Origin of the sequence: Thiothrix caldifontis (assembly GCF_900107695.1) — a bacterium.
Classification (GTDB): Bacteria; Pseudomonadota; Gammaproteobacteria; order Thiotrichales; family Thiotrichaceae; genus Thiothrix; species Thiothrix caldifontis.
Window position 1 is genome coordinate 1 of the sequence record NZ_FNQP01000018.1, and the last position, 57,671, is coordinate 57,671.

The following is a 57,671-nucleotide window of genomic DNA, read 5'->3' on the forward strand; positions in this document are numbered from 1 at the left end:
GCCGATATTTCCTAGGCTGACGGCGAGGTCGCGTTGCCATTCGGCATTGCTGGGGTCGTTGTCTGCCAGCGTTTGTACCAATTGATTACGAATTTTGTAATGCCTTAACGCTGCGTCCAGATTTCCCTGTGCCTGTTCAACCATGCCAATTCCTTCATGGCTAATGCCCAAATCGTATTGCCAACGGGCATTGCTGGGGTCGTTGTCCACGAGCGTTTGGCTAATGTTCATGCTTTTCTCAAACACGGCTTTGGCGTCGTCGAGCTTGCCCTGCGCTGTGAGGATGTCGCCGATCTTGTGAAGGCTGATGGAGAGGGCGCGTTGCCAGTCGGTATTGCTGGGGTCGTTGTCGGCGCGTTGCTGATTGAACTGGTTGGCTTCGCGGTATAACTTTTCGGCTTGTTCTTGATTACCCTGACCTACTAGCGTATCGGCTTGTTGGGACAGTCCCACTGCTTTTTGCCAAAGTAGCTCATCGCCTTTGACGCTATCGCCGAGGTTGTTGTAATAAGCCGTCACCCGTGACTGGATGTCCTGCATGATGTCGAGCCGCCCTATGGGTTCGAGCTTGTCGCGCAGGTCGAAGTTGATGAAGTTGATCAGGGTGTTGGCTTCCCGCAACATCGCCTCCAAACGTTGTTGCCGCCGCTCTTCGGCTTGGTGGCTGTGCTGGATGTAGGCGCGTTCGTCCGCGCTCAAGCCGGAGCGGTTGGCAAACAGCCATTCCCGCGCCCGTTCCAGCGCAATGCCCTGCAATAGCCCCTTGTCTTTGTGCGCGTCGGGCAGGTGTTGCCACTCGCGCAGGCTGTGTTCGAGTTGTTGCTTGCCGAGCAGGAAGTCGTGTTCTTCGCGCAGCCAGCCGTTGAGCAATTGCCAGTGGCGTAACAGGGCTTCGTGCGCCACTTCCACCCGCTTGATACCGTTGGCACTGCGTTGCACCAGCAGGCGGGCGTTGGTGAGTTTGTCCAGCAGCGGGTGGGCGGCGGCAGGCAGAGCTTCCCAATCCGCCGCTTGGCGCACGTAGTCGCCCGCGTCATTGACCCGTACCAGATGCGGGATGAAAGCATCACGCAAGGCTTGCTGTGCTGCCTTTCCCAAGCGGTCGGGCTGGATGGCTTCGCTGGCTTTGTGCTGCACGGCATTTTCCAGCGGGTTGAGATGCTCAGAACCGAGGCGGTGGTATTCGTCCAGCGTCAGGTCGCCATCCGCGCCAAAACGTTCGTACAGTTCGCGTAAGGCAAACGCCAGCAGCGGCAATGCGTCTGCGGTAGCCGCATCGCGGGTGACGGCAGTCACCAAACCGTTTTCAACCGTCAGCCCCACCACCCCCGCCGGGCCACGGATCAGGTCGCTAACCCGCTCCAGCGGCAAGGGGTCGAGCGCGAACAGGCTGGTTTCCAGTGCGCCAGTTTCACTCACTTGGGCTTGCAAGGCTGCCAGATAGTCGCTGCGCATTGCCATCAGGGTCAGCAGCGGCAGTTTTGCCTGTTGCGCCGCCAGCAAAAGCTGAAACAGAGCTTGGGTTTGTGGCGGTTCTGCGGTGGTGAACAGTTCTTCGGCTTGGTCAATGCTCAGCAGCAGCGTGGCATCCCATTGCGCATTCGGGGTGCGCAATTGCTCAAGGTAATCGCGCAGGGCGGGCAATGCCTGTTCACCCTGCAATTGGGCGTAGAGGTCAGCGGCGTGTTGCGGTGTGCCGTTGGCAGTCGCCAGCACTTGTGCCAGTTTGCGCAGCGGTTCGCGTTCTGGGCGCAAGGCTTCCAGCACAATCCAGTGGCGGGTATCGCGGCGTAAACGTGGCAATAACCCGGCTTTCAGCAATGAGGATTTGCCCGCACCGGAAGCCGCCAGCATTAGCAGCACACTGGCATTGCCGAGGGTGCGGTGCTGGTTGAGGCGCTCACGCAATTGGTTGGTTTCGTGGTCGCGCCCGAAAAATACTGGCGCATCTTCTGCCTCAAATGCCAGCATACCGGGGTACGGCGGGCGGGTTTTGTCCCAGTCAAAGCGTTGCTGGAGAGTGAGGGTCAGTTCGGTAAGCTGGGCGTGCAGGCGTTGCAGCGCATCGTCCCGATCTTTTGTCAGGTCAAGGTGCTGGATGTCGGCTGCCACTGTGGTTTGCAAGCCGGGCTGGATACGCAGCGGGAAAATGGTTTTGCCCAATGCCCGCGCCTGCATGAATTCAAACCCGCACCATTGCGAAGCCAGCCAATGATCACTGAGTAGGCAAATCAGCGCGTGGCTACGCTGGATTTCGCGGTACAGCACTTTTTCCCACTCGCTCCCCGCCGCAATGCCATGCCGAGCGTCGGAGTCGAGGAATAGCGATTCAAAACCTTGGCTTTCCAGCCATTGCATGAGCTGGAGTGCTTCTGCCTTGTCGTGGGTGGAATGGCTGATGAAGATTTTTGCCACAGCTAAGCCCTGCGTGTGCATAATGAAACAGGATGAACAGTTTATAGACGTGCCACGCTAGGAAATCCAGAGAAGCGCTGCTAATTCGCTACACTTAACCTAACGCATCAACAGAACGAGGAGGAAACCTAATGCTAAAAGGCATCAAACCCCAACGTCTACTCGCCCTCTTCATGGCAGGCGTTGCCCTATTCAATTTTCCGCTACTAGCGTTATGGGATCACGACGTGCAAGTCTGGGGTATCCCCCTTTTCCCACTAGGATTATTCAGCGTATGGCTGATCCTAATCGCCGCCCTCGCATGGATTATGGAAACGGGTGAGGACTAACCCATGCTAACCCCCATCTTAGTCATCGGTGTCACATTCGCCTATTTACTGACCCTCTTCGCCGTAGCCTACATCGGCGATAAACGCGCCGAAGCGGGGCGTTCGATCATTGCCAGCCCGTGGGTGTATGCGTTGTCGATGGCGGTGTATTGCACGGCTTGGACGTATTTTGGCAGTGTGGGGCGAGCCGCGAGTGCGGGGGTGTGGTTTCTGCCGATTTATTTGGGGCCGATGTTGGCGATGATTTTGGCGTGGGTGGTGGTGCGTAAAATGATTCGCATCGCGAAAACCTACCGGATTACCTCGATTGCGGACTTTGTGGCGAGTCGTTACGGCAAAAGCCCGTTGCTGGCGGGCTTGGTGACGTTGATTACGGTGGTGGGCATCGTGCCGTACATTGCGCTGCAATTGAAGGCGATTGCCAGCGGCTACGCGGTGCTGACCTTGCCATTGGGGGAAACGTTGCACGCTCCGGCGCAGTGGTGGGAAGACAGTACCTTGTACCTTGCCTTGGCGTTGGCGGGTTTCATTATCGTGTTCGGGACGCGCCATCTGGATAGCAGTGAACGTCACGAGGGCATGGTGGCGGCGATTGCGTTTGAGTCGGTGGTGAAATTACTGGCATTTTTGCTGGTGGGGCTATTTGTCACTTACGGCATGTTTAATGGTATGGGCGATATTTTCAGCCAAACCTTGGCAAACGCTGACCTCAAGCCGTTGTTGGCGTTGGATCAGGGTAAGCCGTTTGCGTATTCGCAGTGGTTTGCGTTGACGTTATTGGCGATGTTGTCGGTGGTGTTTTTGCCGCGCCAATTTCAGGTGATGGTGGTGGAAAATGTGGATGAACGCCATTTGCGCCGTGCGGTGTGGGTGTTTCCGCTGTATTTATTGTTGATCAATCTGTTTGTGTTGCCGATTGCGTTGGGTGGTTTGCTGTATTTCGGGGTGGGGACGGTGAACCCGGAAACGTTTGTGCTTTCCTTGCCGTTGTCACAGGGGGTTGGTTGGCTGGCATTGGTGGCGTTTGTGGGGGGCGTGTCGGCGGCAACGGGTATGGTGATTGTGGAATCTATTGCGGTATCGACGATGGTGTGCAATGACTTGGTAATGCCGTTGTTGTTGCGCACGCGGCGCTTTGGGGAACGTTCCGGCGGGGATTTGACGGGGTTGATTTTGGGCATCCGCCGTGTGGCGATTATTCTGATTTTGTTGCTGGGGTATTTGTATTTCCATCTGGCGGGCGAAGCCTACGCGCTGGTGAGCATCGGGCTGATTAGCTTTGCGGCAGTGGCGCAGTTTGCCCCGGCAGTATTGGGCGGGATGTATTGGAAAGGCGGTACGCGCAATGGCGCATTAGCAGGTTTGCTATTGGGCTTTGTGTTGTGGGCGTATACCTTGATGTTGCCCTCCCTCGCCAAATCCGGTTGGGTCTCGACGGACTTTTTGCAGCAAGGGCCGTGGGGCATTGCGTGGCTGAAACCGGAAGCGTTTTTGGGGCTGAGTGGCTTGGATTACCTGACTCATTCGCTGTTTTGGAGTTTGTTTGCGAATGTGACGGCGTATGTGTGGGTGTCGTTGTGGCAACGCCCCGCAGCGCGTGAAGCCAGCCAAGCCTTGCTATTTGTGGATGTGTTTCAACGCACTAGCACCACCCATCCGGTATTTTGGCAGGGGCAGGCGAAAGTCACCGATTTATTGCATTTGATGGGGCGTTTTTTGGGCGAAACCCGTGCTGAACAATTGTTCGCCCAGTACGCGCAACAAGTGGGTGTGCATGACATAGGGCAAATACCCGCCGATGCGAAGCTGGTACACTTCGTGGAGACGCAATTAACCGGTGCGATTGGCAGCGCGTCGGCACGGGTGATGGTGGCTTCGGTGGTGGAGGAAGAGGCGCTAGAGTTGGATGATGTGATGCGGATTTTGGAAGAGGCTTCCGAGTTGCGGATTGCGCTGGAAAAGCTCAAAAGTCTGGATCATTTGAAGGATGATTTTATGTCATCCGTTACTCATGAGTTGCGTACCCCGCTGACCTCGATTCGTGCACTTTCTGAGATGATGCAGGATGACCCGGAAATGGAAGTGGAGCAACGCCAGCAATTCCTTGGGATTGTGGTGCCGGAAACCGAACGCCTCAGCCGCTTGGTGAATCAAGTGCTGGATATGGCGAAGATCGAAGCCGGTCACGCCGAATGGCACAACAGCGACGTGGACATGCGTGACGTGGTGCAACAAGCGGTGAATAGCGTGGCGGGAACGTGCCGCGAACGTCAGATTGCCTTGCATACTGAGTTGCCCTCAAGCGTTGCGCCATTGCGGGCAGACGCGGATCGTTTGATGCAGGTGGTACTGAATTTGCTATCGAATGCGCTGAAATTTGTGCCGGTGTCGCAGGGTGAAATTGTGGTGCGCTTGCAGGATACGCCAGCGGGTGTCACGGTGACGGTGGCGGATAATGGGGTTGGCATTGCCCCGGATAAACACGCACTGGTGTTTGAAAAATTTAGGCAAGTGGATAATGCAGCGGGTTCGGTGCAAGGCACGGGGCTGGGGTTGCCGATTAGCCGCCAAATCGTGGAGCACTTTGGGGGGCGCATGTGGCTGGAGTCGGAGAAGGACAAAGGCGCGTGTTTCGGCTTTTTCTTGCCGAGATAAAGATTGGAGAGAGAGGAACATAACATGACAAAAACCGTACTGATTGCGGACGATGAGCCGAATATTTTGATTTCGCTCGAATATCTGATGAAGCGCGAAGGCTATCGGGTGGTGGTGGCGCACGATGGGCAGGAGGCGTGTGAGTTGATTGAGCGCGAACACCCCGATCTGGTGTTGCTGGATGTGATGATGCCGAAAAAAACCGGCTTTGATGTTTGCCATGAAATCCGTGCCAATGAGACGTTTAAGGCGCTGCCGATTGTGTTGCTGACCGCAAAAGGGCGTGATACCGATGTCGCTAAAGGTCTGGCGATGGGGGCGAATGATTACATGACCAAACCGTTTTCCACCAAGGAATTGGCGCAAAAAGTGCGTGACTTGTTGGGGGCGCAAGCATGAGGCGTTTTGATAAACGGGTTGCGTTGGGTGTGGCGTTGATTGGTTTGATTGGGTTGGTGTGGTTGGGGGCAACGGGTGGCTTGATCTGGTCAACCTTGGATGACGCGGGGCGTGCCATTCTCAAAAATACGCTGGGCGAGCGCATTATGCTGCTGCTGTTGATGTGGGCAGTGTCGTTGATTGCGGTGGGTTCGGCATTACGTTTCTTGGTGTCGTATTTTATGACAGCTCCGGCACGCTTGGCGGAAGAGGCGCAGGTATTGCTGGGAACCGATGTGAAGCGCCAGCTTGTGCCGACAGGCAGTATTGAAAACCGGCGCTTGGCGGATTTGTTTAACCAATTGGTGCAACAGCGCGAAGCCTTGCGCGATGAAATGGATACGCGGGTGCAGGAAGCGGCACGCAATACCGAACAGGAAAAAAACCGTCTGGCAGCATTGATGTCGGAGCTGACTAAAAGCGTGGTGGTGTGCAATCTGGATGGGCGGATTTTACTGTACAACAATCGGGCGCGGATGCAGTTTCGGGCGTTGTCGCAAGCGCCCGGTGTGGCGGGTGGCGGCGAATTGATTGGCTTGGGACGTTCGGTTTACGGCGTGTTTGATCGCAAATTGGTGATGCACGCGCTGGAAAATATCCAGCACCGTTTGCAACGCGGTGCCTCTGCGCCTTCCGCGCAATTCATTACTACGACGCAAACGGGGCAATTATTACGGGCGCAAATGGCTCCGGTACGTTCGGTGCAAACAACGGCGGGTGAGCCGGTGCAAATGACGGGCTTTGTGCTGATGCTCGATAATATTACCCGTGAATTTGAGGCGCAATCCCGCCAAGATCATATTTTGCATACATTGACGGAACGTAGCCGTGCCGCACTGGGTAATATGCAGGCGGCGCTGGATATTCTGGAATACCCCGATGTAGAGCCAGACATGCGCGAGCGCTTGCTGACGGTATTGCGCGAGGAAACCGAAGGCTTGGGAACGCGCTTGCGGGAACTGAAATCGTCGGCGTTGGATAGCACGGTGTTGCGTTGGCCGCTGGAAGACATGCTGGGCGCGGATTTGGTGGCAGCCGCGATTCGGCGTATCGAAGCCTTGGGTGGGTTGGCGGTGGTGGCAACCGAGGTCGATGATTCCTTGTGGCTGAAAGTGGAAAGTTTTTCGTTGTTGCAAGCCTTGTCGTATTTGGCGGAACGTTTGCGCCAAGAATGCGTGATTAATACGGTGCAATTGCGCTTGAGCATGGGGACTGGTCGGGCGCAATTGGATTTGTGTTGGACACCGAGTGCCGCGAAGTTGACCGATAAAGTCGTGCCGGGTTGGGAACATGACCCGATGCGTTCGGGGGGGGAAGATACCTCGCTGACGATTCAGGATGTGGTGGAACGCCACGGAGGGGCGTTCTGGTTTGAACGGGAAGCGGAGACGGGGACGGTGTTTTTCCGCTTCTTATTGCCGTTGGCAGCGCCGCAGGAACAGTTGGAAACCAGCAGCGTGGTGCGCAATGAAAGCCGCCCGGAATATTACGATTTCGATTTGTTCCAAGCCTCGGCGCAATCGCGTTCCTTGGAAGACAGCAAATTGAGCGAATTGTCGTTCACGGTGTTTGATACCGAAACCACGGGGCTTGATCCGGCGAATGGCGATGAAATCATTCAGATTGCGGCAGTGCGCATTGTGAATGGCAAGCTGTTGCGCCACGAAAACTTTGACCAGTTGGTGGATCCGAAACGCAATATTCCGGCGATTACGATTCCGATTCATGGGATTACGCCGGAAATGGTGCGCGGGCAGCCAACGATTGACAAGGTGTTACCGGCGTTTCATCAGTTTGCGCAAGATACGGTATTAGTGGCGCACAATGCGGCGTTTGATATGCGTTGCTTGCAGGTGAAGGAAAAAGTGACGGGGATGGTTTTTGATCATCCGGTGATGGATACCTTGTTGCTGTCGGCGGTGGTGCATCCGAATCAGGAATCGCATCGGCTGGAGGCGATTACTGAGCGCTTTAATATCAATATTTTGGGGCGGCATACGGCGCTGGGGGATGCGATGGCGACGGCGGAAGTGTTTATGCGCTTGATTCCATTGTTGGCGGAAATGGGGATTCATACGCTGGGGCAGGCGCGGGAGGCAGCTCAGAAAACGTATTATGCGCGGTTGAAATATTAGGGTTGACCTTGGCTTGGATTCAGCTTAGCTTATCTGATTAATTAAATTTTAGAGCGAAACCAAGATGGCACGTATTACGGTTGAAGATTGCCTACAGCATGTTGATAACAATTTTGCACTGGTATTGAAGGCGGCAAAACGCGCCCGTGACATTTCTCACGGCGCACAGCCGTTAGTAGCTGAGGAAGGCGATAAGCCTACCGTCATTGCCCTGCGCGAAATTGCGGAAGGCTTGCTGATCAAAAAGCCAGTGGTGACTTCCACTACCGCAATCGACGATTAAGACTGATAAAGAATACCCACTCAATATAATAGTGGGTATTTTTTTAAGGTTGATAATATGACCTGACCTGATACGCTCGGTGAGGATGTTTTATGTCAGATGACAATGCATACCGTGAACCTGCGCCCAACAATGAGCGCGGGGATGAATCCAGCAACATGGGGGATGGCTTTCATGAGTTTAGTGAGCCAAGTTCTGCAGCACCTGAGCCGGTAGTGCCCCCTGAATCTTCTGCTGATCCGTCAGAACCACTGATGGAAAATGCTGAACCACCGCCTGAACTACCTGAACCTGCCCCTAAACCGACTATTTCGCATAATATCTTTCGCGCCAATAATCTGATGCAGTTGGTTGAGCGATATATGTCGCCAGCCGATTCGCGCAAAGTCTACGATGCTTTTCTGTTGGCTGCTGAAAAGCACGAAGGCCAGATGCGGGCAGATAAAGTCACCCCTTATATTACCCACCCCTTGGAAGTCGCTCGCACGCTGGCGTTGTGGTATTTGGATGTGGATACTGTTTGTGCCGCTCTGCTGCACGATGTCCCCGAAGATACTGATTGCACCAATGAAGAAATCGTGGCGAAATTTGGTGCTACGGTCGGGCATTTGGTTGGCGGTGTTACCAAGTTAAAGCGTAACGATGCATTGCCGACCAAACAGGCGGTGACGATTGCCAGTTACCGCAAAATGATGCAGGCGATGACCCAAGATTTCAGAGTCGTGTTGGTCAAATTGGCTGATCGTTTGCACAATATGAAAACCTTGGGAAATGTTGAACCAGACAAGCGGCGGCGGGTAGCGCGGGAAACCTCCACGACCTATGTGACGTTAGCGCGACGCATGGGGATGAATATTATCCGGCGCGAATTGCAGTGGCTATCGTTTCAGGGTTTGTACCCCTGGCGTAGCAGCATTATGGAACGGGCGCTGGAGACCTATCTGCAAGCGAATGAAGAAAAGCACGAGCAAATCTTCAAAAGCATTACGGATGCACTGGAGATTAGCATTCCAAGCAGCAGTGTGTTGGTGTGGGAAAAAAACTTGTTCCGCGTGTACGAGCAATGTCGCCGCAAAAAGGTCGGTTTCCGTCAGCAATGTGATTTGCTGGAAATCAGCGTTCAAGTCGCTGAAGTGGAAGAATGCTACCGTGCTTTAGGCATTATTCACAGTTTATTCAAGCCACGCATGGGGATGGTTCGGGATTTCATTGCTGCACCCAGAGCGTATGGCTTTCAGTCATTGCAGACCACGGTGACGGCATCCAATGGGCAGGTGGTGCGTTTCCAAATCCAGACACGCGAAATGTATCAAGTGGCACAATTGGGGGTTGCGGCTCGCTGGAATCATGCATCAGGGACACGTACTTACACCCAAGGGGTATTCGATAGCTGGATTGAGCAGGTCAAGGAGTTCGATAGTCAGGCACAAAACCCGGATGAGTTTTATGCAGCGATGCAAGGCGATATGTTCCAGACCGAAATTTACGCCTATACCCCGGAAGGTGATGTGAAAGAACTGCCACGCGGGGCAACTTTGGTAGATTTTGCTTACGCGGTGCATACCGAATTAGGGCATCGTTGCCAAAAAGCTAAGGTGGATGGTGTGGAAAGGGCTTTACGTAGCCGAGTGCCAAATAATATGGCTACGATTGAGATTATCTGCGGTGATGAGCCTAGTCCAGATGTTGGCTGGCTGAATTTTGTCAAGACGAGCAAAGCATTGTACGCGATTCGCAGTTGGTTGCGTCAGCACAATGCGTTGCCCGAATGGGGCGAAAATGGTGTAGGGCAAAAGCTGTTAGCCGGTATTGTGATGGAAGTTCGCGATGTGAAAGGCATGTTACGCCAAATCACCAAATGCTTGGATGGTTTGGATGTGAATATCGTTGATCTGAAGATCAGTGGCGAAGGGCGTATCAAGCAAGATGCTTTTACAATCCAAGTCGATGATCAAGGGCATTTACAAGAAGTCATTCGTCAGCTAAAACATATACCGAATGTATTGGATGTAAGCAAATTGACGAAATAAGGAACTTCATGAACAAGAGCATCATTTCTACACCTGACGCGCCACAAGCCATTGGTACGTATTCGCAAGCAGTACGGGCGGGCGATACCGTTTACTTGTCTGGGCAAATTCCCTTAGTCCCCACTACGATGCAAATGGTGGAGGGCGATATTGCCGCACAAGTGCGTCAGGTGTTTGAAAATTTATCCGCTGTGGCTAAAGCCGCCGGTGGTTCGCTGAATGATTGCGTGAAAGTGCATGTCTTCCTCACCGATTTGGTGAATTTCCCGGTGGTGAATCAGGTGATGGCTGAGTATTTTGTGGAACCTTACCCCGCTCGTGCCGCGATTGGGGTCGCCGCATTGCCACGCGGTGCAGATGTGGAAGTCGATGCCATTATGGTGTTGGGTTAACCCATGACTAATGGGCAAATGCCGTACAAGCTGGCAACCATTGACTTGGGGTCGAACAGTTTCCACATGATCGTGGTACAGATTGATGCGTTTGGGCAGGTCACGATCCTCGATCGCTTGCGTGAGCCTGTGCGTTTGGGCGGCGGCTTGGATGCGAAAGGCAACCTGAGTCTGGAAGCGCAACAGCGTGCGGTCGATTGCCTGCGGCGTTTCGGCGAACGCATTCGGGATTTCCCCTCAGACAATGTGGCAGCCGTTGGCACCAATACCTTGCGCCTGACCAAAAACTCCCGTGAGTTTTTGCACCGGGCAGAAGCGGCACTGGGGCATCCGATTGCGGTAATCAGTGGGCGTGAAGAGGCACGTTTGATTTACCTCGGTGTGGCGCATTCCCTCGCCAAAGATCAGCAGGGCAAGCGCTTTGTGATGGATATTGGTGGTGGTAGCACTGAGCTAATCATTGGGCAAGGGTTCGAGCCGCTACATTTGGAAAGTTTGCGCATGGGCTGTGTCAGCAGCACCTTGGCATTTTTCCCCGATGGCAAGCTGGTGAAAGCGTGTTGGGATAAGGCGATTACGGCAGCTTTGCTGGAGTTGCGCCCGATCAAAGCCGCTTACCGGGCGATTGGCTGGGAATCGGCAACTGGCGCATCCGGCACTATTCGTGCGGTAAAAAAAGTCATTCAGCAAACCGGGCTTGCGCCTTACGGCATTACCTTGGAACACATGTACCGCGTGCGTGACATGATGATCGAGGCAGGGCATATCGACAGACTGAAATTGCCGGGGTTGAGTGATGAGCGCAAGCCGGTGTTTGCCGGTGGTTTGGCGGTGCTGATTGCGGTGTTTGAGGCGCTGAAAATCGACCGCATGTTGGTGTCTGATGGAGCCTTGCGCGAAGGTTTGGTGTATGACCGGCTGGAACGTTACCAGCACGATGATATTCGCGATAAGGCGGTGCGGGCTTGGCAACAGCGTTTTCAAGTCGATCAAAGCTATGCGGCGGCGGTGCATTTGACTGCGCTTAAATTGTTCAACCGTTGCCGTGATGATTGGAAACTGCCAAGCCATTTGGCGGAATTGCTGGGCTGGGCGGCTGATTTACACGAATTGGGACTCGCGGTGTCGCATTCCAGTTACCATAAACACGGTGGCTATTTGCTGGAATACGCGGATTTGCCGGGATTTTCTACCGAAGAACAACGCTGGTTGAGTGTGTTGGTACGTACCCACCGACAAAAAATTTCCAGTAAATTGTTTGGCTTGCTGGATGTGGAAGATTACCAGAATGCGCTGTATCTGTGTGTATTGCTGCGTTTGGCGGTGTTGTTGCACCGTTCACATAAGGAAATCGCTCCACGTATTGAGCGGATTCGGGTGGCTAAAAACCGCATTGAATTACGCTTTGCGGATGACATCCGGATGAAAAAGCCGTTATTGCTAGCGGATTTGGAGCGTGAACAGGTGTTTTTAAAGGCAGTAAAGATGGAATTGATATTCTAGCCGCTGCTGGCAAGCGGGGACGCCTTGCAAAGGCTACCCGCCTCTTAATGCCAGTTTACGGTTGCCAAGCCACAAAATTTCCCAACAGTTTTAAGCCATCATCCGCAGATTTTTCGGGGTGTGCCTGAATGGCAAACACATTGTCCCTAGCAATCGCCGAGGCATAGCTAATGCCGTATTCAGTCGAACCGGCAATCAAGTCAGGCGTTTGTGGCTCCACATAATAGCTGTGGACGAAATAGAAACGTGCGCCATCGGGAATGCCTTTCCATAGCGGGTGTTCCATCTGCTGCCACACCTGATTCCAACCCATCTGTGGTATTTTTAAGCGAACACCAATATCCTGATGCACAGTGCCAAAATAGCGCACATTGCCTTCATACAAACCTAGGCATTCAATACCGCCGTTTTCTTCGGAATGTTGCATCAATACCTGCATCCCCATGCAAATGCCGAGGAAGGGTTTGGTCTGGATGACTTCGCGTACCACTTCGGCCATACCACGGGTTTCGAGTTCACGCATACAATCACGTGCCGCTCCTTGCCCCGGAAAAACCACGCGGTCAGCCTTGAGAATCATGTCCGGGTCAGACGTGATCGCTACTGTGGCATTGCCAGCAGCAGCGTGAGAAACCGCACGTTCCACCGAGTGCAGGTTGCCCATGTTGTAGTCGATGATGGCGATTTTTTGCATTACAAGCTCCCTTTAGTGGAAGGCATGATGCCCGCCATGCGCGGATCAAACTCCAATGCCATGCGCAACGCCCGTCCGAAGGCTTTGAAAACGGTTTCGGCAATGTGGTGCGAATTACGCCCTTTCAAATTGTCGATGTGCAGCGTCACCAGTGCATGATTCACAAAACCCTGGAAGAATTCGTAAAACAGGTCAGTCTCAAAGGCACCGATACTAGCACGTGGGTATTCCACCTGATGTTCCAAGCCCGGTCTACCGGAAAAGTCGATGACTACACGGGAAAGTGCCTCATCCAAGGGTACATAGGCGTGTCCATAGCGACGAATGCCTTTTTTATCACCGATAGCTTTGGCAAACGCTTGCCCTAACGTGATACCAATATCTTCCACACTGTGGTGGTCGTCGATGTGGTGATCGCCTTTGCATTCGATGTCGAGGTCGATCATACCGTGACGGGCAACTTGGTCGAGCATATGGTCGAGGAAAGGCATCCCGGTGGCAAAACGGGCTTTACCTGTACCATCAAGGTTGATGGTGATACGAATTTGGGTTTCAAGCGTGTTGCGTTCCACGCTGGCAGTACGTTCGGTCATAACTAAACCTGTGTTGGTTGATCTACAGGGATATTACCATATCAGCTTTCGACGATGACCTGTTGATTACGCACCCGAATACGGGTTTTACCTGAGAGTACCTCAGTAAACAAATCATTCACGAGCACGCCACGCCAGTCATCCGAGAGGGTAGTGCGCCCTTCTTCCAACATTTTCTCAAGCTGCTGGCGAGTCGCAATCATCTGTGCGGAAATTCCATGGTCATTGGCAACTTGATTGAGCAATGCCGTCAGCAAATCCGCCACCACAGTCATATTGGCATCCAATTTACGGCGGCGAGGCAAAGACGGGCATTCACTTTTGGGAACAGCTTGCCCACGAGCAATACAGGCTAACCATTCACCCGCCCCGCGTTCAATTTGCTCATCACTCAATCCGCGAATTTGGCGCAAACCAGCGGGACTGTCAGGTTGCATCCGTGCCATATCCAACAAAATCTCATCGGACAAAATCCAACGGCGTGGAATATCCTTTTGCAAGGCTCGTTGTTCCCGCCATGCCGCTAATTCGCGCAAAATGGCAAGCTGTTGCGGTTTGAGAATCTGCAAGCCTTTCACCCGCTCCCATACCGTTTGCGGATCAACCGTGTAGGTGGCGGGGTCAGACAGTTTTTGAAAGGGCTTTTCCAGCCATTTCATGCGCCCTAGTTTATCCAATTGTTCACGCAATAATAGGTAAACATCCCGTAAGTGACGCACATCATCAATGGCGTATTCCAATTGTGCTGTTGTCAACGGGCGGCGAGACCAATCGGTACGTGACTGGGATTTATCCAACGACACCCCCAGTAATGCCTCGACTAAGCGTGCATACCCTAATTGGTCGCCCATACCCAAGACCGCCGCCGCCACTTGCGTGTCAAACAACGGTGTAGGAACATTACCTCCCCCCAAATGGTGGAAGATTTCCATATCCTGCCAGGCTGCGTGCAATACTTTCAGGCGTTGGGGTTGGTTCAACCAATCGAGAAAGGGTTGCAAGTCACTGATGGCAAGCGGATCAATACAAGCCAACGTGTCAGCACTGGCAATTTGAATCAAACACAAACGCGGGTAATAGGTTTTTTCACGAATAAATTCGGTATCGAGTGTGATCCATTCGGCTTTATCCAAGCGGGTGAGTAAATCGCTGAGTTTTTCGGTGTTATCAATATAATCAAACATGAGGGTGGTGCACTTAACTAGAACGTCAAAGATTGTACGGTAAACCAGAAATTAATCCATTGCTATCAACATTCTTATTCTGTTTGTGCGTTGCAACGTTAGTGTTTAAGAATATTTGCAATATCAACTATTTGTTGACATTTCCCTTATTTTTTTGCACATTGAGAAATATCAAATCTATTCTATACAAAAGTTTCAAAACCGCTAGTGAGGGTAGTTGCCATACGCAGTATTGCTAGGTTGTGTATGGTCTGAGCGGTCAGCCCGATCACATTGGTCGGGCTTTTTTTTTGCTCAGTCGACTGGATTCAGAATGAAATCAAGGTAAGTTTCAATACTGCTTGCAGTTTTTCGCCCGGAAACACTCAAATCTACCCCCTGTATTAACGCAGCATTGCGTAATCCCATCAGGTAACGCACGAGCAATACAGCATCTTTGTCCGCCTGTTTGCTACCGTCATTATCAATATCCATCACCTGCTGCACCGAAGCCAGAGCCGTTTCTAACGTAGCAAGATCAAACGCATGGCGGGTAACACCTGTCACCAATGCCGTACCCCGCAAACCTTGCAGATAGCGGGCAACGATAACCCCCTCCACCAATCCCGTCGGTGGAGTATTGGCATGGCGTAAGCGCAACGATGGAGGCACACCTTCTGCCCCCAACCAAGCGCTAATGAAAGGCCAGGTACGTTCAAAGCGGCTGTATTCATCCGGTGCATCGGGGGTAGCACAATCCGATGAACCTCCCAGCAGGGAACCGTTGAGGTAATGCACCCCATCCGCTTCAACCCAGACACCCGAACCGCTGCTGCCAGGAGCGGTAATACCGGTATGCCAGACGATATTGGAAAAATCCCCATTAGCATCCGGTGTTACGGAGTAGCCACCACTACCAGTCTCAATGCGGGCATGTCCTTGGAAGTTACCCATCGCATATTTTTTCGGGCTACCTAGCGCATGGTGAATACCCGTGACGGCTTGATTACTCGTTAATGATTCAGTTGTCCAACCTGACATCAGCACGCCAGAAGGTGGATTGTTATTCAGGTGTAAGAAACTGGTATCCAGCGTGGTTTTGCTAACCAATAACTGTGCCCCCCCACTGGTTTGCGTAACGCTGCTATCATTACCACCGCAGGTAGCATTTGCGTATAACCAAAACATATCCATGCTGCTGGCAGCTTGCTGATTATCAATGCAATGTGCCGCCGTAAAAAAATACGGAATTTGGGTATAGACATCGTTATCGGTCAACACCGTTCCCGAACACAAATAGCTCAAGCCGTCGGTATCCGTGAAAACGTAACGTGCCACCGCTTTCCCCGTTTCCTGCCATGCAGGGCTGGCGCAGGCAATATCCTGTTGGCAACTGGTGTAGTCTGCTTTGAAAAGACTGCTTTTTAGTTGACTGCTAGCAGGGTCAACGACTAAATGTGAAAGCTGTGGAATAGCCAGCTCAACCTGCTGGGGTTCCACACCGTTTGGTAGAAACAACTCCAATCCCAAGGTATCACCTGCTACCGTAGGCGACCAAGTTAGACTATTTGCCTCCGCCTTCGACTCAAATACCTTGTCTGGATGCGTGGGCGAGAAAAAGCGTAGCTCCACACCCTCAGGAATCTTACCCCGCTGCAACTGTGCTCTGACCCGTAATGCACCGCTGGAGGTTAAGTGGAAATGTGCTACTTTACCAGCACCAACCCCCGTCCATTGCCAGGTGTCAAGTGCAATCGGCTGGCTGATGCTAGTGGGCAAATCACGCCCCACCCCCACCCGATAAGCTTTCATTCCGGGCTTATTTTGTAACAATTGAATGTCGGCATCATCCAAAGCAGGCAGCGTTACGGCAGTCAGGACGTTCGCGGCCTGAGTAGTCGCACTCCTGGCAGCAACAGTGCGGTGCATGGGTAAGCGCAAAGCAGCCATCGCAGGATCATGCGCCCCCCCCTGAAAAACTTCCGGCGCAGCACGTAGCGTATTCACCGCCTGCTGCTGACCATTCGCCTGAACATTATTCATCAACAGTAGCAGTAACCCTGCAAGTGTTATAATTTTCATAAGGGATAACCTTAGCGCGGCAGACTGCCGGGTAAAATGTAATTTGTACTGGCAGTGCTATTAGCGGGGGATAGCAGGATATTGCCTAACAACGCATTCACATCATTATCAGGCCCAACATACAGGGTTTTACCATCCAAATTCAGATCCGTTACCCGATAGCCCGGTAACTGAAAATTGGTATGTGTACCCGTATTCTCAGGGCTGGCAAGTACCTCCCCTAACACCGTATTTTTATCGTTATTGGGGCCATCTGCGATCAACTTGTTATCCAAATTGGCATCCCCGGTAGGCAATAGCAGTGCTAAACCTTGCTGGATACGCACATCCTTACCGTAAACAGGCGTCGTCATCTGGCTGAAGTCCAACAAATTAGCATTAGCCGAGAGTGTGACGGGTGCTGCGCTCAGCATTCCCAGATGATTGCGGTGACGTAGTGCTAGGTAATAATCTCCCGGCACCACATTAAAGACTAACGTATTGCTACCCGTTGCCGCATCCACCACATCACCATCCCGTTGTAACAAGGCAGCTTGGCTGGCAATACGGGTTTGTGGCTGGTTTTGATCCCTTAACTCCACCAATACCCAGTCAACAGGTGCATCATTTCCCGCCGTATCCAGCAAGGCCGTCGTGGTCATTTCAGTGCCGTTATGCCCCCATTCTGCATAAGGCTGAGTCAGTGGGATCAGCTTGCTAGTACGCAAATTATCACGCATTTGCCCACTGCTGGTAACGTAAGCACCTTGCAGAAAGCCGCGCATATTGAGCATCACGGTATCTGCTGCACTAACGGCTAAGGTCATGGGAGTGCTTTGGAAAGCCGTACCATCAGCCGTATCACTGGCTGTCGTGCGGATATGTGTTGTGCCGGTAAACGCACTTTGCGCCTCAAACCATACCTCACCCAACGTTAAGGGTGGTTTATCATTCCCCGGCCATTGTGCAGCTACATCCACCCAAGCTAGAGTAAGATAGTGGTCAGTGTTGGGGTCAGCGTCCAGATCTAGGCTATCAACGACAACTTCACCCACCGGTTGAAAACCATAAGCAAAGGCATTTTTTACCTCTTTAAACAGCAAGGCTCTGGCATCGAAATGAACACGCATACCCAAACCTGTTTCCGCCCCTGTTTCAGGGGAAGAAAGGGCATAGACCGGCTTAAACGCCACAACACCGCCACGATTTACCGAGACACTGGTTTCAACAGGTGTAATAATTTGTGCCGCATGAACCGGCATCGCTAGACACACAATAGCGATTGCCAAATGGACGGAATGCTTCATTCTAGAGGGCTATCCATGTTATTTTTTATGATTAGTGATAAATTTATCAGAACTCTATTCGCAAATAAAACTCCAATGATCTAAACGGTCTTAAAGGGCAAATAATGAACGACTATTCTCTCCATGCAGCTCCCACCACAGACATTCTCTCCTCCGCTTTTTTGCTGGGCAATGTAGGAGCACCTTTTATCATCGGCCTTGCGGTCGGCTATTTCGCTAAAAAAATGTTGCGTCTCGCTTTGTTTTTGGGGGGAGCTGCGATTGTGCTGCTATTCGTCACCGAGTATTACGGGATTACTGAAATGACGGACGAGAAGCTGCAAAGCGCTGCCAATGCCGCTACCGGTGTTGTAAAAGAGTCAGGGGGCTTTCTGGTAGAACGGCTATCCCACATTACCAGCAAGGGTGTTAGTGCCGTGGCGGGCTTTTTTGTCGGTCTGAAAATAGGCTAATACTTGTGTTTCAGACGCATTGACTTCATATTAACAATGATTGATGACAGTCAATGAGGTAATAAACATTATGGAAACCCGTATCGAAGTTGAAAACATCCGCTGTGGTGGCTGCGCCAATACTATTTCCAAAAAGTTAATGGAAAATGAACGAATCCACGCCGTTGATGTCGATATAGAGAACCAAGTCGTCACCCTGCACAGTACGGAGGAAGTACGTGCTGCCGCTGTACAAACGCTGTTTAGCCTTGGCTATCCAGAACGCGGCTCAGTGGAAGGTTTGGCCTCTCTGAAAGAAAAAGCACGCTCAGTCGTCAGTTGTGCGATTGGGCGTATTGATATGCCGACAAAAGGTTAACCCATGAAATATTTACTTACTCTTCTCAGCTTGACTGGTCTTTATGTAAGCCCAGTCATTGCTGCGGAAGAAAGCGTCACTGAAAACAATCATTCAGCCCTCACTGAATTATGTAACACCTACGCTGAAGAAGATGGCATTACTACTGGCAAAAAAGCAGCATATATCCAAGAATGTTTGAACAATATGACCGACTTAAGTGAGAGCATACAGGAAGAATTGCCATTATCCACCGAGGAAGTGACGGAGGATCCAGCAACCGCCCCTGCCGCATCCGTCAGCAGCACGCCTGAAAAGTTAGTACAGAACGAGTTAGTGGAAACCCCTGATCCAACGGCTGAACAACTAAATGCTGCAAAATAATTCACTTATAGATTATAAATAACAATTAATTAAAATAATCTATTTTACTTGATAGCCCGATTAATCAATAAATAGTGATATTCGATAAACTTATCGGGCAGGGACGGTATGATTGGGGAATTTATTACCTTTTCGCGGCATAAGCAAGCAAATAAACGGGATATTTGCTTGCAAAATGATACAAAGGGATTTGTGGGGCGAACCTATGAAGTGTATTTATTGAGCCAAGCTTGGGAGGATGAATCTAAAGGTGTCTTCCTCCTAGATGCTCCTGATGGAACGGGTAAAACCTCACTCCTGCAAACTTGGCTGAGCCAATTAGAGGCTGCTAATTGGGTCAGTGCTGACAACGTGTATGCTTGGTCTTTTCCTGACACCACCGATGACATGGATTTACCGACGCTGGCTGAGGAATTTGTCGAACATGCCTTACCGTGGTTTGCTAGAAATCTCCAATTACCAAAAGCCCCGCTGGAGCGCATCACGCTGCTTGCCAAACTGATCCAACGCCAACGCACGTTACTGGTATTGGATAACTTCCCTACACTCTCTTTTGATGTGGATGAAGAGACACTCGCTTCCCCGACTCCATCTCTCGCCTTCTTGATCAATAGCTTGGCTGCCTATAACCGTGGATTGTGTGTTCTTGCGACCCGACAAGCGATACCTGCTTGTGAATTGTTTCAGCAAAATATTGCCCAGTACACCCTGCCCAGTTTGAATCCAGACGAAGGGGAGGAATTACTGCGCCAACGTGGGGTAATGTTAATGCCGACCACCTTACGTAAGTTTGCGCATGACTTTAGTGGTCATGCTTTGACGCTAGATTTATTAAGTTCCTACCTTACCAATGGTGGGAACATGGAAGACATACACGCCATTCTCGCTTGGCGTAACAAGGATCGCGGTAACCTGCAAACACGAGCCGTTTTAGGGTTGATAGAACAATGGCTCTGGAAAACCCCCGAGTTATTATTGCTCTACTTAATCACCTTATTGGATCGCCCAGTCACCCAAAAAGAATTATTTTTGCTATTGCATAGCCAACGCCAAGCTTGGTTTCAACGTTGGTTAAAACCCAATGAGACCCTGCAAGCCCTGCTCCCCCTGAGTAAACTCAGTATGCGTGAATTTTCCAAAGTACAACGACGCTTATACCAATTACACCTGATTACCTCAGCACCTGATACCGGTGCATTGGATGTGCACAGCCTCTTACGCACTTACTTCCGCGAGCGGGTTCGCACACGTTTCCCCGGCATCCCCGCACGTCTGCAAGGCTTATTGGAAAAATGCACCCAAACCCTAGTAACCATTCTCCCGCCAGAAGCGCCTGCGCTCGGTAATGAGCGTCAGGCTAGATACTGTTGGCTTGGGTATAGCGATATGCAAACCGCAATCAATGCAACACGGGCATTGGGGGTAAAACTAGAAAAGTCAGCGTTACAAAAGCATTGGTATCGTGCTGCCATCATTGCCAACCATCTGTGTGAAAATCATCTGGTATTGGGTAACCTGTCGGCTGCGATGTATTGTGCGCGTCGCGGTGTCGCCTATGCTGAACTCAGCCATGATAAGCCCAGTTTGCTGCAAAATACGAAACTCCTAACGCGCTTATTACGTCTGACGGGCAATACACGTGAAGCGACATTTTTGCTACAACGTACCCGTGAAACCTGTGGTTTAGGGACTGCCACTAAACGGTTAAACGCATAATGTACTTCCTAGCAGACACGGAACTTTCTGTATAGCGGATGGACTTATATCAATAGACGCACGTGGTTCTAACCGTGATTTTGTCGAGAAAATCGACCGATCAGCTTGTAGCAGATTGACAACGTCTGGCAGTTTGTTACTTTGCATCTCTATAAAAATATTTTACGGGCATTGGGGGAAAACAGATGACGAGGGTATTCATCCGGGACGGTTACCACTGCGGACAACACGATATTGTGGCAGAAGAGTATGTCGAGCAATTTGAAGCGACAGTACTGTTCGGGCGCACCCATGAGACAGGTTTACTCAATCATGCATGGATCAATGCTAAATTGCGTTTATTTTTGCTCTCAGGGGCAACGGGTATCGGTAAAACCGCTTTATTGCGTCACTGGTTACATACTTTACAAAAAAAGCACTGGCACGATGCCGAAGCTGTGTTTTTCTGGTCATTTTACCCACCGGATCTGACACAACCCTTACAGGATCCCGTAGAAGAATTCTTTCGCCATGCGCTGTATTGGTTTGGCGGTGAAGAATCAGCCAATGTTCCTAACTTGCTACAAGGCGAACATTTGGCAACGCTGATACAAGCACATCATACCTTGCTAATTTTGGATGGGCTGGAAACCCTGCAATTCAAAACTGGCAGTGCCGTTAACCAAGTCGGTGATCCACGCCTGAACAGATTGCTGGAGCGCTTAGCTGAACACAATCACGGCTTATGCGTTGTCGTCAGCCGTGCACCGTTACAACTTAACGTTGAGGCAGAAGGCATACAACGCCATGAGCTGGAGAAGCTACCCGTGGATGCCGCCGCTGCATACCTCAGTTACAAAGGCGTGCAAGGTGATACGGATAAACTGCGGCAAATCGCGGTGGATTACGGTCAAAATCCTCTAACCCTGAATTTGTTGGGTGGGTATCTGAGTGTTTGGCATTCAGGCAACTGGCTACAAATGGAAAAAATTCCCGTCCTGATGGATCAACATGCCGATGGACGCCAAGCGCGGCGCATTCTTGTCGCCAATGCGAGTAAACTTCATGGCAAACCTGGTGAGTCCATCCTGTACTTACTCAGCTTACTGTATCGCCCCATTCATCAGGATACCTTAGAAACCCTGTTAGGCAACCCACGTGTCCGGCTCAGGCTACCCTTTGGATGGTTTGGCAAGTTTCAGCAAGACCATTACGCACACGTAATAGGCAAATTCCAGCACTTGGGTCAGCGTAAACGCCAAGAAACACTGCAACAATTGCAAACCCTAGGTTTGCTGGAACAGTCAGAACACTGCTTAGCGTTACCACAATGGGTGCGGGAAGCTTATCAGCGTCAACTTCGCTTTGATTTACCGGTAACATGGAAAGAAACCAACCAACGTTTGATGAGTTTCTTTAAGGCACTTCCTAAAACCTCAATGACTGATGACTTAAGCAGCATCACACCACTGATACTGACACATAAATCTGTCAAAGTGGCAGAACCGTTTAACAAATGGTTGCCAGCACCACCAGAAACACACGCATTACCCTTAATCACAGCAGAAATAACCGCCGTTGAGCCGGTCAGTACTGACACTAACGTTCAACAACCTGCTATACCCGCCCCCCCCGCAGCGCCACCGATTACACTAGCACCAAGTGATAATAAACCGATCTTCGACCGTACAGATCTTAACAACATGCTTGAGCTAATGACGCAATTAACACGTTACCAGAACACATTACACACCTTGCAAATACGCACTAAAAAATACCAAAGACACATCAAGCAATTGGATAAAGAAGTACAAGTTATTACGTGACAATACCGTTACAGTTCAGGCTAATCCGCGTAAAATCGCTTCACGTATTTTGAAGGACTGTATTGCCATGATTGAATTACTCCCTCCGCCCAGTATTGTGCCACTGGATCACATCCTGCCTGATGAGCCGTTACTAATGATGGGCGCAGGGCCTGTGCCAATTCCGCAAAAAGTCGCGGCAGCAAACTCGATCGTTATTAATCACTTGGGCGAAACCATGAGCCGGGTGATTGAACAGGTCAAGGATATGGGGCGCTATGTGTTTCAAACCGAATCCAGCCACGTCATGGCGGTAAGTGGCCCCGGTTCCGCCGCAATGGAAATGGCGGTTGCCAATCTGGTGACACCCGGTTCACGGGTGCTGTGCATTACCAATGGTTATTTCAGCCAACGCATGGCAGAAATGGTGCGGCGGGTACGGGGAGAGCCGACCATTTTGGAAGCTCATCACAACGAAGGCGCGGATGTTGCCTTGGTCGAACGCGCTTTGCAGCAAGGGCAATTTGATGTAGTCACCCTAGTGCAAGGCGAAACTTCTAACACCGTGTGCAACAAAAACCTCAACCAAATCGCCAAGCTTGCCAAACGCTACGGCTGTCTGGTGATTGTTGATGCGGTGTGCACCCTAAGCACCATGCCATTGGCAATGGATAGCTGGCAGGTGGATGCGATTATTACCGGCGGGCAAAAAGGTTTGTCATCCATTCCGGGGGTGTCTTTGCTGGCATTTTCTGAATCGGCTTGGGCGAAAAAGATTGCGCCGCGCAAAGAGCTGCCATTCCACTGGTGTTTGGATGCGCAATTGGCGGATAAATTCTGGAACCAAAAATCTTACCATTACACCGCGCCGGTTTCTGGCATCCTCGCCTTGCACGAAGCGTTGCGCTTGGTGTGTGAGGAAACCTTACCGCAACGCTTTGAGCGCCATTTACGCTGTTCCGAAGCACTGCAAGCGGGGATCGAAACCATGGGTTTGCAGCTATTGATCGAAAAGCAGCATCGCTTGAATTCGGTGGTGGGGATTGTCGTGCCCGATCATGTGTCTGCCGATGTCGTCCGTGCGCACATGTCGAAAGTGCATAAGGTGGAAATTTCCGGCGCGTTTGGGCTGAATATCTTGCGTATCGGGCAAATGGGCGAACAAAGCCGCGCTTACAACCTGTTCCGCACCTTGCACGCACTCGGTTCGAGTATGCGGGCAGCAGGGGCAGAACTGGATTTGCCAGCGGGGATGGCAGAAATGGAACGGGTGTTGTCGGGCGAAGGTTAGGCTTTTTCCACGATAAAAATCACCCCGTCTACGCCGGTAACACGTACCCGTGTGCCGGATGGCAGATCGTCACCGCGTACTCGCCAAGCTGTGTCGCCGACGCGCATGGTGCCGCGCCCGTTGATAATCGCCTCGGTCAGGGTGTATTCCTTGCCGAGGTGACTGTGCAAACGGTTGTTGAGATCGGGCGTATCTGAATGAATATTCGCCTCACTGAAGCGCGATTTGCGCCAGCCAAAGACGCTCACCAGCGACACCAACGCGAAAATCAGGATTTGCCCGCTCAGCGGCAATGACGGGAAAAGCCACAAGGCGATACCGGTCACGATAGCACCAAACCCAAACCACATGACTAACATGGCAGGAATGAAGACTTCCAGCGCCATTAGCAACACACCGAAAATCAGCCAATGCCAGAATTCAAGCTGTTGCATGTCCATCAGGTTTTATCCTTCATCGCTTTCCAGAGTTCATTGATGCTGCCGATGGAACCCATCAGACCACTGGTATCCAGCGGCATGAAAATGGTTTTTTGCTGGTCGGAATCGGCAAATTTGCCCAGTGCTTCGACGTATTTTTGCGCCACAAAGTAGTTGAGGGCTTGCACATCGCCTTCTGCCACGGCTTTGGAAACCATTTGGGTGGCTTTGGCTTCGGCAAGGGCTTCGCGTTCGCGGGCTTCGGCACGCAGGAAGGCGGCGGTTTTCATGCCTTCGGCTTCAAGAATTTGCGCTTGCTTTTTGCCTTCGGACTCGGTGATTTGGGCGCGTTTTTGGCGTTCGGCGGTCATTTGCAGGTTCATGGCGCGTACCAGTTCGGCGGGCGGTTCGATGTCTTTGATTTCGACACGCAGCACTTTGACACCCCATGCGTTGGTGGCTTCATCCACAATGGCGAGTACCCGTGCGCCGATTTCATCGCGCTTGCTTAACAGGTGGTCAAGTTCCAAGCCGCCGCACACCGAACGCAAATTGGTCATGATCAGGTTGAGAATCGCGTGTTGCAGGTTAGCTACCTCATACGAGGCTTTGGCGGGGTCAAACACTTGGTAGAACACCACACCGTCGATATTGACGTTGGCGTTATCGGCGGTAATGACTTGTTGGGGAAGGATGTCGAGCACTTGTTCCATCATATTCACTTTGCGCCCGACGCGGTAAATCACCGGAATAATCAAACCTAAACCGGGTTGCAGGGTAGTAACGTAACGCCCAAAGCGCTCGACGGTGTAATTGTAGCCTTGTGGTACCATTTTAACGCCCATGAAAATGAGCGCGGCGATGAAGACTAGGATGGCGATGGCAAATTCAGTCATGAATAGCTCCTTGCAGATGCGGTGGATTTGTTGTTGGTATGCGGTATCAGTGTAGTCCTGCGAGGGGCAAAGGGCGACTATTTCCAGATGAAGATGAGGTTAATGGTTGAGGGCGGCAAGCTCCTTTTCGATGGCTTCCAGATCTTCCCGCTTTTTTTTCATGACGTAGGCCATGTGTATTTTTTCTTCGATATGGGTTTCGTGATCGTATTGTTCCAGCACCGCTTGGTGAATCGCGTAAATACGTTGCCAACGAGTTTTCAGGCCGTCCAGTTTGGCTTGGGTGATGAAGTCCAATGCTGCGACGGGGGCAGCAGGCGTATTTTGCAGGAGGGTGGCAAGTGTCCACTGGGTTGGGAGAGCGGGGTCACGGGTGAAAAGCCCCCAGTCCCAAGAGCCGGTACTGGCTTGTGGGATGGTGTCGATGTCCAGTGAGCGGGGAGCGCGGTTTTCACTGACCAGGGTCATCGAACCGGCACGGGCGAAGGCTTCGGCAAGCGTTACCTTGTCCGGTTTGGTGAGCAGGTTTGCGTAGAATTCGTAGGCAAACAGGGCGGCTAGGTGGTCATTGATGTAGTTGTGGGTGGCAATGACGCAGGGGATGCCCGCTTCTAGGAACAGCTTGGCTTGTTCGGCACTGTTGCAGCCGTTGAGGAATAGCAGCTCGGGTTTGTGCTGCCAGGTGTGGAGGATGTCGGCGATGTGGCGGGCGTAGACGAGTTCGTCGTCGGCTTGCAGTTGCTCAGCACTGCTGTGTCCGGCGAAATGCAACAGGCTGACCTGATCGGTGAGGCGGCGCAATTCTTCCGTGAGGATGCTACGGGTGAGGTAGGGTTCGTAGGCTACGGTGGTTTGCAACTGGGGGGCGTTGCTGAAAAGCTGCTTGAGGCGGCTGAGTTCGGCGGGGACAGATTCCAGCGGGTGGCGTTTACTTTTAGCACCGAGGAGGAGGATGGTCATTGGCTTGCCCTTTGTCTGGTGATGCACGCGTATTGCCCACTATTTTAGTACAGCGAATAGTGGATTTCTTTGGTGTAACATTCAGAGTGCAATATTATTGAAGAAAATGATTAAAATTCAATCATTTCTTTCTGATCAAAGCAACTACACTCGTATGATTACCTTCTTCAAATTTTGCATCTCATCTAGTACTTATAAAATACTTATAAAAAAACCAAAAGCATGGCCACTATACAGTAAATAAAATAATGCAAGCCTTATCAACTACCTCATTGGTAGTTACACACAATAAAAATGAGGGGGAAACACGATAAATAGCACCTTGTTAGTGGTAAGGAGTGAGTCATGTTTTATTTTTTAAAAACTATTCGAGAAGTCAATAGATATATTGTATTTTCTGTCATGGGATTAGTATTGATTGGCTGTGCAGCGGCTCTTGTTGGCGTAGTGGCTAGTTCGTCGGGTGTTGTCACGGGTGCTGGGGCTGTACTTGCGACTAATCAATTGAAAGTATTGCCCGCTGCGATACTGCCATTTACCTCCGAACTTAACCGTGCAGTTATAGCCCCTGATGGATCGCGACTCTATGCGGTTGATCGCTTGCATAATACACTGAATGTTTACGATACAGCGTCACGCAAACTAATAAAGGTTATTGATATTCCTGAAATCGTTGATAATCGTTGGGGAAATCAGTTTGCCAACAGGCTCATTGTTGCCAATTTAGCAATAAGTTCAGATGGTACAAAGCTCTATATTACCTGTCCCGGTGTGCAACAACTGGTTGTCATTGATACGGCGACATTAAGCATTGTTAAAACAGTGCCAGATATTGGCGTTAACCCAGTTTCTATCAGCGTATCCGCCAGTAATAACCAGATATACATAGCGAGCGAAGGATTCATTCCTGGTGTGGATACTGGCGGCAGTCCTAGCACCATTCCTGAAAAAAATGGCAACGTTGTCATTGTTGATTCCAATACATGGCAGCTAACCAACCTGTCAACACTGGTCAATGAAGTCACGAGTGAACCAGCCATTACCTTTAAACACCCGTCGTCTTTAGCACCGTCACCGGATGGCAAATATCTTTATGTCACCGATAAAGGTAATAATGCGTTATTCAGAATTAATCTTGCCAATGGTCAAGGTAGAAAAATTAGTGATGAGTCTCAACCGAGCCACGTTGCCGTGACGCCTAGTGAAGTGGGTTTGATTTTAGTAAGTAACAGTGGTGATGGCACTGTTTCCGTGATTAATAGTCAGAGTTTAGGGCGTAAACTACTGAGTGATACAGGAATCAGCCCGACCAAGGAAAAACCCGGCTTTATCGCAATCAGCCCGGATGGAAAATGGGCTTTCGTTGCAAATATCGGTAAGAGTGATGGCTCTATCAGTGATTCAACACAAAGAGAATGTGCAAATGCTGGGCTATCACGTTCCGTTAGTGTTATTGATCTTAAAACCCAACAAGTGTTAGCAGGAAGCCCCTTGACGGTTGATGCTGAAATAGCAGGGATGGCTATTTACGGTCATCAAAACGATAAGAGCAAGAATGAGTTTGACATACAGAAAGCTTATCTTGCTGCGACCTGCCCGAATGGCGATTTGCGTGATGATAATTCAATTAATAGGATGTCAGAAATTGATATAACACTGTTAGCAAGTAATCCGGGGCAAGCAGTCACGCCGATTGAAATTCCAAGTAAGAAATCAGCTTTTGCCATTGCGGTTAAACCTGACGGTTCAGAGGTTTATGTGGTTCATGCAGATGCTATCACAGTGATTGATGCGAACTCCCGACAAAAATCAGCCTCGATTGCCGCAAGAGGATCTGGCCCATTCGATCTTGATGTTGCCAATGATGTGTTAGTAACTACCAATACAGGTGCTAACAGTGCTTCTTTTGTGGATACAAGCACCTGGACTCCTCTGACGACTATACGGAGCTTGTTAGCACCTGCTTCAGTGGTTGCTGCTAGTAATGGTCAGGCATATGTGGCTAATACCGGAACTTTTCAAACGCCCGGAAAATCCATCTCCGTTATTGGCTTAAGAACAGGGGTACAGGAGAGGGAGTTGACCACGGCATCATTAACAGCACCATTTTCTCTCGCAGTAACACCAAATGGAACCAGTTTGATTGCAGGATATGCAGGGGGATTTACTGATTATCTTCCATTTACTCCTCAAAGTGGTATTAGCCTTTTTGGCGCTACATCTTCGACTGGATTAAGAATCCCCCCACCTAATTTTGGTTATGAAGAATCTACACGCATTATTGCGCCTAGTAATAATTTTATTTTTGCTACTTCATACGGGGCAATAAATAATTCTTCTCGAAATGAGATGTTGTATTCAAATATAAATGAGACTGCCCCCACCTCTGTTAGCCTGTTTGGTTCAACAGATTTAAACGAGAAGCAGCCTTTACCTATTGATATTGAGTATTTCCCCATAGAGGCGACTCCCACCGAGGCAGCTAAAGGTAAAGTGGCTGTATTGGATTATCTAGGAAAACCTACAGGAACTTATCCCGACGACATTTATTCTGGAGCTTCAGTTTCTGTATTTGATGTGACATTGGGAACTGATGGCAAAATAACAAAAGTTGAACTTGCCGCTTTCGTCGGCGGTAAGCCCAACCCTGTACTTGTTGGCAATCACGCGGCATCGTCCATGCTACTTGCTGCTGATGATGCGAAGGGAACGAATCTTCGCGCTTTCGTAGTGAATAGCGGTGACAAGCAGTTTAGTAGATGCACAGACACAGACAAGAAAGTTAAATCCTGTGGTACAGGCAATAGTGTAACGGTTGTGGATATGACAACAGGAACCGTCAATAAAATCATTGAGCGTATTGGTGATAAGCCCATGGATATTGTGCAGGCAAATGGTAAAGCTTATGTCCCCGCTTATTTCTCCAATCATGTGGCGGTCATTAACCTTGCTTCAGAAACCGTGGAAAGAACCATTCCCGTCGGCAACGGGCCTGTCAAGGTAACAGCAGATCAGGGTAAGGTGTATGTCGCCAACTCTATAGACGGCACGGTGACAGTCATTGACGCATTAACTGATCAAGTGATCCAACCTGCTTTGGCAGTAAACCCTTGATAGGACAATCACCATGGGGGCAAGGTTATTACTGGCGATAGTGGTATTTATGGCTGGTCTGGCTGGCTGTTCCTCCATGGGGGTAGCCAAGCTGGATTGCAGCAATCAAACCAAGGATGTATGGGTTGCGGCTGAATGCCGGTTTATAGCAACTGACTATGCAGGGGCATTACAGGATTACCAACGTATTGCTGCTACCCCAGCAACAAAAGTCCAAGTTGCTAACAAGCTGCAACCCCATGTGGAAACCCTCATCACCAAAGGAAAACTGCTGGTCGCACGGGATTATCTGGACACTGGGCTGGCGTTGGCGCGTGCCGTGAATGACCAGCGTTTGACCGCCTCCTACCTCATGCTATTGGGTGAATTAGCCTACCGGCTTGGCGACTATGACAAAGCCAAGTCGTACATGGAACAAGCGCAACCCTTACTGAAACAAACTGACCAACCCTTATTCGCGATCCGCAATAGGAATAATCTAGGGAATACGCTCAGCAACCTTGGTCAGTTTGATAAAGCGGAACAAGCCTTGGATCAGGCACTGGCGGATGCGATTGCCCAGAACGACCACGCCCATATTGCCCAAACCCTGAATAACCAAGGTGGTTTATTTTATAACCTGCGCCGTTACGCCAAGGCCATGATTGTACTGGAGCAGGCGGAAGCGCACGCCATCAAAGCACAACACACCCGTTTGCAGCTTTACGCCGCCGCTACCAAAGGCGCGGTGTTACGTCAGCAAGGCGATTTCGTCAAAGCTTTGCAGGAATACGAACGTGCCTTAACGATAAGCAAGCGTTTTCCTGCGGAGTTACAGCATGAAATTGGCACGAGCAAACGGGTTATCGCCGAGTTACTGATCTACTCGCCTGAGAATGATCACACTAAAAATCTGGCGCTTGCCGAACAATACCTGCAAGAGGCTTTGGTTTTGCACCGTGAAAATCCCATCGAAATGGGTTTGGCGCTCAATCATCTGGGTGAAATCTCCTTGGAAAGGCATGATGTTCCAACCGCTATCCGTTACTTTGAACAAGGTTTGCAAAACTACCAAGCATTGGACTATCCAGACGGTGTGGGGCGTAGCCACCTCAATATCGGACGGGCGCATAATGCCGGTGGCCAATACCCAAAAGCGCTTCAGGCACTGGATAAAGCCAATGAAATCTATACCCGTTTAAGGGATCGTGAGTGGCTGCGCGTGGGGTTATATGAACGTGCGCTTGCCTATGAACGGCTGGGCAAGATTGATCTGGCGGAACGGGATTATAAAGCCTCCGTGGATAATCTGGAGTCGATCCGTGGCGATGTGCATGGGGATCAGGTGGCGCAGGAGCTGTTCACCGAAGTCAATAGCAATGTGTATGAACGCTTGGTATCGCTGCTAATGGAGAAAGGGGATATTGCGGGGGCGCTGGAATACATTGAGCGTAGTCGCTTGCGGGCGCTGGATGAATATATGCTGAGTAGCAGAGGGGGGGACTCTGATTCCAACTCAGCAGAGAGTGATACAAATACTAAAGACGCATTAACGAGGGAAAAAATAAAAGAACTCCGTGAACAAGCCGCCAAATCTTTGTTAGAGGGTGGTAAAGGCGTAAAAACATTAATGGATACCGCAGCAAAAGAGTTTCAGGATAGGCAGAAAGACATTACCCAAAAAGTTACACTAGAGTTCGCGACAACTTCAGTCAACAAAGCTAGTAACTTACCACCAGATACGGCTGTCATTACCTATTTTCCAGCCATCAAAGCAACTTATGCTTTTGTATCGCGTGGCGGGCGTAAGCCTGTTGCTTATACTCTAGCCAATTTGGATCAAGCAAAGTTGCATGACTACGTTCTTTCCGCTCGAAGCTATCTACAGCATAAAGAAAATACTTCAGGTAAGGAGATTCTGGCTTCACTGTATACCATTTTTATTTCACCTATAGAGGAGATGATCCAAGACAACCAAACACTCATAATTTATCCACATGATTATCTTACATACATACCTTTTGAAGCTTTGATTTCGCCAGACCAGAAATACTTGGTTGAAAGCAAACGTGTGACGTATGCACATTCGATAAACGACTTATACGATGCTTTTGATAAAAATCGATCTGGTATAAATTTGCAATCAGTAGCTGTTTTTGCTAACCCGCAACCGCTACCCGCAGGGCTAAAAGAACTCGCTAACGCAGAAAAAGAGGCGGACAAAATTAAAGAAAATCTCCCCCAAAGTTTGGTTAAGGTTCTAAAAGGTGAGCAAGCGACAGAACAAGCTTTCAAGGAAGAATGGGGTAAACACGAAATTATACATGTGGCAGCGCACGGGAAAGCCTCACCGGAGGAATCAGTTTTATATTTGGCAAAAGGTAATTCCCAAAATGAAGATGGGAAACTGACGCAAGATGATATGCCTGATTTAGGTGATGATTCCATAGAGAGTTCTGGAAAGGTTCAATTAGTGGTTTTGTCTGCTTGTGAAACTGCGGTAGATTCAAACGTGACCAACGCTCCCATGGGTGAATCAGTTGCTAAGCTTGGATTAGCAGGTATGGTGCATCAGTTTGCCTCCACAGGTGTGCCATCCAAAATCGGTTCATTGTGGGAGGTCAATGACGCATCAACGTCAGTTTTGATGGGCGACATGTACAAATTCATAGGGAAACAGGGAAAAATGAAAGTACCCTATGATGCTTTTCGGGATGCACAATTGGAAATGATTAAAGGTGGTGGTATTCCCAGTCACCCCTTTTACTGGGCAGGCTTCGTCTATTTTGGTGTTCCTCAATAAGGTTTGGCATTGATGTTAATACACTGGGCAAAACAGATTACTTTTGTTATCACCCTGCTGATGTCCAGCCAACTTTGGGCAGGTGATTGCGGCATCCCTTTCCGGTTGGCTTTGCAACAAGAACAGGATCTCTATTTCCAGGGCGATGAAGCCAATCTGACCCTGCAACTGCTGGATGACAACGGACAACGGGTTGTTCCCTGCCAAGCGCAGACAGTCCGGCTGGCAATCACCAATCCGGCAAAGCAAATTACCGAGAAAGTGCTGACCTTGCCGCAAGGGACATCAACCCTAAAGGTTCCGGTCAAACTGGACTCGCTGGGTTTGTACCGCTTTGCCGCCAAAAACGACAGGCTGTATTCAGCCGTGTTACACCTGATCAGCAAAGACCCTAAAACACTGACGGATAAGGACAAAACAGAGATTGTGCGCGGCGGTTCCAGTGCTGATGAGGAATGCCCTCCTTTGGAAATGCTGGATCGAATGACACCTTGGGAGATTACTTTAGTGGCAAATTCAGAGGAAGGTGTTCCTGCTAATGGCAAAGATTCAGTAACGATCGAAGCCATGATCAGCAGTAATCAGAATTACATTGATCATGATGTGGGAATCATTCTGGAAGCACTGGGTGGAACGTTATCCACCCCCTCCATTACCATCCCACGTTGTAAATACAATGGCAAAGTCCAACTAACATCTAATAAACCGGGGCTGGTGACAGTGAATTTCAAGAAATCTGTCGGTGCTAATATGCAACCAATTGACGATGGCAAGGTTGAAGTCAAGTTCATTCCGCCGGTCAAGGGGATCAAACTGAAAGCACCGGACAACCTGCAATTGCTGGAAAAGGCTGCTGTCGCCATCGGGCTGGTGGATGATGAAGGTCGACCAGTACCCAGCACTGAATACCCGGTTGAGCTTAGAGTTTCAGGCAATGCCCGGCTAGAGTCGGAAAATTACTGCGAAGACAAAGCCACCAGCAACGACAATGCTACGAGAACCGTTTGTTTTCCTGAAGGAAAATCGCATATCGACGCCCGTTTAATTCCATTGGCTGCCGGGGAGATTGACATTGACGCCAGTGCTGCCCGCTTGAGTGGGGCGCAGACCCGCATTCAGGTGATATGGCCGGTATTCCATCTGCTATTGGCGGTGGTGGGCGGAATGATGGGCGGTGTTATACTGTCTGTTAGGTATTATTGGCGGCAAAAGCAGCACCATGTGCCGCCGACGCTAAAGCTCATGCCTGTTTTCGTGGGCGCAATCGTGGGGGCGAGTATTTATTTCCTGCTGTTAGGTCTGGTTCCAATGGAAATTTCGATTCCAGCATGGTTAAAAACCTATCAGGGCAGTTTTGCGATTGCGTTGCTGGGCGGTAGTGGATTCGCCGCGATTGCCCTATTGTCAGGGCTTAGTGATAGTATGGAAAATAAAGTCATAGAACCCATGCTGAGTAAAATACGGGAAAAGCGTTGTGCCGCTTTGGTGGATAAATTAAACCGCCTGTATGAGCAATACGATGTTGAAACGCATGTAGAGGAAAGAATACGCATGGAACGTATTATTGCCGAAACCGAAGCAAGCATAACAAAACTCCAAGGAGGATCTCATGTTTAAAGCACTTATCCTGAGTCAGGTGGAAGGCAAAACCCACGCAGAAATCCGCCGCCTTAATGTTGACAATTTGCCTGAAGGCGAAGTCTTAGTCGACATTGCCTATTCATCGCTCAATTACAAAGATGGCCTTGCGGTCACGGGTACTGGCAAAATTATCCGCAACTTCCCAATGGTTCCGGGGATTGATTTTGCGGGGACAGTCGCCGAATCCGCATCCGACCGCTTCAAACCGGGTGATCAGGTGATCCTCACCGGCTGGGGGGTCGGCGAACGCCACTGGGGTGGTTTTGCCCAGAAAGCGCGGGTCAAAGCTGATTGGTTAGTCCCCATGCCAGCGGGCTTGGATGCCAAACAAGCAATGATCATCGGCACCGCAGGCTTTACCGCCATGTTGTGTGTGATGGCGCTGGAAGAATCGGGGGTTACCCCCGATTCCGGCAACCTGGTAGTCACGGGTGCAGCAGGCGGTGTGGGCAGCGTGTCGGTATTGCTGCTGTCACAACTCGGCTACGCGGTCACGGCGGTATCCGGTCGCCCGGAAACGCAAGATTTCCTGACGGGTTTGGGCGCAAAAGCCTTTATTTCACGCGAAGAAATGAGCCGACCGGCACATCCCTTAGAAAGCCAAAACTGGGCCGGTGCGGTGGATGTGGTCGGTGGCAACACCTTGGCACGGGTTTTGGCTGAAATGCAATACGGCGGCACGGTGGCGGCTTGCGGTTTAGCCGGAGGTTTCGAGCTGAACACCACAGTCATGCCGTTCATTTTACGCAATGTCAGCCTGCGCGGGGTGGATTCAGTGAGTTGCCCGCCAGCACGGCGGCTGCGTGCATGGGAACGCCTTGCTGCTGCCATGCCACCGAGTGCCTATGCCGAATTGGGTTGCGCGATTGCCTTGGAAGAAGTGCCGCAAGCCGCCAAAGACATTTTGGCAGGGCGCATTCAGGGGCGGCTATTGGTGAATTTGAACCTGTGATGCAGCGGAAACACACCATAACACCTGTGCAACTGACCTTCGCACCACCGGCGTTGGCGTGCCGCGATGCACTTTCCGCCGTCGTGCCAATCGGGGATAGTTTGTGGGTTGCTAACGATGAAACCACCCATCTGGAACGCCTCACCTACCAAGGTGAAACACCGGATGGCAACCCGCATTATGCCGCCCACACCCGTATTAACCTGCATGACTACCTGAAACTGCCCGTTGCAGCCGCTGCCGCTGACAACGAAGTCGATGTGGAAGGCTTGGCCTGTGCCGATGGTTATTTGTGGCTCGTTGGTTCGCATAGCCTCAAGCGTAAACAGCCCAAATCCGGTAATGCCAGCAAAGGTATTGAACGGCTGGCAACGCTGACTACTGACGCTAACCGTTACTTGTTAGCGCGTATCCCATGGGTGCAAGAACATGGGAACACCACCTTGCAAGCACCTGCTGCACAATTACCGATCCACAAAGACGGTAATGCGCTGCTGGATGCGTTGCACGATGACCCGCACCTCGGCGCATTCCTGCGTATTCCCGGTAAGGATAACGGTTTCGACATCGAAGGGCTGGCCGTGGTGGGTCAGCGCGTGTTTCTCGGTTTGCGCGGCCCAGTGTTGCGTGGTTGGGCGGTAATTCTGGAATTGGCGGTGGAAGCCGCTAATGACGCACCCTCTACCTTGCAGCTAGTCAAGATAGGTAAAGGCAAGCGCCCTTACCGCAAGCATTTTCTGCCACTCAATGGTTTAGGGGTGCGGGATTTGTGCGTACAGGGCAATGATTTGCTGATTCTGGCAGGGCCAACCATGAGTATTGACGGGCCGGTGCGAGTCTACCGTTGGTTAGGTGGGGCAAACCCGAATGCTGACAGCCTAGTCACAACAGAAGCCTTACAGATTGTGACTGAAATCCCCCACGGTCACGGCGATGACCATGCCGAAGGCATGTGTTTGTGGCAGCAGGCGGATGGGCAGGATGCGCTGTTAATGGTGTATGACAATGCGGCACAAGCGCGGAAGCGGGGCAAAGACGGTGTATTAGCCGATCTTTTCCCAATCACAAGCGGTTGAACGTTTTATAGTCACACACTTGCAAGTCAAGCAAACCCATTCCAATATACACATATTACGTGTACACGGAGACTGTGCCATGAATATCACTCTGTCTGTTGACGACACGCTTGTGACAGAAGCTCGTCGGGTTGCTACGACGATGGGCAAAAGCCTGAATCAGATTATCCGCGAATATCTGGAACACTTAACCCGCCAGCAAAAAACCGAGGCTGATTTCGATGAATTCGCCGCGTTGTGTGGGCAGGGTAACTCGCACGGCTGGAGATTCAATCGGGATGAATTGCATGAAAGAACGTAGCTTTCTCGATACCAATATCCTGCTCTACACCGATGACAGCAAAGAGCCGGAGAAGCAGGCGCAAGCCCTCGCCCTGTTGAAATCCGGCTGGCAAACCGGCAATGCGGTTATTTCCACGCAGGTGTTGCAGGAATATTTTGCCGCTGCCACACGCAAACTGTCAGTACCTGTAGAAACCGCCCGTCGCAAGATCGAATTGCTCAGTGCGCGTGCGGATGTGTTTAGTATTGCACCTGACGATATTGTGCAAGCGATTGATTTGCATCGCCTACACAACTTTTCATTTTGGGATTCACTGATTGTACGCATGGCGCAGAAAAGTGCTTGTACCGTGCTGTTGTCGGAAGACATGCAGGATGGGCGGGTGATCGGTAATGTGCGGATTGTGAATCCGTTTGCTTGACGCACTCAATACAACATCCCAAACAACCACAACGGAATCCGCCTGCCATCCCCAATGACCACATCATCGACCACGGCATAGCCTTCCGGGTGATTGGCAAGCTGTTTGAGTGTTTTGCCCGCGCCCCCGATTTCAAATACCCAGCGGTCATCCACGAGAAAATCGCCCTTGTCGTGGTAATGCACCTGATGCTGATAACCCAGTTGTGAAACAAAAAAACTTTCGCGCAGCGAGCCGACATTGGGGCTGGCACACAGCGCGTAAAACAGGTTGGTGTTATCCAGCAGCAGCTTGTCCGGCTTGTTGACGGTGCGCATTCCGCTGCCGCCGCGCACGCTATGCACCAGACTGCCCGCGCTCATGCTGTCGAGATAGCGCGAAAGCGTCGGCCATGATGTTCCGACCCCCGCGCTCAGTTTGGAAATGTTCAGCTCTACCGGATCAGTGCTGCACAGCATGTACAGCAGCTTTTTCAGCTTATCCCGTTTGTCGGGGGCGATGCTGTAGAGGCTGGCAAGGTCAGAATCAATCGTCAGGTTGATCACTTCCAGCAGCTTGCTGGTGTAATTATCCAGCGATTCACGGTAGAACGGGTAAGCACCGTAACGCAGGTATTTCTTGAACTGTTCAATCGGGCGCACGGTTTGCATGACATTTGCCGCAAGGTTGGCGTGATTGGCGAGGATGTCGGGCAGGGCATAAGCCGTGAAGCTTTGCCCGGTTTCGATTTCCATGAATTCACGCAATGACAGTACCGGCAATTCATGCACCACCGCACGCCGCGACAAATCCGCCAGTTCGTGTTCCAGCCGTAACGCCGACGAGCCGGAAAAGATCACCTGCAAATCAAAGGTGTCGCGGATCGCCTTGAGGTGAACGGCAAAGCCCTTGCTCTTGTGGATTTCGTCGATCAGCAGCAGTTGCCCGCCTTCCTGGTAAAAGGTTTGCGCCAAGGCATACAGATCCACATCCACCATCGCCGGGTGGTCGCAGGCAATGTACAGGATGCGGGAGGCTTCCAAGCCGCAGCTTTGCGCGTGTTGCAGCAGCACGGTGGTCTTGCCACAACCGCGTGCGCCCTTGATGCCGATCAGTTGTTCGCCGAAGTCGATGCGAGTGTGCAGGAAACGGCGGTATTCGGGTTGCCGTCGGGCGAGGATCAAGGCGGATGTCTGACGGAGGATGGGTGAAATCATCGTCTGTGAAATCTATTTAAGTGAAAAGTAGTTTTTGTCTAAAGTGTAGTTTAGAACATTAGGTAAAAATTATCACTTATAGGTTTCTTGTCACAGTATTCAGGCTTTGCCTGTGCGATAGGCTTGAATTTCTTCACGCACCATTTGCATGACTTCTGCTTCGCTCATGTTTGCAAATTCATCGGGGGGCGGTTCTGCCAAACGCTGTTGCAGGTAATCCCGGCTGATGAGGCTTTGGATGTATTCACTCGCGTTGCTGTAATCGCCACTCACAATCCGTTGGTTGATCCACGTTTTCATGTCTTCGGGTAAAGAGATATTCAATGTTGTCATGGCTTGCCTCTCCCGTTTGTACCTCGCTAAAGTCTTGAGCTTAGGAATATTATTGTCAATACTGACCGAACTCAAGCAACAAGCCGGAATGACGGTCTGAACTGAGCTATCGCCGAGGAAAACATGACCAAGCAAACCTTCACACTGACCGATTTAAAAAAGCATCTTGCCCAGAAAAGCAAAGAACAACTCATTGCTGACATCGCCGAACTGTACAAAACCTTTTCGCCAGTTAAGGAGTTCTATCAGGCGCAACATGCGGACATCAGCGAAATAGCCAAAAAATACAAGGACATAATCATCAAGGAATTTGGTGGTACTGGGCGCGGATTTCCCAAAGCTCGGTTTTCGGTTGCCCGTAATGCCTTTAATGACTTCAAAAAGCTAACCAATGAACCCGCGCTGATTGCTGACATGATGTTGACGTATGTGGAAAGCACGTCAGGGTTCTGTTCGGAATATGGCCCAGATGGCGAGGAATATTATACCCGCCCGGAAAACATGTTTACTCAAGCCTTGCAGCTCATCCAGACACACAAGCTGCTGGAGGATTTCCGGGATCGGGCGTATAGCATCGTCAGGAATGCCACTGAAGGCTATGGGCATCGGGATTCATTGCGGGATAGCTATGATGATGTTTATGCGTGAGAGTGTCATGACAGACAGCATGAGTAACCCGCCACTAGGTAAACAAGGCTTGCTCACATGACCAAGGTTTTCATCAGTTACAGCCATGAACCAGACAATGCTCAGCATAGCCAGCAAGTTTTAGCACTTTCAGACCGCCTGAATAAAAGCGACCTTGACTGTGACATTGACCAATACATTAATGGTTCACCGGAAGAAGGCTGGCCTTTATGGATGGAACGAATGCTGGATGAAGCCTCTCATGTGCTCATCATCTGTACCGAAACCTATCTGAACAGGGTACAGCGCAAAGAAAAACCCGGAACTGGCAAAGGCGTAAAGTGGGAATCCCTGCTGACCTATCAGGACATTTACGACAACGATAGCTTGAACCGGAAATTCATCCCGGTTGTGTTTACCGCCGACAATGCAGCGTTCATTCCCAAACCACTCAAGGCGGTTTCACATTACGACCTCAGCCGTGACGACACTTATGAAAAACTGCTGCGTTTCCTGACCGGGCAACCGTTGGCAATCAAACCAAAACCGGGGCAAACACCCCATTTGCCGCCTACCAATGCAACACTAAAGGTCACTTGCGTTAATTCCGATGAACTCACTATCGTCAAAGGCCGATTTTTTGGGCGAAAAGCCGAGCTGGCTTTATTGGATGCAGTGTGGACAGAAAATGTTACTCGTATTATTCAATTCACCGCAGCAGGTGGCACGGGTAAAACCAAGTTGTTGCGTCACTGGTTGGACAACACCAGCGATATTACTTATCTCGCATGGTCGTTTTATGCACAAGGCTCAACTGAGGATAAACAGACCTCTGCCACGCCGTTTTTCTTGTATGTGCTGGAAGCTTTACAGTCGCCGCATTCCTTGAGCTATTTTGATCAACAACCGGAAGCATTGGGGCGACACATTGCGGCATTGGTTCATGCTCAACGTTGTGTGCTGGTGTTGGATGGTTTAGAGCCATTGCAACATGCCGATAAGGGCAATCGCGGCGAGTTGAAAGACCGGGCGCTAAAAGCATTGGTGAAAAGCCTTATGGGGCAGAATGATGGGTTGTGCATTATTACGACGCGGATTCCGCTCTATGAAATCAGTGACCGCGATGAGCCGCTGGTTATCCGCTATACATTGGAGAACCTGCACGTCGATGATGGGGTAGAGTTGCTGAAATCACTGAAGGTTCGCGGCAAGCCCGATGATTTGGCAACGGCAGTAAAAGCTTATGGTTGTCATGCCCTTGCACTCAATCTGTTAGGGGCATTGTTGTCCAAACGCTATCAGGGCGATGTGAATCAGCATATCCAACTGAAAGCATTAGTGAATCCGACAGGGGATAGGGAAAGCCGCCATGCGTTCAAAGTGATGCAGACTTACGCGGAGGTATTGGCAGGTACACCAGAATTGAAGCTGTTGAACTTGCTGGGATTATTCGACCACTCGATTGATTTGGCGGTATTACGGGTGCTCTGGCAGGCACAAATTCCCGACTTGACCGCAGCAATTAGTGAAGACGATTGGCTGGATGCAATTGATGCGATACGCAATGAATGGTATTTGCTTACCGATAATTCTAATAATCCTAAGCTACTCGATTGTCACCCACTGATCCGCGAATACTTCGGCAAACAACTGAAAGATAACCAGCCAGAGATATGGCAGCAGGCGCATGAACGGCTGTACGAATATTACAAAGCCCTACCGGAGAAGGAGTTGCCCGATACGCTGGAAGAAATGCAGCCGCTATTCAGTGCGGTAGTGCATGGATGCTCTGCGGATTTGCATAATACAGTGTGGCAAGAAGTGTATTGGTTACGTATTGAGCGATCATTAAAGAGTTACCTCAGTTATAGTTATGTTCATGATGAACTGGGAGCTACAGGTGATGAACTAGCTATTTTGTCATCATTTTTTCTTGGGGGATGGAACACTATATCTTCTAATCTATCAGAAGATAATGTTGGAGCTATTCTAAAAAATCCACCCTCAGAGAGGGTGGGATTGAGATAACCCCTAAAAGGGGATCAATTTGCCTTGTGCCCCCAAAGGGGGCAAGGCAGGCTGTCCCTGCAGCCGTTTAAACTTCAATCAAAACAGTTGCTGTTGTTCCATTCTGCGATCTTGGCGTTCCTGATACTTGACGTAAGCCCGGATCTTCTCGGTGTCCAAACCCACCGTGTCGACGCAATAGCTAGGTGCCCAGAAATGGTTTCCCCAATAGGGCTTACGTCGTAACTGCCGAAACCGGTTCAGTACCCGAATCGCGGTGCGACCTTTTACGGTTCCGACATACTGGGAAATCGACAATTTTGGTGGGATCAGCACCAACACATGGACATGATCTGCTTGGATATTCAGCTCCACCAGTTCACATTTCAGGTACTCGGTGAAAGCGCGAATACACTGCTCCACCTCCTGCTTGATCTCGCCCGTCAGGATTCGGTAACGATACTTCGGAGTCCAGACGATGTGGTAATGACAATGCCAAATTGTATGTGATAGTTTGCGAAAACGACTCATTGGTTTTTCCTCGGGTTGAGGCTGTGGGGACAGCTCTTTCGAGGAATACCATTGGGTCGTGCTCACGGCAAAGCCTTTGCACTCTGACCACGTTCACAGAACGTGGATTTCTACGATACGATTAAATAGAGCAGGTACTTGTTTAGTATCGCTAGGTAGATTAAGTGAAGCTAAGGATGTAATACAGTTAGCGATAACTCAATCACTAAAACAATCTTATTGGGGCGAGGTGGTAGTTAGTGCGTATGCTCTTACTGATACACTTCTCAACCTTGGACAATGTTCATCAGCCATAAAAAATGGATTTAAGTGCATCGCGTATTCTGAAAATAGTACTGAATGGTTTGTAAAAGTAGCCTCATATGTATCAATTGCTAATGTTTTACACCAGACGTCAAACAACCTAGCTGCACTTGATTATTTTGAGAAAGCAGAAAGTATTCAGTTTGAAAATCAAGGCGTAATTTATTTATACTCAATTCAAGGATTTTATTATTGCGAATTGTTATTAACGTTTGGAAACACGAGGTTAGTAAAGCAACGAGCAATGAAGACGAGTAAACTTGGTGAGGGATTCTATCATAACTTATCAAAGTCGTTGGACTTATTAAGTTTAGGAAAAGCTTGGTTACAAGAAAAGCAGTTTAAACAAGCAGCCATATGGATTCACAAATCGGTAAGCAGTTTACGACTTACGAATCAAAGTGTTTTTTTACCTTTGGGCCTCCTCGCCCGCGCCGCGCTGCACCGCCACACTCGCGACTTTGCCCGTGCCCAGCAGGATTTGCAGGAAGTGTTTGATATCGCCGACGGCAGCGGGATGCGGCTGCATTTGACGGATTATCATTTGGAGATGGCGCGTCTCCTCATTGCGGAGGAAGAAAATCCCCCTCAATCCCCCTTTTGCAAAGGGGGAAGCCAAAAGGCTGCGGGGTCTGCGGTTCCCCCCTTTGAAAAAGGGGGGCTAGGGGGGATTTCTCTTCAAGCGCACATCGAAGCCGCCGCCAAATTCATCAACGAAACCGGCTACCACCGCCGCGACAAGGAACTGCTAGAATTACAACAAGCGATTACCAAGGGATAATGCCCCATGAAACAAGCCTTCCACTACAACCTGATCCGCTTCCAACCCGACGTGGAAACTGGCGAATTCGCCAATATCGGCGTGGTCGTGTACGCCCCAGAAACCCGCGCACTCGCCTTCCGCTTGCTTGCGCCCTGGCAACACCAACGCATCACCAGCTTTTTCAGCCCATTGGATATGAAAGTGTTTCAGGGAGCATTAGCCGTGGTACAAACCGAATTGCAGCGAGTGCAAAAGCTGTTACCCAGCGTGGCAAACCCCGCCGCTTTGCATGAAGAACTCATCCGCCCCCGCGAAGACATTATCCGTTATGCCCACACGGGGGTGATTTTGGGTGATGACCCGCAAGCCAGTGCAGACGAGTTATTCAGCCGCTATGTGCAGCGAGAACAATCATTAGCAGCTTAAAGACTACAACTCAACATCACGCCCTGCCTTGATGTAAACAGACAAAATACCCGATAAACGGTATGATTCAGTCATCCCAACCGCAGCGTGAAAAATATCCATGCCCAAGGTTTTTATCAGTTACAGCCATGATTCTCCTGAACACAGTGCAAATGTATTAGCCCTTTCCAACTGGTTGAACAACAGTGGTGTTGATTGTGATATTGATCAATACATCAATGGTTCGCCGGAAGAAGGTTGGGCGCTGTGGATGGAACAGATGTTAACTGAAGCCTCTCATGTACTCATCATCTGCACCGAAACCTATTTGAACCGCGTACAACGCAAAGAAAAACCTGGGACAGGCAAGGGCGTGAAATGGGAATCCCTGCTAACGTATCAAGACATCTATGACAACGATAGCCTGAACAAGAAATTCATTCCGATCATTTTCGCTAGCACCAACATCAAATTTATCCCTAAACCGTTGAGGTCGGTTTCATCTTACGACCTGAGCAGAGCAGAGACTTACGAAAAGCTGTTACGCGTTTTGACCGAACAACCCAGAGCAGTCAAACCAACTCCTAGACAAACACCACATCTACCGCCAATTAACCTTGGTATAACGATGTCGAGTACCATCCATATCGACCGTCTCCCTACTGTTTCTGGTGCCTTCTTCGGACGCGAAGCCGAACTGCAATTGCTGGATGATGCCCTTTCCGGCAATGGAACCCGCATCATCCAGTTCATCGCTGCTGGCGGCACGGGCAAGACCAAATTGTTACGCCATTGGTTGAACCAGCACGACACTGACATCCCTAACCGTCTTGTTTGGTCGTTTTATTCGCAAGGGGCTGCCGAAGACAAGCAGGTATCCGCCAGCCCGTTTTTCCTTGATGCCTTCAAAGCCCTGAAGGCAGAGAAATCCAGTTTCAATTCGGAGGAGGAAAAGGGTGACTACCTCGCGGAACTGCTGATCAGCCACCAGTGCTTACTGGTGCTGGATGGATTAGAGCCATTGCAACATGCTGGTCGGGGAATGCGCGGTGAACTCAAAGACCGTGCCATTCGCCAACTGCTAAAAAACCTTGCCAGTAAGCACACCAGTTTGTGCATTATCACCAGCCAAATCGCGGTATTTGAACTCAGTGACCGCGATCATGTGGTGACTCATGACCTGCATAACCTGACCCAATCAGATGGCGTGGCTTTACTCAGATCGCTAAAAGTCAAAGGGCATCACCAAAGCTTGGGCAAAGCCGTCCGCGAATACGGTTGCCACGCCCTGACACTGCATTTGCTAGGCAATGCCCTGCATACCTATCTGGATGGTGACGTGCGCAAGCGTGACACCATTCTTAAGCTCATTGGTGATGATGATCACCTTGAGCGTCACGCTTTCAAAGTCATGCTGGCTTACAGCAAATGGCTGGCTGATACCCCGGAACTCAAGTTGTTACATTTGCTGGGGTTGTTCGACCACCCCATAGAAACAGACGTGTTACAGGTCTTGTGGCGGCAACAAATCCCTGACCTGACCCAGGGTATCGCCGAAACAGCCTGGAAAGTGGCGATTCGTGACTTGCGTGACAAGCATAAATTATTATTTGCCCATAACCCAAAAGCTGACTTGCTGGACTGTCACCCACTCATCCGTGAATATTTTGGTCGGCAACTACGGGAAACTTATCCCCATGCCTGGCAGCAAGCCCACGCCTCTCTTTATAACCATTACCAGGCACTCCCGGAAAAAACACAACCCGACACACTGGAACAAATGCAGCCCCTGTTTCATGCCATTGGGCATGGGTGCGCTGCTGGATTACATCAGCATGTGTTCGATAAGTTATATTGGCATCGGGTCAGCCGTGAAAAAGGGTATTACCTCAACAAAATAGGGGCAGCAGGGGATAATCTGGCAGCATTGATCCATTTCTTTGACAAACCTTGGGTAATTCCCAGCCCTAACCTCGATATGCAAACCCAAGCCCAACTATTGCGTATTGCTGGATATAACTTACGTGCATTAGGCCGTTTGGATGAATCTATCGAGCCTTTTTCCACAGCGTTGCACCTGTATGAGAACACAAAATGACGTGGGAGGGGCAGTAAAAATTGCATGGAACGGCGTCTACCCAGAAGACCCCAAGTTTACCCGACGGCTGGAAAATGTTTCCATTCTTGCCCGTGCCCTGCATCAAGCAGGGGAAACCCAGAAAGCATACGCGCATTTCATGGATGCCGAACACCTCCAACAGAGCCATGACCCGGAACATCCACGGTTACACTCTTTGTCCAACTTCCGTTTGTGTGAACTGCTACTGGAGCAGGGGAAGTTGGCGGAGGTTGCAGAGCGTACCCAATATGCTTTAGCCATTGCACAGAAAAATGCTCACCCACTTTACATTGGTCTGTCTCAACTTTTGATAGGGCGTGTCTATTTGCAGCAGGGTAATGCCCATGAAGCCAAGGCTTGGTTGGATAGTGCATTGAATGCCCTTCAGGAAGCAGGCAATCAGGATCACTTGCCACGAGGCTATCTTGCACGGGCAGTCTTTTACCGTACCATCGGTGATTTCAGGTGCGCCCGTGCGGATTTACAGGCGATGTGGGAAATTGTTGAGCTTAACGGGATGCGGCTGCATTTGACGGATTATCATTTGGAGATGGCGCGGTTGTTGGTGGCAGAGGAAGAAAATCCCCCTCAATCCCCCTTTTGCAAAGGGGGAAGCCAAGAGGATACGGGGTCTGCTGTTCCCCCCTTTGAAAAAGGGGGGCTAGGGGGGATTTCTCTTCAAGCGCACATCGAAGCCGCCGCCAAGCTGATCAACGAAACCGGCTACCACCGCCGTGATATTGAGTTGTCCGGCTTACAACAACACCTGCGTTAGGGGCAGTGTACTGCTATATTTCGCAGCTTAAACCATAAACTAACTATTGATCAGAACTATGGATTATGAATACGACGTTTTTGTGAGTTACTGTCATGATACTAGTGTTAAAGTATGGGTTCAGACTCATTTTGTCCCTATGCTTGAAAAAAAGCTTACACAAGAGCTGCCTTGTGTACCGAGAATATTTATAGATCACGAAATGCCCAACGGGGTTTACTGGAGAGATCGACTCAAACGGGCACTTATTCACTCCAAGTTGTTATTATGTATATGGAATCCTCCCTATTTTAACTCGAAGTGGTGTCAGGCGGAGTGGCAAACAATGTTACTTCGTGAAGAACACGTAGGTGTTCAGTCCCACGAGCCAGGATTTCTATATTCAGTGGTGTTCAGCGATGGGGATTTTTTCCCTGATGAAGCGGGGGCTAGGCAATGTGCAAAATTTCACAAATTTGCAATAACGGCTCGTGCATTTGTAGATACCCCCAAGTATATGGAATTTGAGGAACGTGTAGCTGATGTGGCTCGTGACATTGTACAAAGGTTACAAGGTGTTCCCGATTGGGAAGATGGCTGGACGGTAGCAGAGCCAGAAGAATTAACCTTAAAACCATTGAAACCGCTCAAGCATCGACCGAGGCTATAAAATATGCTTCCTAATAAACGCAACCCTAAAGCATTTGGAAAAGTTATCACGTTCTACTCTTACAAAGGAGGAGTTGGTCGCTCGTTCATTCTAGCAAATGTTGCTAGCCAACTAGCACTTTGGGGATTTCGGGTATTGTGTGTGGACTGGGATTTAGAAGCTCCCGGTTTGACTGATTATTTTCTCGAAGAATTAGATAGCGATATATTCCGTGATACGGATGGTATAGTTGAATTGATGTTGGAGTATCAAGATGGCGACATAACAATGCCTGATTGGAAACGCACTGTAATCGAAATTCCACTAACACATCGAACTATACAAGGTATAGAAAGCTCTTTGCATATAATTAGTGCCGGTCGAAACTCACCCAGTTCCGAATACATTGAAAATGTTCACAAACTAGATTGGGATATGCTGTATGTCCAACACAACTTTGCTTATAAGCTAGATGATTTAAAAAAGTCTTGGAAAGAAGAATACGATATTGTCTTCCTTGATAGCAGAACGGGTATCTCGGATGTAAGTGGTATTTGTACCGTGCAATTACCAGATATTCTGGCTCTCGTCCTCACACCCAATAAGCAAAGTATGGATGGTATCCTTCAAGTTGCCAAGCGGGCTGTCAAAAGTCATGCCAGCTTTCCTCTCTCAGATGAAAAACTCTTAACTATTCCGATAGTTTCAAGATTAGATCAACGAGATGAAACCACTATCGCAGAATCATGGCTTGCTCGGATTAATAAGACTCTGGCTCCTTTGTATGATTCTTGGCTTAACAAAAATATTCCGGTTCAGAGAATTCAAGAATTTACTAAAGTACCCTATATAACGCGCTGGAGCTTTGGTGAAACCTTGGCTGTTCTTCGCGAGCGAGGGAGCGACTCTGAGCAAATCAGTTATTCGTTTCAAAGTTTAGCTGCATTACTTGCCGAAGGAATTGAAAGAACTGATGAATTCACTCGCAGCAGAGATGAGTTTATTAAGCGTTTAGCAAATTATAAAGAAAATAACAATGATATTGAGGTTACGGATCCTTTAGCTCGTAGACTTTTAGAATCACGATCAGCGTCAGCTATTGCTGCTTATGCGGAAACTTTGCAAAGCTCAGAAGAAAATCTTGATGATGCAGATGCCTTATGGATTCGAGCTATTCAGCTTGAGCCAAACAATCAAGAAATACTCAAGGGTTTTGCATACTTCATAAATAGAAAGATGAAATACTTAAATGGATTGCTTAATTCAATTAGTCAGCATCAAGAACGCAAGCTCATCGAAAAGCAGATTACAGAAGCAAATACGAGGCTAAAATCAATTGAGCCTAAAATTCTGAAGATATTTTCAGATCGCTTGCCTACAGTCAAAGGCGGGTTCTTCGGACGCGAAGCCGAACTGCAATTGCTGGATGATGCCCTTTTCGGCAATGGAACCCGCATCATCCAGTTCATCGCTGCTGGCGGCACGGGTAAGACCAAGCTATTGCGTCACTGGCTGAACCAACACACTAATGACATTCCTAATCTCATAGCATGGTCATTCTATTCACATGGGGCATACGAAGATAAACAGGTATCAGCCACATCATTTTTCCTCCAAGCCTTCAAAGTCCTAAAGGCTGAGAAAATCAGCTTTAATTCAGAAGAAGAAAAGGGTAGCTATCTGGCAGAGCTATTGATTCGTCATCACTGTCTGTTGGTGCTAGACGGTCTTGAACCTTTGCAACATGCTGGTCGAGGAATGCGCGGTGAACTCAAAGAGCGTGCCATTCGTCAATTATTGAAAAGCCTTGCTAGTGAACATACCAGTTTGTGCATCATCACCAGTCAAATCGCGGTATTTGAACTCAGTGACCGCGATCATGTAGTTACTCATGACCTGCATAACCTGACGCAATTAGATGGAGTGGCTTTACTCAGATCGTTGGGGGTAAAAGGGCATTACCAAAGCTTGGGCAAAGCCGTCCGCGAATACGGTTGCCATGCACTGACGCTGCACTTGCTAGGCAATGCCCTACACACCTATCTGGATGGCGATATACGCAAGCGTGATACCTTGCCCGGACTCATTGGCAATGATGACCACACTGAGCGGCACGCCTTCAAGGTAATGCAGGCTTACAGCAAATGGCTGGCTGATACCCCGGAACTCAAGTTGTTGCATTTACTGGGGCTGTTTGACCACCCCATAGAAACAGGCGTATTACAGGTCTTGTGGCGGCAACAAATCCCTGACCTGACCTTGGGTATCGCTGAAACAGCCTGGAAAGTGGCGATTCGTGACTTGCGTGACAAGCATAAATTGTTATTTGCTCATGACCTCACGACTGACTTGCTGGACTGTCACCCACTCATCCGTGAATATTTCGGTCGGCAACTACGGGAAACTTATCCCCATGCCTGGCAGCAAGCCCATGCCTCGCTTTATAACCATTACCAGGCACTCCCGGAAAAAACACAGCCTGACACATTGGAACAAATGCAGCCCCTGTTTCATGCCATTGGGCATGGTTGCCAAGCAGGATTGCACCAACAAGTATTTGACACTATTTATTGGCATCGGGTCAGCCGTGAAAAAGGGTATTACCTCAACAAAATAGGGGCAGCAGGGGATAATCTGGCAGCATTGATCCATTTTTTTGACAAACCCTGGGTAATCCCCAGTCCTAACCTCAATAGGCAAACCCAAGCCCTGCTCTTGCGTACTGCTGGACATAACTTACGTGCATTAGGCCGTTTGGATGAATCTATCGAGCCTTTTTCCACAGCGTTGCACCTGTATGAGCAATTGGGCGACCGTAAAGAAATAGCCATTACCTCCAGCAATCTCATTGAACCCAAGCTGACATTAGGGGACGTGGGAGGGGCACTAAAAAGTGCATGGAACGGCGTCTACCCAGAAGACCCCAAGTTTATCCGACGGCTGGAAAATGTTTCCATTCTTGCCCGTGCCCTGCATCAAGCCGGGGAAACCCAGAAAGCATACGCGCATTTCATGGATGCCGAACACCTCCAACAGAGCCATGACCCGGAACATCCACGGTTACACTCTTTGTCCAACTTCCGTTTGTGTGAACTGCTACTGGAGCAGGGGAAGTTGGCGGAGGTTGAAGAGCGAGCCCAATATGCTTTAGCCATTGCACAGAAAAATGCTCACCCACTTTACATTGGTCTGTCTCAACTTTTGATAGGGCGTGTCTATTTGCAACAGGGTAATGCCCATGAAGCCAAGGCTTGGTTGGATAGTGCATTGAATGCCCTTCAAGAAGCAGGCAATCAGGATCACTTGCCACGAGGCTATCTTGCACGGGCAGTCTTTTACCGTATCATCGGTGATTTCAGGTGCGCCCGTGCGGATTTACAGGCGATGTGGGAAATTGTTGAGCTTAACGGGATGCGGCTACATTTGACGAATTATCATTTGGAGATGGCGCGGTTGTTGGTGGCGGAGGAAGAAAATCCCCCTCAATCCCCCTTTTGCAAAGGGGGAAGCCAAGAGGATACGGGGTCTGCTGTTCCCCCCTTTGAAAAAGGGGGGCTAGGGGGGATTTCTCTTCAAGCGCACATCGAAGCCGCCGCCAAGCTCATCACCACAACCGGCTACCACCGCCGTGATGCAGAACTCGCCGAGCTACAAGCATTACTCACAAACTAATATGTACTAATCTTGTAAACAGGTCACTTCAAGGAGGCGTTATGGGCGTAATCATCGTCAGATTGCCAGAAGACACCCACCAACGGGTCAAAACGCTGGCGACATCCCGCAATATCAGCATCAACAAGCTGTACGAAGAATTCACCATCATGGCGCTCACCCAGTTTGATGCTGAAAACCGCTTCAAGGCACTTGCCAGCCGGGGCAACAAACAACGCGGGCTGGAATTGCTGAAAAAACTGCAAAACCACTACGGGGATGCTGGCTGAATTTGCTTGTGCCTCAATCGCCGATAAACGGTATTATCAAGCCCATTGTAAAGTGAACAGGGCTTGCTCACACCATGAACCAGCAATTCGACATTTTCCTCTCGCACAACAGTAAAGATAAAACCGTCATTCGGGAAATCAAGCAATTGCTGCGGGAGCGGGAATTGTCGTGCTGGCTGGATGAGGATGAATTGCAACCGGGCATGAACTGGATGCCCTTGCTCGAAAAAGCTATCGCCACTTGCCAAAGTGCAGGTGCATTTGTCAGTAGTAATGGTATCGGGCCGTGGGAAGATGAAGAAATACAGGCTTTGCTGACCAAGGCTGTCCGCAACAAAATTCCGGTGATTCCGGTTTTGTTGCCCGGCGAATATGATCCGCCTGAATTGCCGCTGTTTTTGGGAAATCGCACCTTCATTGACATGCGTTCAGGCATTACCTCAGTGTTGATCGACAAACTGTACTGGGGTATTACGGGCAAGAAATCTGAAGTACCGCAGAAAACACAAGTCACCACCATCCACTCCGACCGCCTCCCCACCGTCAAAGGCGGCTTCTTCGGACGTTCCACCGAACTGCAACTTCTCACCAACGCTTGGGCAAACACCACCACCCGCATCATCCAGTTCATCGCCCCCGGCGGCACAGGCAAAACCAAACTCCTGCGCCACTGGCTTGACCACACCACCGACATTCCGGTGCTGATTGCATGGTCGTTCTATTCGCAAGGCTCATCTGAGGACAAGCAGACTTCCGCCACGCCGTTTTTCAGCCATGCGTTTGCCAAGCTGGGTTCGACCCGCGAGCGGTTTGCGTCGGAGGAGGACAAGGGCGACCATCTCGCCGAGTTGCTGCACGGCAAACGCTACGTGCTGGTGCTGGATGGTCTGGAGCCGTTGCAACACGGCGGCGCGGCGATGCGCGGCGAACTCAAGGACAAAGCCATTCGCCAGTTGCTACGCCAGCTTGCCCGCCATCCGTGCGGCTTGTGCATTATCACCACGCGGATTGCGCTGCATGAACTCAGTGACCGGGACGCGCCCACCGTCATCCGCCACGATTTGCAAAACCTGACGGCGGCGGATGGCATCCAGTTGCTGCAATCGCTGGGGGTAACGGGCAGTGCGGCGGAACTGGGCAAGGCGGTGGGTGAATACGGCGGTCATGCGCTGGCCTTGAGTTTGCTGGGGAATGTATTGCGGCTGCGGCATCAGGGCGATGTGCGCAAGCGCGATACGCTCACGGCACTGGTCAAAGCGACGGGCAATCGCGACAGCCGCCACGCCTTCAAGGTGATGCAGGCTTACGCGGAATGGTTTGCGGGTGAGCCGGAACTGGCATTGCTGCACTTGTTGGGGCTGTTCGACCACCCCATCGGGCAAGACGTGCTGCAAATGCTGTGGGATGCGCAGATTCCGCACCTGACCGCAGGCATTGATGAAGATGAATGGCTGGAAGCCATCGCCAGTTTACGCGAAGAACACCACCTTTTGTCGCAGCATGACAGCGGCGGCGACCTCGATTGCCACCCGCTGATCCGCGAATACTTCGGCGGGCAACTGCAAACCCAGCAGCCGCAAGCGTGGCAGCAGGCGCATGAACAGTTGTACGAATACTACAAAGCCCTGCCCAAGAACCCATTGCCCGATACACTGGAAGAAATGCAGCCGTTGTTCAGTGCGGTGGCGCATGGGTGTGCGGCGGGGTTGCATCAACAAGCGTTGGATGAGGTTTACTGGCCTCGTATTCAACGAGAGGATGTATATTTCATATATAAAAAATTAGGTGCTTTTAGCGATGACCTGGCGTGTATTGCTCATTTTTTTACTAAATTATGGAAGAAACCGACTAAAAATCTTAGTGAATATTGGCAAGCAGACATATTAAGTTGCGCTGGTTTTAGCCTGAGATCATTAGGCCGATTACATGAGGCTATTGAGCCAATAACAGCTAATATAGAAATGAATGGTTATTTGCAAAATTGGGGTGGGGCTGCCCTCAATTCTAGCAACCTCAGTGAATTGCATATTGCGTCAGGAAATATATTGCGTGGAATTCACCATGGGCGAGAAAGTGTAGAATACGGTGATAGATCAAATAAAAAATATTATATGATGGCATTTCGCACTACACTGGCAGATGCATTATTAAAATCCGGTGTTTACGTAGAGTCTTTTGATTTACTTCAAGAAGCTGAGAAAATTAATTCAGAGTTAGGCCATCCCAAACTATATTCTCTCCGAGGCTTTAGATATTGCGACTTTCTATTAAGTCAAGAACTGCCGAAGTTAGCTCTGGCGCGAGCCATAGAAACCCTAAAATATGCAAGCTCCGATATATATGGTTTATTGGATATTGCTCTTGATAAACTATCCATAGGAATTGCATCTTTTCAAGAAAAAAATATCGAGCAAGCAAATGAGTGGCTAGAGAATGCTGTCCATGACTTACGAAAAGCAAAGTTTGGATATTATTTACCACTCGGTCTGCTTGCACGCGCCGCCCTGCACCGCCACACCCGCGACTTCGCCCGCGCCCGGCAGGATTTGCAGGAAGTGTTCGACATTGCCGACGGCAGCGGGATGCGGCTGCATTTGACGGATTATCATTTGGAGATGGCGCGGTTGTTGGTGGCGGAGTCTCTTGCTCCCTGCCCCCCTTGCGGGGGAAGGGTTGGGGAAGGGGGGAATAGCCGCGCAGCGGCTGACCCTGCGTACCACATTGCCGCCGCCGCCAAACTCATCGAGGAAACGGGTTATCACCGCCGTGATAAAGAGTTGGAGGAATTGCAGGGGTTATCACTCCGAACCTAACCCCCCATCCCCAGCCCTTCCCCCGCAAGGGGTGAAGGGAGCAAAGATTCGTGGGTTAGTGTTTAATACACCAACTCCGCCCAACGCCCATCCGCCACCAGCCGGTTCTTCAACGCCTGCCAGTTCGCCGCCGAACCCGCCAGTTCACCCATCACCTTATCCAGTACAGCCACCTGTTTCTTCAACCCGGCGAGGTAAACGTAAGTGTTCGGCATCTGCATCAGCACCCAGGTTTTCGCGCCGTTTTCCGCCAGACTCTTGCCCAGATTACCGGACGCATCGCGCCAGGATTGTGGGTCAATCGCCTGATACGCTTCAAAGGTAGCCTGATCGTAATAGTTGGTAATGTCATTGTTCTGGTCGTTCATGTACAACGCATCCAGCCCGCTTTTCGCGCCGTAGAACAAGCGCACTTGCCCACGCCAGCCCTGTTCCTGCGCGTATACTGACTTGATCAAAGTACGGAAAGGCGCAATCCCAGTCCCCGTCCCAATCATCAACAAGTTGCTGGTGTTATCCGCAGGCACTTTGAACGCTGCCTTGTAAGGCCCGGTCAGGGTAATCTGCTTGCCCGGTGCGGCATCACACAGGTAGTGCGAAGCAATGCCGGGGTATTCTTCACCCGACACCTCGTCGATATAAGAACAACGCCGCACCAGAATCTCGATGTCCGAGCCTTCGCCATGCGGCTGTGCCGCTAACACGCTGTAATAGCGGTGATGGAAGCGGTTGCCGAACGGATGTTTGCCCTCCACCAGCACGCCAATATTCTGCCCCGGCATCGCCCGGAACGCCGGATCATGGACGGTCAACACCATCTCACGCACCTCATCCGTTTTGGTATCGGTAATGCGCTTGCTGGAGCGCACGATCGCGTCGCAGGTATTGCCGTAAGTCTGTTCGTTGGTATCAGTCATAAAATCCTCTCTCTTCAATGTTCGTGTTTGTCGCGGTTCTTGCACGCCTTCTTGCCACTGCACCCGCACGACGACCCGCAGCCGCCGCCCTCCTCGCGTGGCGGGCCAAATTCCGGGTGGCGCAAGGCAAATTCCTTCACAATGCGTTGCACCACAATCCACGCGCCGAACAACACCGGAATCACCAGCATTGCAATCAGATAATCCCGCATCATTCCGCTCCCAGTCCTGCAAATCCCATAAACGCCAGCGACAACAAGCCACCCAGAATCAGGCTCAACGCCGCCCCTTGGGTCACGCTCGGCAACTTCGCCAAATCCAGCCGCTCACGCAGCCCCGCCATCAGCAGCAAGGCCAGAATGAACCCCGCGCCCGCACCCAGCGCATACGCCAGCGACTGCATGAAGTTGTATTCCTTAAATGTCTGGAACAACGCCAGCCCCAGAATTGCGCAGTTGGTGGTAATCAGCGGCAAATAAATCCCCAGCGAGCGAAACAGTGCCGGGCTGAGTTTTTTCAAGGTCATTTCCACCAGTTGCACGGCGGATGCAATCACCACGATGTAGCTGATCAGGCGCAAATATTCGATATTGAACGCCACCAGCACTTCATTGAGGAAATACGCACACACCGAACTCACCAGCATCACGAACGAAGTCGCCAAGCCCATCGGCACTGCCGTATTCAGCTTGCCGGACACACCCAGAAACGGGCAAAGCCCCAAAAACATCGCCAGCACAAAGTTGTTCGCCAAAAAAGCGTTGAAAAAGATAAATGTCAGAGAATCAGTTGCCATTAATAGCGTCTCCTGCCAGAACAGGGCGACCGCCGGTCGCCCCTACGGGTAATCTTGGTAGGGGCGACCGGCGGTCGCCCTCTTCACGTTTTTTACGCATATTGTTTGCGTGTTTTCAGCCATTCAAAGAACAGCAACCAGCCGCCCAGCACCAAAAAGCCGCCCGGTGGCAATACCATCACCACCCACGGCTGGAACTGTTCACTAAACAGCGGCAAACCGAACAGCGAACCACTGCCCAGGATTTCGCGCACTACGCCCAAGCACAGCAAAGCCAGCGTGAAACCCAACCCCATGCCCGCCGCGTTCACCATCGACTTCAGCGGTTTGTTGCGTGACGCACAGGCTTCCGCCCGCCCCAGAATAATGCAGTTCACCACAATCAACTGGATGAACGCCCCCAGCGCGTTGTAAACCTCCTGACTCAACGCCTGCATGGTGTAATCCACGATGGTCACAAAGGTCGAAATGATCACAATGTAAGTGGCGATGCGCACTTCCGACGGGATCAGGTTGCGGAACAATGACACCAGCAAACTCGATGCCACCAGCACGAACGCGGTTGCCAAGCCCATTGCCAGCGCATTGATTGCCGAGTTGGTGACAGCCAGCACCGGACACATCCCCAGCATCATCACGAATACCGGGTTTTCGCGCCAGATGCCTTCGAGGAAAGTATCGACCGTAATCCGGTCATCCTGTTTGATCAGGCTCATGGTTGCGCTCCTTCGATTTGCGGCAATAGCGGTACGACCTTGGGCAGCACGTCTTGCGCACTGTTGTTCAAACCCTTGGCAATGGCTTTGGAGGAAATGGTCGCGCCACTAATCGCGTCGATTTCCCACGGGTTCTGTTTCGCGCCATGCTTGACCGCCACAATCGCGTTCGCCAGCGCATCGCCCGCCGCATTCACCTTGGCTTCCAGCTTGTCGAAATTGGCAACGAAGTGTTTGTCAGTAATCACCTTGTCACCCAGCCCCGGCGTTTCGGTTTGCTTGATGACCTTGATGCCGGTAATGCACTCGCAAGCCGGGGTGTAGGCGTAAATCGTATCCACCGAGCCGGAATAGCCCTGCGCACTGCCTTCCGCCGCCACGCCCACCAGTTTGCCTTGGGCATCGTAACCCGCGTACACATTGATGCCTTTCATGCCGGGGACAGCTTCCAGCAATTCACCTTTTTCATTGATGATGAAATGCTTGTCAGCGGTTGCCCCCTTGATCACTTCCAGCACCGTTTTCTGGATAGCCAAACGTTTGTTTTCCTCAATCGCCGGTTTGGTGGCTTGGAACACCGTCACAATCAGGAAACCCGACAGCGCGGTTACAAACCCCAGCGTGGCGATCATCGCCGTGCTATTTCTGCCACTCATGCGGATTTCCTCCGTGCGCCAAACAGCCGTGGTTGTGTCCAGGTATCAATCAGCGGGGTCATAGCATTGCCCAGCAAAATGGCGTACATAATGCCTTCTGACAAACTCCCGAACTGGCGGATCAACACCGTGAGGAAGCCAATCAGCAAGCCGTAAATCATCACGCCCTTGGGTGTCAGCGGCGAACCCACCATGTCGGAAGCCATGAACATCGCCCCCAACATCAGCCCACCCGAAAACAGCATGAATACCGGGTCAGCAAATTTCTCCGGGTTAATCAGGTATAACACCCCGGAGGTGGCAACCACCCCGACGAAAATCCACGCCGGAATCTGCCAGTTCATCATCTTGCGGATTACCAGATACAGCCCGCACACCAGAATCAGCAGCGCAGACGTTTCCCCCGCCGAACCCGCTACCATGCCGGTATACAGGTCAAACGGTGCAGTGCTGATGTGCTGGAATTTATGCAAACTTAATGGTGTAGCCCCGGTAAAACCATCCACCGCCACCTGTTTCACCCACTCGGCGGTTTCTGGCGGCATCATGAACGGCGCAGTCAGGCTGGAAGGTACAAACTCGCTGAAACGCCCCGTGAAAAATGCAGGTGTCCAAGTGGTAATCGCTACCGGAAACGCCGCTTGCACAAACGCCCGCCCGACCAATGCCGGGTTGAACACGTTGTAACCAATCCCGCCAAACACCGCCTTGCCAATCGCAATCCCGGCAATACCCGCCACCGCAGCCATCCATAGCGGGAAACCGGGTGGCAAGGTCAACGCCAACAAAATACCGCTGATGGTGGACGACCAGTCGCTCAAGCTGCTGGGTTTATTACCCATCCAGTTGAAAAAGCGTTCCGTACCAAGGCAAGCCAGCGTGGTGACGATGACCAGTGCCAGCACGCTAATGCCGAACTGGTACACCGCGAATGCCACAATCGGCAGCAGCGCGTACACCACGTTGCGCATGATGGTCGGCACATCCTGCGGCTTTTTGACGTGCGGTGCTGTGTGCAGAACAATGTGTTTCTTGCTCATGCTTTCCCCTTTTGTTCACGGTTGACGGCTTTGGCAATGCGGAAATATTGCACCAGCGGGATATTCGACGGGCACACAAAGCTGCAACAGCCGCATTCAAAGCAACTGTTGAGGTGGAAATCGCTTTCCATCTCGGCGTAGTGGCGTTTGCCCGCCAGCCAGCCCATTTGCGCCGGGTTGAGGTGCATCGGGCAGGCATCCACACAGCGCGAACACTTGATGCAGGGGAATACGGTTTCGCCCTGTTCGCCGATGAAAGTGCGTTCCTGAAACACCAGCAAACCCGACGTGCCTTTGGTAATTGGCACATCCAGCGAAGGCAGCGACATTCCCATCATCGGGCCACCGAGGATCACTTTTTCGTGGTCGGCAGTAATGCCCAGTTGTTCAAGGATGAAGCGTACCGGTGTGCCAATCGGCATCAGGTAATTGCCTGCTTTGGCGACATTTGTACCGGTCACGGTGACGACGCGCTCAATCAGCCCTTCGCCCTTGGGTAACAGTTTGCCGAGTTGCGCCAGTGTGCCGACGTTGTTGACGACAATGCCGATGTCGATGGGCAAGCCGCCAGCGGGGACTTCCACACCCAGCAGCGATTT

The 57,671-nt window shown here is 50.6% G+C and carries 50 protein-coding genes and 1 pseudogene (1 of these 51 running past the window's edge); 32 read left to right on the plus strand and 19 right to left on the minus strand.

The genetic code is table 11. The features are described from left to right. Nucleotides 1–2,415, minus strand: a 2,415-nt coding sequence (locus BLV87_RS13735) for a toll/interleukin-1 receptor domain-containing protein (protein ID WP_175517946.1), incomplete at its 3' end; no start/stop codon positions are given. A gap of 131 nt (nucleotides 2,416–2,546) precedes the next feature. Here BLV87_RS13735 and BLV87_RS13740 point away from each other — a divergent pair. The 8 genes from BLV87_RS13740 (at nucleotide 2,547) to ppx (ending at nucleotide 12,180) form a co-directional block, all read left to right on the plus strand. Beyond that, nucleotides 2,547–2,744, plus strand: coding sequence for a hypothetical protein (locus BLV87_RS13740; protein WP_093069588.1), 198 nt, complete (start codon nucleotides 2,547–2,549; stop codon nucleotides 2,742–2,744). Between the two features lie 3 nt (nucleotides 2,745–2,747). Then, complete coding sequence (locus tag BLV87_RS13745) at nucleotides 2,748–5,399, plus strand: sensor histidine kinase (protein WP_093069589.1); 2,652 nt, start codon at nucleotides 2,748–2,750, stop codon at nucleotides 5,397–5,399. 24 nt (nucleotides 5,400–5,423) lie between these two features. Continuing rightward, complete coding sequence (locus BLV87_RS13750) at nucleotides 5,424–5,798, plus strand: response regulator transcription factor (RefSeq protein WP_093069591.1); 375 nt, start codon at nucleotides 5,424–5,426, stop codon at nucleotides 5,796–5,798. After that, entirely contained in the window at nucleotides 5,795–7,972 is a 2,178-nt protein-coding gene (locus tag BLV87_RS13755; protein ID WP_093069592.1) for a 3'-5' exonuclease, read from the plus strand. The genes BLV87_RS13750 and BLV87_RS13755 overlap by 4 nt, the downstream gene beginning before the upstream one ends. Before the next feature lie 64 nt (nucleotides 7,973–8,036). Next, nucleotides 8,037–8,255, plus strand: a complete 219-nt coding sequence (gene rpoZ, locus BLV87_RS13760) for a DNA-directed RNA polymerase subunit omega (protein ID WP_093069594.1) — start codon at nucleotides 8,037–8,039, stop codon at nucleotides 8,253–8,255. Between the two features lie 92 nt (nucleotides 8,256–8,347). Beyond that, nucleotides 8,348–10,285, plus strand: a complete 1,938-nt coding sequence (locus BLV87_RS13765; protein WP_093069595.1) for a RelA/SpoT family protein — start codon at nucleotides 8,348–8,350, stop codon at nucleotides 10,283–10,285. An 8-nt stretch (nucleotides 10,286–10,293) separates the two neighbouring features. Next, nucleotides 10,294–10,677 carry a RidA family protein gene (locus tag BLV87_RS13770; RefSeq protein WP_093069597.1) on the plus strand — a complete coding sequence of 128 codons (384 nt, stop codon included), beginning with the start codon at nucleotides 10,294–10,296 and terminating at the stop codon, nucleotides 10,675–10,677. A 3-nt stretch (nucleotides 10,678–10,680) separates the two neighbouring features. Further along, complete coding sequence (gene ppx / locus BLV87_RS13775; protein ID WP_093069598.1) at nucleotides 10,681–12,180, plus strand: exopolyphosphatase; 1,500 nt, start codon at nucleotides 10,681–10,683, stop codon at nucleotides 12,178–12,180. 55 nt (nucleotides 12,181–12,235) lie between these two features. Here the strand turns inward: ppx and hisH are convergent, their stop codons facing one another. From hisH to BLV87_RS13800, 5 genes are all read right to left on the minus strand, one after another. Then, on the minus strand, nucleotides 12,236–12,874 hold the full coding sequence (gene hisH, locus BLV87_RS13780; RefSeq protein WP_093069600.1) for an imidazole glycerol phosphate synthase subunit HisH: 639 nt from the start codon (nucleotides 12,872–12,874) through the stop codon (nucleotides 12,236–12,238). Then, nucleotides 12,874–13,467, minus strand: coding sequence for an imidazoleglycerol-phosphate dehydratase HisB (gene hisB / locus BLV87_RS13785; RefSeq protein WP_093069601.1), 594 nt, complete (start codon nucleotides 13,465–13,467; stop codon nucleotides 12,874–12,876). The genes hisH and hisB overlap by 1 nt, the downstream gene beginning before the upstream one ends. A 41-nt stretch (nucleotides 13,468–13,508) precedes the next feature. Further along, nucleotides 13,509–14,651, minus strand: a complete 1,143-nt coding sequence (gene rnd / locus BLV87_RS13790) for a ribonuclease D (protein WP_093069603.1) — start codon at nucleotides 14,649–14,651, stop codon at nucleotides 13,509–13,511. Nucleotides 14,652–14,945: 294 nt separating this feature from the next. Next, a complete protein-coding gene (locus BLV87_RS13795) occupies nucleotides 14,946–16,712 on the minus strand; it encodes a trypsin-like serine peptidase (protein WP_093069604.1) in 1,767 nt (588 codons plus the stop codon). An 11-nt stretch (nucleotides 16,713–16,723) separates the two neighbouring features. Continuing rightward, nucleotides 16,724–17,998 (minus strand): hypothetical protein, encoded by a 1,275-nt coding sequence (locus BLV87_RS13800; RefSeq protein WP_093069606.1) that lies wholly within the window; start codon nucleotides 17,996–17,998, stop codon nucleotides 16,724–16,726. A 104-nt stretch (nucleotides 17,999–18,102) separates the two neighbouring features. Here BLV87_RS13800 and BLV87_RS13805 point away from each other — a divergent pair, with 104 nt between their 5' ends. The 6 genes from BLV87_RS13805 to BLV87_RS13830 all read left to right on the plus strand — a co-directional run bounded on the left by BLV87_RS13805 (nucleotide 18,103) and on the right by BLV87_RS13830 (nucleotide 23,962). Further along, complete coding sequence (locus BLV87_RS13805; protein WP_093069608.1) at nucleotides 18,103–18,450, plus strand: FUN14 domain-containing protein; 348 nt, start codon at nucleotides 18,103–18,105, stop codon at nucleotides 18,448–18,450. Between the two features lie 70 nt (nucleotides 18,451–18,520). Then, nucleotides 18,521–18,808 carry a heavy-metal-associated domain-containing protein gene (locus tag BLV87_RS13810; RefSeq protein ID WP_093069610.1) on the plus strand — a complete coding sequence of 96 codons (288 nt, stop codon included), beginning with the start codon at nucleotides 18,521–18,523 and terminating at the stop codon, nucleotides 18,806–18,808. 3 nt (nucleotides 18,809–18,811) lie between these two features. Then, a complete protein-coding gene (locus BLV87_RS13815) occupies nucleotides 18,812–19,171 on the plus strand; it encodes a hypothetical protein (protein ID WP_093069612.1) in 360 nt (119 codons plus the stop codon). 168 nt (nucleotides 19,172–19,339) lie between these two features. After that, entirely contained in the window at nucleotides 19,340–20,887 is a 1,548-nt protein-coding gene (locus BLV87_RS13820; protein WP_139282188.1) for a P-loop NTPase family protein, read from the plus strand. A gap of 185 nt (nucleotides 20,888–21,072) precedes the next feature. Further along, the gene (locus BLV87_RS13825) at nucleotides 21,073–22,692 is read left to right on the plus strand and encodes an NACHT domain-containing protein (protein WP_093069615.1); all 1,620 of its coding nucleotides are present in this window, start codon (nucleotides 21,073–21,075) and stop codon (nucleotides 22,690–22,692) included. Nucleotides 22,693–22,759: 67 nt separating this feature from the next. After that, complete coding sequence (locus tag BLV87_RS13830) at nucleotides 22,760–23,962, plus strand: pyridoxal-phosphate-dependent aminotransferase family protein (protein WP_093069617.1); 1,203 nt, start codon at nucleotides 22,760–22,762, stop codon at nucleotides 23,960–23,962. On the opposite strand, the gene BLV87_RS13835 is transcribed toward BLV87_RS13830, so the two are convergent. From BLV87_RS13835 to BLV87_RS13845, 3 genes are all read right to left on the minus strand, one after another. Further along, nucleotides 23,959–24,402 carry an NfeD family protein gene (locus BLV87_RS13835; protein WP_093069618.1) on the minus strand — a complete coding sequence of 148 codons (444 nt, stop codon included), beginning with the start codon at nucleotides 24,400–24,402 and terminating at the stop codon, nucleotides 23,959–23,961. The two genes, BLV87_RS13830 and BLV87_RS13835, sit on opposite strands and share 4 nt — an antisense overlap. Continuing rightward, entirely contained in the window at nucleotides 24,402–25,277 is an 876-nt protein-coding gene (locus BLV87_RS13840) for an SPFH domain-containing protein (protein WP_093069620.1), read from the minus strand. The genes BLV87_RS13835 and BLV87_RS13840 overlap by 1 nt, the downstream gene beginning before the upstream one ends. A 99-nt stretch (nucleotides 25,278–25,376) precedes the next feature. Continuing rightward, nucleotides 25,377–26,237, minus strand: coding sequence for a CHAT domain-containing protein (locus BLV87_RS13845; protein WP_093069621.1), 861 nt, complete (start codon nucleotides 26,235–26,237; stop codon nucleotides 25,377–25,379). Between the two features lie 345 nt (nucleotides 26,238–26,582). Here BLV87_RS13845 and BLV87_RS13850 point away from each other — a divergent pair, with 345 nt between their 5' ends. The 7 genes from BLV87_RS13850 to BLV87_RS13880 all read left to right on the plus strand — a co-directional run bounded on the left by BLV87_RS13850 (nucleotide 26,583) and on the right by BLV87_RS13880 (nucleotide 36,506). Continuing rightward, nucleotides 26,583–29,351, plus strand: a complete 2,769-nt coding sequence (locus tag BLV87_RS13850) for a hypothetical protein (protein WP_093069623.1) — start codon at nucleotides 26,583–26,585, stop codon at nucleotides 29,349–29,351. Between the two features lie 13 nt (nucleotides 29,352–29,364). After that, complete coding sequence (locus tag BLV87_RS13855) at nucleotides 29,365–32,133, plus strand: CHAT domain-containing protein (protein WP_093069625.1); 2,769 nt, start codon at nucleotides 29,365–29,367, stop codon at nucleotides 32,131–32,133. A gap of 12 nt (nucleotides 32,134–32,145) precedes the next feature. Continuing rightward, nucleotides 32,146–33,750, plus strand: coding sequence for a hypothetical protein (locus BLV87_RS13860; RefSeq protein ID WP_093069627.1), 1,605 nt, complete (start codon nucleotides 32,146–32,148; stop codon nucleotides 33,748–33,750). Beyond that, entirely contained in the window at nucleotides 33,743–34,726 is a 984-nt protein-coding gene (gene acuI, locus BLV87_RS13865) for an acrylyl-CoA reductase (NADPH) (protein WP_093069628.1), read from the plus strand. The genes BLV87_RS13860 and acuI overlap by 8 nt, the downstream gene beginning before the upstream one ends. Beyond that, the gene (locus BLV87_RS13870) at nucleotides 34,726–35,802 is read left to right on the plus strand and encodes a DUF3616 domain-containing protein (RefSeq protein ID WP_093069630.1); all 1,077 of its coding nucleotides are present in this window, start codon (nucleotides 34,726–34,728) and stop codon (nucleotides 35,800–35,802) included. Before acuI ends, BLV87_RS13870 begins: the two co-directional genes overlap by 1 nt. A gap of 79 nt (nucleotides 35,803–35,881) precedes the next feature. Continuing rightward, nucleotides 35,882–36,103, plus strand: a complete 222-nt coding sequence (locus BLV87_RS13875) for a hypothetical protein (protein WP_093069632.1) — start codon at nucleotides 35,882–35,884, stop codon at nucleotides 36,101–36,103. Then, nucleotides 36,090–36,506: a PIN domain-containing protein gene (locus BLV87_RS13880; protein ID WP_093069633.1), complete on the plus strand. Its 417-nt coding sequence runs from the start codon at nucleotides 36,090–36,092 to the stop codon at nucleotides 36,504–36,506. The genes BLV87_RS13875 and BLV87_RS13880 overlap by 14 nt, the downstream gene beginning before the upstream one ends. A 5-nt stretch (nucleotides 36,507–36,511) precedes the next feature. On the opposite strand, the gene BLV87_RS13885 is transcribed toward BLV87_RS13880, so the two are convergent. Together BLV87_RS13885 and BLV87_RS13890 are read right to left on the minus strand one after the other, a co-directional pair. After that, nucleotides 36,512–37,702, minus strand: coding sequence for an ATP-binding protein (locus BLV87_RS13885; RefSeq protein ID WP_093069635.1), 1,191 nt, complete (start codon nucleotides 37,700–37,702; stop codon nucleotides 36,512–36,514). A 99-nt stretch (nucleotides 37,703–37,801) separates the two neighbouring features. After that, entirely contained in the window at nucleotides 37,802–38,035 is a 234-nt protein-coding gene (locus BLV87_RS13890) for a ribbon-helix-helix domain-containing protein (protein ID WP_093069636.1), read from the minus strand. A gap of 123 nt (nucleotides 38,036–38,158) precedes the next feature. On the opposite strand from BLV87_RS13890, the gene BLV87_RS13895 reads away from it, so the two are divergent. Together BLV87_RS13895 and BLV87_RS13900 are read left to right on the plus strand one after the other, a co-directional pair. Next, on the plus strand, nucleotides 38,159–38,683 hold the full coding sequence (locus BLV87_RS13895) for a DUF6155 family protein (RefSeq protein ID WP_093069638.1): 525 nt from the start codon (nucleotides 38,159–38,161) through the stop codon (nucleotides 38,681–38,683). 57 nt (nucleotides 38,684–38,740) lie between these two features. Next, nucleotides 38,741–40,690 (plus strand): SEFIR domain-containing protein, encoded by a 1,950-nt coding sequence (locus BLV87_RS13900; RefSeq protein WP_093069639.1) that lies wholly within the window; start codon nucleotides 38,741–38,743, stop codon nucleotides 40,688–40,690. A gap of 78 nt (nucleotides 40,691–40,768) precedes the next feature. On the opposite strand, the gene tnpA is transcribed toward BLV87_RS13900, so the two are convergent. Beyond that, a complete protein-coding gene (tnpA, locus tag BLV87_RS13905) occupies nucleotides 40,769–41,200 on the minus strand; it encodes an IS200/IS605 family transposase (RefSeq protein ID WP_093069641.1) in 432 nt (143 codons plus the stop codon). 58 nt (nucleotides 41,201–41,258) lie between these two features. Here tnpA and BLV87_RS19110 point away from each other — a divergent pair, with 58 nt between their 5' ends. The 9 genes and pseudogenes from BLV87_RS19110 (at nucleotide 41,259) to BLV87_RS13945 (ending at nucleotide 52,947) form a co-directional block, all read left to right on the plus strand. Further along, nucleotides 41,259–42,284: a hypothetical protein gene (locus tag BLV87_RS19110; protein WP_139282189.1), complete on the plus strand. Its 1,026-nt coding sequence runs from the start codon at nucleotides 41,259–41,261 to the stop codon at nucleotides 42,282–42,284. 6 nt (nucleotides 42,285–42,290) lie between these two features. Next, nucleotides 42,291–42,692 carry a DUF3037 domain-containing protein gene (locus BLV87_RS13915; RefSeq protein ID WP_093069644.1) on the plus strand — a complete coding sequence of 134 codons (402 nt, stop codon included), beginning with the start codon at nucleotides 42,291–42,293 and terminating at the stop codon, nucleotides 42,690–42,692. A gap of 100 nt (nucleotides 42,693–42,792) precedes the next feature. After that, nucleotides 42,793–44,769: an SEFIR domain-containing protein gene (locus BLV87_RS13920; protein WP_093069646.1), complete on the plus strand. Its 1,977-nt coding sequence runs from the start codon at nucleotides 42,793–42,795 to the stop codon at nucleotides 44,767–44,769. Beyond that, nucleotides 44,753–45,565 (plus strand): YfgM family protein, encoded by an 813-nt coding sequence (locus BLV87_RS13925; protein ID WP_139282190.1) that lies wholly within the window; start codon nucleotides 44,753–44,755, stop codon nucleotides 45,563–45,565. The genes BLV87_RS13920 and BLV87_RS13925 overlap by 17 nt, the downstream gene beginning before the upstream one ends. A gap of 58 nt (nucleotides 45,566–45,623) precedes the next feature. Beyond that, nucleotides 45,624–45,890: pseudogene (locus BLV87_RS20085) on the plus strand (TIR domain-containing protein); the annotation flags it as partial. Then, on the plus strand, nucleotides 45,891–46,214 hold the full coding sequence (locus BLV87_RS19845) for a hypothetical protein (RefSeq protein ID WP_245707039.1): 324 nt from the start codon (nucleotides 45,891–45,893) through the stop codon (nucleotides 46,212–46,214). Nucleotides 46,215–46,217: 3 nt separating this feature from the next. Continuing rightward, nucleotides 46,218–49,865, plus strand: a complete 3,648-nt coding sequence (locus BLV87_RS13935; RefSeq protein ID WP_093069651.1) for a KGGVGR-motif variant AAA ATPase — start codon at nucleotides 46,218–46,220, stop codon at nucleotides 49,863–49,865. A gap of 41 nt (nucleotides 49,866–49,906) precedes the next feature. Beyond that, nucleotides 49,907–50,134, plus strand: a complete 228-nt coding sequence (locus BLV87_RS13940; protein ID WP_093069653.1) for a toxin-antitoxin system HicB family antitoxin — start codon at nucleotides 49,907–49,909, stop codon at nucleotides 50,132–50,134. Nucleotides 50,135–50,208: 74 nt separating this feature from the next. Then, nucleotides 50,209–52,947, plus strand: coding sequence for a toll/interleukin-1 receptor domain-containing protein (locus tag BLV87_RS13945; protein ID WP_093069654.1), 2,739 nt, complete (start codon nucleotides 50,209–50,211; stop codon nucleotides 52,945–52,947). 62 nt (nucleotides 52,948–53,009) lie between these two features. Here the strand turns inward: BLV87_RS13945 and BLV87_RS13950 are convergent, their stop codons facing one another. The 7 genes from BLV87_RS13950 to rsxC all read right to left on the minus strand — a co-directional run. Continuing rightward, nucleotides 53,010–53,864, minus strand: a complete 855-nt coding sequence (locus BLV87_RS13950; protein WP_093069656.1) for a ferredoxin reductase domain-containing protein — start codon at nucleotides 53,862–53,864, stop codon at nucleotides 53,010–53,012. Between the two features lie 14 nt (nucleotides 53,865–53,878). Continuing rightward, a complete protein-coding gene (locus BLV87_RS13955; protein ID WP_210219118.1) occupies nucleotides 53,879–54,079 on the minus strand; it encodes a chemotaxis protein in 201 nt (66 codons plus the stop codon). Continuing rightward, on the minus strand, nucleotides 54,076–54,660 hold the full coding sequence (locus BLV87_RS13960; protein ID WP_093069660.1) for an electron transport complex protein RnfA: 585 nt from the start codon (nucleotides 54,658–54,660) through the stop codon (nucleotides 54,076–54,078). Before BLV87_RS13960 ends, BLV87_RS13955 begins: the two co-directional genes overlap by 4 nt. Before the next feature lie 92 nt (nucleotides 54,661–54,752). Beyond that, on the minus strand, nucleotides 54,753–55,376 hold the full coding sequence (gene rsxE, locus BLV87_RS13965; RefSeq protein WP_093069661.1) for an electron transport complex subunit RsxE: 624 nt from the start codon (nucleotides 55,374–55,376) through the stop codon (nucleotides 54,753–54,755). Further along, nucleotides 55,373–56,032, minus strand: a complete 660-nt coding sequence (locus BLV87_RS13970; protein ID WP_093069663.1) for an RnfABCDGE type electron transport complex subunit G — start codon at nucleotides 56,030–56,032, stop codon at nucleotides 55,373–55,375. Before BLV87_RS13970 ends, rsxE begins: the two co-directional genes overlap by 4 nt. After that, the gene (locus BLV87_RS13975; RefSeq protein WP_093069665.1) at nucleotides 56,029–57,072 is read right to left on the minus strand and encodes an RnfABCDGE type electron transport complex subunit D; all 1,044 of its coding nucleotides are present in this window, start codon (nucleotides 57,070–57,072) and stop codon (nucleotides 56,029–56,031) included. Before BLV87_RS13975 ends, BLV87_RS13970 begins: the two co-directional genes overlap by 4 nt. Beyond that, a protein-coding gene (gene rsxC / locus BLV87_RS13980) for an electron transport complex subunit RsxC (RefSeq protein ID WP_093069666.1) crosses the window boundary here: on the minus strand, nucleotides 57,069–57,671 show its 3' portion. Its footprint extends 750 nt past the window's final position; the window shows 603 of its 1,353 coding nt (coding positions 751–1,353); its start codon lies off the right edge, out of view; the stop codon is at nucleotides 57,069–57,071. The genes BLV87_RS13975 and rsxC overlap by 4 nt, the downstream gene beginning before the upstream one ends.

Excerpts from the sequence above, each read along its gene's own strand:
- BLV87_RS13940 (WP_093069653.1), top strand. The coding sequence starts at position 49,907 with ATGGGCGTAATCATCGTCAGATTGCCAGAAGACACCCACCAACGGGTC.
- BLV87_RS13860 (WP_093069627.1), top strand. The coding sequence starts at position 32,146 with ATGTTAATACACTGGGCAAAACAGATTACTTTTGTTATCACCCTGCTG.
- BLV87_RS13950 (WP_093069656.1), bottom strand. The coding sequence starts at position 53,864 with ATGACTGATACCAACGAACAGACTTACGGCAATACCTGCGACGCGATC.
- BLV87_RS13835 (WP_093069618.1), bottom strand. The coding sequence starts at position 24,402 with ATGGACATGCAACAGCTTGAATTCTGGCATTGGCTGATTTTCGGTGTG.
- BLV87_RS13805 (WP_093069608.1), top strand. The coding sequence starts at position 18,103 with ATGAACGACTATTCTCTCCATGCAGCTCCCACCACAGACATTCTCTCC.
- ppx (WP_093069598.1), top strand. The coding sequence starts at position 10,681 with ATGACTAATGGGCAAATGCCGTACAAGCTGGCAACCATTGACTTGGGG.
- BLV87_RS13960 (WP_093069660.1), bottom strand. The coding sequence starts at position 54,660 with ATGGCAACTGATTCTCTGACATTTATCTTTTTCAACGCTTTTTTGGCG.
- BLV87_RS13900 (WP_093069639.1), top strand. The coding sequence starts at position 38,741 with ATGACCAAGGTTTTCATCAGTTACAGCCATGAACCAGACAATGCTCAG.
- BLV87_RS19845 (WP_245707039.1), top strand. The coding sequence starts at position 45,891 with ATGTTACTTCGTGAAGAACACGTAGGTGTTCAGTCCCACGAGCCAGGA.
- rnd (WP_093069603.1), bottom strand. The coding sequence starts at position 14,651 with ATGTTTGATTATATTGATAACACCGAAAAACTCAGCGATTTACTCACC.
- BLV87_RS13945 (WP_093069654.1), top strand. The coding sequence starts at position 50,209 with ATGAACCAGCAATTCGACATTTTCCTCTCGCACAACAGTAAAGATAAA.
- rpoZ (WP_093069594.1), top strand. The coding sequence starts at position 8,037 with ATGGCACGTATTACGGTTGAAGATTGCCTACAGCATGTTGATAACAAT.
- hisB (WP_093069601.1), bottom strand. The coding sequence starts at position 13,467 with ATGACCGAACGTACTGCCAGCGTGGAACGCAACACGCTTGAAACCCAA.
- BLV87_RS13815 (WP_093069612.1), top strand. The coding sequence starts at position 18,812 with ATGAAATATTTACTTACTCTTCTCAGCTTGACTGGTCTTTATGTAAGC.
- BLV87_RS13935 (WP_093069651.1), top strand. The coding sequence starts at position 46,218 with ATGCTTCCTAATAAACGCAACCCTAAAGCATTTGGAAAAGTTATCACG.
- tnpA (WP_093069641.1), bottom strand. The coding sequence starts at position 41,200 with ATGAGTCGTTTTCGCAAACTATCACATACAATTTGGCATTGTCATTAC.
- BLV87_RS13745 (WP_093069589.1), top strand. The coding sequence starts at position 2,748 with ATGCTAACCCCCATCTTAGTCATCGGTGTCACATTCGCCTATTTACTG.
- BLV87_RS13850 (WP_093069623.1), top strand. The coding sequence starts at position 26,583 with ATGTTTTATTTTTTAAAAACTATTCGAGAAGTCAATAGATATATTGTA.
- BLV87_RS13855 (WP_093069625.1), top strand. The coding sequence starts at position 29,365 with ATGGGGGCAAGGTTATTACTGGCGATAGTGGTATTTATGGCTGGTCTG.
- hisH (WP_093069600.1), bottom strand. The coding sequence starts at position 12,874 with ATGCAAAAAATCGCCATCATCGACTACAACATGGGCAACCTGCACTCG.
- BLV87_RS13875 (WP_093069632.1), top strand. The coding sequence starts at position 35,882 with ATGAATATCACTCTGTCTGTTGACGACACGCTTGTGACAGAAGCTCGT.
- BLV87_RS13885 (WP_093069635.1), bottom strand. The coding sequence starts at position 37,702 with ATGATTTCACCCATCCTCCGTCAGACATCCGCCTTGATCCTCGCCCGA.
- BLV87_RS13810 (WP_093069610.1), top strand. The coding sequence starts at position 18,521 with ATGGAAACCCGTATCGAAGTTGAAAACATCCGCTGTGGTGGCTGCGCC.
- BLV87_RS13890 (WP_093069636.1), bottom strand. The coding sequence starts at position 38,035 with ATGACAACATTGAATATCTCTTTACCCGAAGACATGAAAACGTGGATC.
- BLV87_RS13955 (WP_210219118.1), bottom strand. The coding sequence starts at position 54,079 with ATGATGCGGGATTATCTGATTGCAATGCTGGTGATTCCGGTGTTGTTC.
- BLV87_RS13840 (WP_093069620.1), bottom strand. The coding sequence starts at position 25,277 with ATGACTGAATTTGCCATCGCCATCCTAGTCTTCATCGCCGCGCTCATT.
- BLV87_RS13740 (WP_093069588.1), top strand. The coding sequence starts at position 2,547 with ATGCTAAAAGGCATCAAACCCCAACGTCTACTCGCCCTCTTCATGGCA.
- acuI (WP_093069628.1), top strand. The coding sequence starts at position 33,743 with ATGTTTAAAGCACTTATCCTGAGTCAGGTGGAAGGCAAAACCCACGCA.
- BLV87_RS13870 (WP_093069630.1), top strand. The coding sequence starts at position 34,726 with ATGCAGCGGAAACACACCATAACACCTGTGCAACTGACCTTCGCACCA.
- BLV87_RS13765 (WP_093069595.1), top strand. The coding sequence starts at position 8,348 with ATGTCAGATGACAATGCATACCGTGAACCTGCGCCCAACAATGAGCGC.
- BLV87_RS13830 (WP_093069617.1), top strand. The coding sequence starts at position 22,760 with ATGATTGAATTACTCCCTCCGCCCAGTATTGTGCCACTGGATCACATC.
- rsxE (WP_093069661.1), bottom strand. The coding sequence starts at position 55,376 with ATGAGCCTGATCAAACAGGATGACCGGATTACGGTCGATACTTTCCTC.
- BLV87_RS13845 (WP_093069621.1), bottom strand. The coding sequence starts at position 26,237 with ATGACCATCCTCCTCCTCGGTGCTAAAAGTAAACGCCACCCGCTGGAA.
- BLV87_RS13915 (WP_093069644.1), top strand. The coding sequence starts at position 42,291 with ATGAAACAAGCCTTCCACTACAACCTGATCCGCTTCCAACCCGACGTG.
- BLV87_RS13895 (WP_093069638.1), top strand. The coding sequence starts at position 38,159 with ATGACCAAGCAAACCTTCACACTGACCGATTTAAAAAAGCATCTTGCC.
- BLV87_RS13975 (WP_093069665.1), bottom strand. The coding sequence starts at position 57,072 with ATGAGCAAGAAACACATTGTTCTGCACACAGCACCGCACGTCAAAAAG.
- BLV87_RS13920 (WP_093069646.1), top strand. The coding sequence starts at position 42,793 with ATGCCCAAGGTTTTTATCAGTTACAGCCATGATTCTCCTGAACACAGT.
- BLV87_RS13770 (WP_093069597.1), top strand. The coding sequence starts at position 10,294 with ATGAACAAGAGCATCATTTCTACACCTGACGCGCCACAAGCCATTGGT.
- BLV87_RS13800 (WP_093069606.1), bottom strand. The coding sequence starts at position 17,998 with ATGAAGCATTCCGTCCATTTGGCAATCGCTATTGTGTGTCTAGCGATG.
- BLV87_RS13880 (WP_093069633.1), top strand. The coding sequence starts at position 36,090 with ATGAAAGAACGTAGCTTTCTCGATACCAATATCCTGCTCTACACCGAT.
- BLV87_RS13925 (WP_139282190.1), top strand. The coding sequence starts at position 44,753 with ATGAGAACACAAAATGACGTGGGAGGGGCAGTAAAAATTGCATGGAAC.
- BLV87_RS13755 (WP_093069592.1), top strand. The coding sequence starts at position 5,795 with ATGAGGCGTTTTGATAAACGGGTTGCGTTGGGTGTGGCGTTGATTGGT.
- BLV87_RS13825 (WP_093069615.1), top strand. The coding sequence starts at position 21,073 with ATGACGAGGGTATTCATCCGGGACGGTTACCACTGCGGACAACACGAT.
- BLV87_RS13970 (WP_093069663.1), bottom strand. The coding sequence starts at position 56,032 with ATGAGTGGCAGAAATAGCACGGCGATGATCGCCACGCTGGGGTTTGTA.
- BLV87_RS13795 (WP_093069604.1), bottom strand. The coding sequence starts at position 16,712 with ATGAAAATTATAACACTTGCAGGGTTACTGCTACTGTTGATGAATAAT.
- BLV87_RS13750 (WP_093069591.1), top strand. The coding sequence starts at position 5,424 with ATGACAAAAACCGTACTGATTGCGGACGATGAGCCGAATATTTTGATT.